The organism is Robertkochia flava, from assembly GCF_020166515.1.
Classification (GTDB): domain Bacteria; phylum Bacteroidota; class Bacteroidia; order Flavobacteriales; family Flavobacteriaceae; genus Robertkochia; species Robertkochia flava.
On record NZ_JAINZT010000007.1, the window covers coordinates 403,700 to 453,023 of the forward strand.

41 protein-coding genes and 1 pseudogene are annotated in these 49,324 nt (G+C 47.2%); 17 read left to right on the top strand and 25 right to left on the bottom strand.

The features are described 5' to 3' along the window. Positions 1-53 precede the first annotated feature (53 nt). The 8 genes from K7R11_RS12955 to K7R11_RS12990 are packed head-to-tail and all read right to left on the bottom strand — an operon-like array spanning position 54 to position 7,672. Positions 54-1,121 (bottom strand): M20 family metallo-hydrolase, encoded by a 1,068-nt coding sequence (locus K7R11_RS12955; RefSeq protein WP_224491161.1) that lies wholly within the window; start codon positions 1,119-1,121, stop codon positions 54-56. Continuing rightward, a complete protein-coding gene (gene argB, locus K7R11_RS12960; protein ID WP_224491162.1) occupies positions 1,118-1,897 on the bottom strand; it encodes an acetylglutamate kinase in 780 nt (259 codons plus the stop codon). Before argB ends, K7R11_RS12955 begins: the two co-directional genes overlap by 4 nt. 19 nt (positions 1,898-1,916) lie before the next feature. After that, complete coding sequence (locus K7R11_RS12965) at positions 1,917-2,852, bottom strand: N-acetylornithine carbamoyltransferase (RefSeq protein WP_224491209.1); 936 nt, start codon at positions 2,850-2,852, stop codon at positions 1,917-1,919. A 27-nt stretch (positions 2,853-2,879) separates the two neighbouring features. Further along, a complete protein-coding gene (locus K7R11_RS12970) occupies positions 2,880-4,034 on the bottom strand; it encodes an aspartate aminotransferase family protein (protein WP_224491163.1) in 1,155 nt (384 codons plus the stop codon). An 11-nt stretch (positions 4,035-4,045) separates the two neighbouring features. After that, the gene (gene proC / locus K7R11_RS12975) at positions 4,046-4,843 is read right to left on the bottom strand and encodes a pyrroline-5-carboxylate reductase (protein ID WP_224491164.1); all 798 of its coding nucleotides are present in this window, start codon (positions 4,841-4,843) and stop codon (positions 4,046-4,048) included. Positions 4,844-4,863: 20 nt separating this feature from the next. After that, positions 4,864-5,847 (bottom strand): N-acetyl-gamma-glutamyl-phosphate reductase, encoded by a 984-nt coding sequence (gene argC, locus K7R11_RS12980; RefSeq protein ID WP_224491165.1) that lies wholly within the window; start codon positions 5,845-5,847, stop codon positions 4,864-4,866. Further along, positions 5,844-7,031, bottom strand: a complete 1,188-nt coding sequence (argG, locus tag K7R11_RS12985) for an argininosuccinate synthase (protein ID WP_224491166.1) — start codon at positions 7,029-7,031, stop codon at positions 5,844-5,846. The genes argC and argG overlap by 4 nt, the downstream gene beginning before the upstream one ends. Positions 7,032-7,033: 2 nt before the next feature. Further along, the gene (locus tag K7R11_RS12990) at positions 7,034-7,672 is read right to left on the bottom strand and encodes a GNAT family N-acetyltransferase (protein ID WP_224491167.1); all 639 of its coding nucleotides are present in this window, start codon (positions 7,670-7,672) and stop codon (positions 7,034-7,036) included. Between the two features lie 344 nt (positions 7,673-8,016). Here K7R11_RS12990 and K7R11_RS12995 point away from each other — a divergent pair, with 344 nt between their 5' ends. From K7R11_RS12995 to K7R11_RS13015, 5 genes are all read left to right on the top strand, one after another. Continuing rightward, complete coding sequence (locus K7R11_RS12995) at positions 8,017-9,318, top strand: anthranilate synthase component I family protein (protein WP_224491168.1); 1,302 nt, start codon at positions 8,017-8,019, stop codon at positions 9,316-9,318. 276 nt (positions 9,319-9,594) lie between these two features. Then, entirely contained in the window at positions 9,595-10,425 is an 831-nt protein-coding gene (locus K7R11_RS13000) for an alpha/beta hydrolase (RefSeq protein ID WP_224491169.1), read from the top strand. After that, complete coding sequence (gene tilS, locus K7R11_RS13005) at positions 10,425-11,744, top strand: tRNA lysidine(34) synthetase TilS (protein WP_224491170.1); 1,320 nt, start codon at positions 10,425-10,427, stop codon at positions 11,742-11,744. The genes K7R11_RS13000 and tilS overlap by 1 nt, the downstream gene beginning before the upstream one ends. Before the next feature lie 65 nt (positions 11,745-11,809). Next, a complete protein-coding gene (locus K7R11_RS13010; protein WP_410528201.1) occupies positions 11,810-13,636 on the top strand; it encodes a CocE/NonD family hydrolase in 1,827 nt (608 codons plus the stop codon). Positions 13,637-13,802: 166 nt separating this feature from the next. Beyond that, positions 13,803-15,455, top strand: a complete 1,653-nt coding sequence (locus K7R11_RS13015) for a sodium/sugar symporter (RefSeq protein ID WP_224491171.1) — start codon at positions 13,803-13,805, stop codon at positions 15,453-15,455. Positions 15,456-15,647: 192 nt separating this feature from the next. Here the strand turns inward: K7R11_RS13015 and K7R11_RS13020 are convergent, their stop codons facing one another. From K7R11_RS13020 to K7R11_RS13035, 4 genes are all read right to left on the bottom strand, one after another. Further along, positions 15,648-15,938 carry a hypothetical protein gene (locus tag K7R11_RS13020; RefSeq protein ID WP_224491172.1) on the bottom strand — a complete coding sequence of 97 codons (291 nt, stop codon included), beginning with the start codon at positions 15,936-15,938 and terminating at the stop codon, positions 15,648-15,650. Between the two features lie 63 nt (positions 15,939-16,001). Then, a complete protein-coding gene (locus K7R11_RS13025) occupies positions 16,002-16,292 on the bottom strand; it encodes a winged helix-turn-helix domain-containing protein (protein WP_224491173.1) in 291 nt (96 codons plus the stop codon). After that, positions 16,289-16,903: a hypothetical protein gene (locus tag K7R11_RS13030; protein ID WP_224491174.1), complete on the bottom strand. Its 615-nt coding sequence runs from the start codon at positions 16,901-16,903 to the stop codon at positions 16,289-16,291. Before K7R11_RS13030 ends, K7R11_RS13025 begins: the two co-directional genes overlap by 4 nt. A gap of 121 nt (positions 16,904-17,024) precedes the next feature. Continuing rightward, entirely contained in the window at positions 17,025-17,384 is a 360-nt protein-coding gene (locus K7R11_RS13035) for a hypothetical protein (RefSeq protein WP_224491175.1), read from the bottom strand. Between the two features lie 429 nt (positions 17,385-17,813). Between K7R11_RS13035 and K7R11_RS13040 the strand changes: the two genes are divergently transcribed. After that, positions 17,814-19,352, top strand: a complete 1,539-nt coding sequence (locus tag K7R11_RS13040) for a YifB family Mg chelatase-like AAA ATPase (RefSeq protein ID WP_224491176.1) — start codon at positions 17,814-17,816, stop codon at positions 19,350-19,352. 353 nt (positions 19,353-19,705) lie between these two features. On the opposite strand, the gene K7R11_RS13045 is transcribed toward K7R11_RS13040, so the two are convergent. From K7R11_RS13045 to K7R11_RS13090, 10 genes and pseudogenes are all read right to left on the bottom strand, one after another. Then, positions 19,706-20,068 carry a septal ring lytic transglycosylase RlpA family protein gene (locus K7R11_RS13045; protein ID WP_224491177.1) on the bottom strand — a complete coding sequence of 121 codons (363 nt, stop codon included), beginning with the start codon at positions 20,066-20,068 and terminating at the stop codon, positions 19,706-19,708. Between the two features lie 76 nt (positions 20,069-20,144). Beyond that, complete coding sequence (locus tag K7R11_RS13050) at positions 20,145-21,569, bottom strand: serine hydrolase domain-containing protein (RefSeq protein ID WP_224491178.1); 1,425 nt, start codon at positions 21,567-21,569, stop codon at positions 20,145-20,147. 58 nt (positions 21,570-21,627) lie between these two features. Further along, complete coding sequence (locus K7R11_RS13055; RefSeq protein ID WP_224491179.1) at positions 21,628-22,482, bottom strand: cyclase family protein; 855 nt, start codon at positions 22,480-22,482, stop codon at positions 21,628-21,630. A gap of 33 nt (positions 22,483-22,515) precedes the next feature. Then, positions 22,516-24,351: an adenylate/guanylate cyclase domain-containing protein gene (locus K7R11_RS13060; protein WP_224491180.1), complete on the bottom strand. Its 1,836-nt coding sequence runs from the start codon at positions 24,349-24,351 to the stop codon at positions 22,516-22,518. An 87-nt stretch (positions 24,352-24,438) separates the two neighbouring features. Further along, entirely contained in the window at positions 24,439-24,927 is a 489-nt protein-coding gene (locus K7R11_RS13065) for a hypothetical protein (RefSeq protein ID WP_224491181.1), read from the bottom strand. A 75-nt stretch (positions 24,928-25,002) separates the two neighbouring features. Then, positions 25,003-25,413: a hypothetical protein gene (locus tag K7R11_RS13070; RefSeq protein ID WP_224491182.1), complete on the bottom strand. Its 411-nt coding sequence runs from the start codon at positions 25,411-25,413 to the stop codon at positions 25,003-25,005. Positions 25,414-25,678: 265 nt separating this feature from the next. Continuing rightward, the gene (locus K7R11_RS13075) at positions 25,679-27,625 is read right to left on the bottom strand and encodes an adenylate/guanylate cyclase domain-containing protein (RefSeq protein WP_224491183.1); all 1,947 of its coding nucleotides are present in this window, start codon (positions 27,623-27,625) and stop codon (positions 25,679-25,681) included. A gap of 187 nt (positions 27,626-27,812) precedes the next feature. Beyond that, positions 27,813-29,687 carry an adenylate/guanylate cyclase domain-containing protein gene (locus K7R11_RS13080; RefSeq protein ID WP_224491184.1) on the bottom strand — a complete coding sequence of 625 codons (1,875 nt, stop codon included), beginning with the start codon at positions 29,685-29,687 and terminating at the stop codon, positions 27,813-27,815. 56 nt (positions 29,688-29,743) lie between these two features. Continuing rightward, on the bottom strand, positions 29,744-30,232 hold the full coding sequence (locus tag K7R11_RS13085; RefSeq protein WP_224491185.1) for a hypothetical protein: 489 nt from the start codon (positions 30,230-30,232) through the stop codon (positions 29,744-29,746). 307 nt (positions 30,233-30,539) lie between these two features. Continuing rightward, positions 30,540-31,727 (bottom strand): annotated as a pseudogene (locus K7R11_RS13090) (MFS transporter). Positions 31,728-31,981: 254 nt separating this feature from the next. On the opposite strand from K7R11_RS13090, the gene K7R11_RS13095 reads away from it, so the two are divergent. The 5 genes from K7R11_RS13095 to K7R11_RS13115 are packed head-to-tail and all read left to right on the top strand — an operon-like array spanning position 31,982 to position 36,555. Then, on the top strand, positions 31,982-33,079 hold the full coding sequence (locus tag K7R11_RS13095) for a DUF2891 domain-containing protein (protein WP_224491186.1): 1,098 nt from the start codon (positions 31,982-31,984) through the stop codon (positions 33,077-33,079). After that, positions 33,076-34,278, top strand: a complete 1,203-nt coding sequence (locus K7R11_RS13100) for an Nramp family divalent metal transporter (protein WP_224491187.1) — start codon at positions 33,076-33,078, stop codon at positions 34,276-34,278. The genes K7R11_RS13095 and K7R11_RS13100 overlap by 4 nt, the downstream gene beginning before the upstream one ends. Continuing rightward, complete coding sequence (pxpA, locus tag K7R11_RS13105) at positions 34,275-34,991, top strand: 5-oxoprolinase subunit PxpA (RefSeq protein ID WP_224491188.1); 717 nt, start codon at positions 34,275-34,277, stop codon at positions 34,989-34,991. Before K7R11_RS13100 ends, pxpA begins: the two co-directional genes overlap by 4 nt. Positions 34,992-34,997: 6 nt before the next feature. Beyond that, positions 34,998-35,732, top strand: a complete 735-nt coding sequence (gene pxpB, locus K7R11_RS13110; RefSeq protein WP_224491189.1) for a 5-oxoprolinase subunit PxpB — start codon at positions 34,998-35,000, stop codon at positions 35,730-35,732. After that, positions 35,716-36,555, top strand: coding sequence for a 5-oxoprolinase subunit C family protein (locus tag K7R11_RS13115; RefSeq protein ID WP_224491190.1), 840 nt, complete (start codon positions 35,716-35,718; stop codon positions 36,553-36,555). Before pxpB ends, K7R11_RS13115 begins: the two co-directional genes overlap by 17 nt. Before the next feature lie 58 nt (positions 36,556-36,613). Here the strand turns inward: K7R11_RS13115 and K7R11_RS13120 are convergent, their stop codons facing one another. From K7R11_RS13120 to K7R11_RS13130, 3 genes are all read right to left on the bottom strand, one after another. Beyond that, on the bottom strand, positions 36,614-37,186 hold the full coding sequence (locus K7R11_RS13120) for a hypothetical protein (protein WP_224491191.1): 573 nt from the start codon (positions 37,184-37,186) through the stop codon (positions 36,614-36,616). Between the two features lie 283 nt (positions 37,187-37,469). Beyond that, positions 37,470-38,198 (bottom strand): nitroreductase family protein, encoded by a 729-nt coding sequence (locus K7R11_RS13125; protein WP_224491192.1) that lies wholly within the window; start codon positions 38,196-38,198, stop codon positions 37,470-37,472. Next, positions 38,199-39,593 (bottom strand): aldehyde dehydrogenase, encoded by a 1,395-nt coding sequence (locus K7R11_RS13130; RefSeq protein WP_224491193.1) that lies wholly within the window; start codon positions 39,591-39,593, stop codon positions 38,199-38,201. 514 nt (positions 39,594-40,107) lie between these two features. On the opposite strand from K7R11_RS13130, the gene ilvD reads away from it, so the two are divergent. The 6 genes from ilvD to K7R11_RS13160 all read left to right on the top strand — a co-directional run bounded on the left by ilvD (position 40,108) and on the right by K7R11_RS13160 (position 48,599). Continuing rightward, a complete protein-coding gene (ilvD, locus tag K7R11_RS13135) occupies positions 40,108-41,784 on the top strand; it encodes a dihydroxy-acid dehydratase (protein WP_224491194.1) in 1,677 nt (558 codons plus the stop codon). Between the two features lie 44 nt (positions 41,785-41,828). Beyond that, positions 41,829-43,562, top strand: a complete 1,734-nt coding sequence (gene ilvB, locus K7R11_RS13140; protein ID WP_224491195.1) for a biosynthetic-type acetolactate synthase large subunit — start codon at positions 41,829-41,831, stop codon at positions 43,560-43,562. A 15-nt stretch (positions 43,563-43,577) separates the two neighbouring features. After that, the gene (gene ilvN / locus K7R11_RS13145) at positions 43,578-44,105 is read left to right on the top strand and encodes an acetolactate synthase small subunit (protein ID WP_224491196.1); all 528 of its coding nucleotides are present in this window, start codon (positions 43,578-43,580) and stop codon (positions 44,103-44,105) included. Positions 44,106-44,134: 29 nt separating this feature from the next. Next, entirely contained in the window at positions 44,135-45,613 is a 1,479-nt protein-coding gene (gene ilvC, locus K7R11_RS13150; protein WP_224491197.1) for a ketol-acid reductoisomerase, read from the top strand. A gap of 11 nt (positions 45,614-45,624) precedes the next feature. Next, complete coding sequence (gene ilvA / locus K7R11_RS13155; RefSeq protein WP_224491198.1) at positions 45,625-46,887, top strand: threonine ammonia-lyase IlvA; 1,263 nt, start codon at positions 45,625-45,627, stop codon at positions 46,885-46,887. A 116-nt stretch (positions 46,888-47,003) separates the two neighbouring features. Beyond that, on the top strand, positions 47,004-48,599 hold the full coding sequence (locus K7R11_RS13160) for an NADP-dependent glyceraldehyde-3-phosphate dehydrogenase (RefSeq protein WP_224491199.1): 1,596 nt from the start codon (positions 47,004-47,006) through the stop codon (positions 48,597-48,599). Positions 48,600-49,324: the final 725 nt, after the last annotated feature.

Genomic DNA, 49,324 nt, shown 5'->3' on the forward strand with positions numbered 1-49,324 from the left:
CAACTAACAATTCACAATTCACAATTCACAATTCACAATTCACAATTTCCAATCTATTCCATCACTACTTTTTCCAGCAGCCGGGCATAGATATCGATGCCTTCCAAGATCTCATCCACATAGATGAATTCGTCTGCCGAATGGGACCGGGTCGAATCTCCGGGGCCCATCTTCAGGGAAGGGCAGCTCAGTACGGCCTGGTCGGACAGGGTGGGTGACCCATAGGTCTTTCGTCCCATATCAAGTCCGGACAACACCAGGGGGTGGTCTGCAGGGATGGAAGAGGAGCCCAGTCTTAGGGAGCGCGGGGTGATCCTGCATGGGGCCTCTGCTTTAAGCAGGTTATAGATATCCTGGTTGCTGTAATGCTCGTTCACCCGTACGTCTACCACAAGGTCTACTTTGGCAGGCACCACATTATGCTGGGTACCGGCATTGACCTGGGTTACGGTCATCTTTACATCGCCCAGCAGGGGAGAGGTTTTTTCAAAGCTGAAATTCTTAAACCACTCCAGCACTTCTATACACTTGTATATGGGGTTGTCGGAATTCGGGTGGGCGGCGTGGCCCGGGGTTCCCTCAATACAGGCATCAAAAACCACGAGTCCTTTTTCGGCAATGGCCAGGTCCATTTTGGTAGGTTCCCCCACGATGGCCACTTCCGGGGTGGGCAGGTGCTTTAACACGGAGTTCAATCCGTTAGGCCCGCTGTTCTCCTCTTCTGCGGAAGCCACCATGACCACATTGTACTTGAGTCCCGGCATTTCATAGAGCCAGGTGAAGACGGCCAGCAGGGCTACCAGGCATCCTCCGGCATCATTGCTTCCCAGTCCGTAAAGTTTCCCGCCTTCTATAGAGGGGGTAAAGGGATCCCTGGTATAACCTACATTGGGTTTTACGGTATCATGGTGAGAATTGAGCAGCAAAAGCGGAGCATCGGGGTTCACATTTTTATTAAAGGCCCAGAGATTGTTGTTTTCCCTTTCAAAAGGTATACCATGCCTTTTGAACCACTGCTCCAGGAGGGCGGCAGTGTGCTCCTCTTCTTTTGAGAAGGACGGGGTGGCAATGAGTTCTTTTAAGAGTGATATGGCTTCTTCCTTGAGTTCTTCCAATGTCATGATAAGCAAATTTTGGTATTGGCAGCTGTGGTGTTTTGGATCATCTGATGGGAGCCTATAAATACTTCGCTCACCCCATTTTCAAGGGCAGAGAAGGCGTTGTGAAGTTTAGGCAGCATCCCGTCGGCAATAACCCCTTTTTGTCTGAGTTCTTCAAAATAACCGGGATTGATCTCCGGGATCACTGAATCTTCGGCATTTACATCCATGAGCACCCCATTCTTTTCAAAGCAATAGAACAGGCGGGTGTTCCAATGTTCTGAAAGGGCTGTTGCCAGGGAGGCAGCTATGGTGTCAGCATTGGTGTTTAGCAGTTGTCCTTTCCCGTCATGGGTTACCGCACAACACACCGGGGTGATCCCGGCCTGAAGAAGCAAATTTAATTGCTGGGTGTTTACCTGGGAAACATCCCCGGCATATCCGTAATCGATCTCTTTTACGGTACGTTTCACCGCTGTGATAATATTCAGGTCAGCTCCACTTATGCCAATGGCATTACACCCCCACGCCTGGAGGCTGGCCGTGATGTTCTTATTGACATATCCGGCATAGACCATGGTAATTACCTTCAGGGTGTCTTCACAGGTAATCCGTCTTCCCTGGTGCATCTTAACCGGTATCCCCAATTTTTGTGCGGTTTCACTGGCTAGCTTTCCTCCGCCGTGTACCAGGATCTTGTCTCCGGGCATGGTGGAAAGTGCTTTTAGGAAGGAAGCCAATACCTGCTCATCCTCAATCACATTTCCGCCTATTTTGATAATATTCAGATCTTTCATGCGCGTCTTTTTAAGAGTTTTAGGCTTCTAAAAGTGTTTTCAAAACTGCCTGGGCTGCCCAGGTCCTGTTATTGGCCTGTTCGATCACAAGGCTTTGCTTACTGTCGAGTACGGCATCTTCAACCACTACATTTCGTCTCACCGGCAGGCAATGCATAAAGGAAGCAGTTCCTATTTTATCCAGGGTTACCATCCATTCCTTATCGGTGTTAAGCACCTGCCCGTAGGTTTCATAGGAGCTCCAGTTTTTTGCGTAGACAAAATCGGCTCCTTCCAGGGCTTTTTTCTGGTCGTATTCCAGGCGTACTCCATTAGTGATCTCCCCGGAAAGGGCATATCCTTCGGGGTGGGTAATGGTCAGGTCCACCTCCATGAGCTTCATCATTTTTACAAACGAATTGGGTACTGCCTGTGGCAATGCTCTCGGATGAGGAGCCCAGGTGAGGACCACCTTTGGTTTCTGAAGCGTTTTGTGTTCTTCTATGGTCATGGCGTCTGCCAGGGCCTGAAGGGGGTGGGCTGTGGCACTTTCCATGTTGATCACCGGTACCGAGGCATGGGTCGCAAAACTGTTTAAGAGCAACTCTGCATAATCGTCAGCCCGGGATTCCAGATCGGCAAATGCCCGGATCGCGATCAGGTCGGCATACTGCGACATCACAGCTGCAGCCTCCTTTACATGTTCGGCCTTATCGGCATTCATAACAGTGCCATCCTCAAATTCCAGTTTCCAGCCATCCTGGTTCAGGTTCACCACCATGACATCCATGCCCAGGTTTCGGGCGGCCTTTTGAGTGCTGAGTCGTGTTCTGAGGCTGCTGTTAAAGAACAGCATGATCAGGGTTTTGTTGGCCCCGGTATGGCGAAAGGCATAGGGATTTGTTTTAAGCGTTTTTGCACTTTCAAGAAGGGACCTGAGATCTTTGATGTCTTCCAGGTCTGTAAATGCGGTCATATGTGGTTTTGTGGTCATCATGTATGCTTAATTTACCAGGCTTTCTTCTCCGGTCTCCTGTAAAACTTCTTCCAGGGCCTTGGCCAATAGGTCAATATGTTGTTTTTCTATGTTAAGTGGGGGAAGCAGACGTATCATGTGTTTATTAGCAGCCCCTCCGGTAAAGATCTGTTTTTCGAAAAGCAGTTTTTTCCTGAGGATGGCAGCTGGTACCTTCACCTCGATCCCGGTCATTAGTCCCATACCCTTTACTGCATTAACCCCGGGTATTTCATGGAGTACTTTTCTGAGGTAAGGAGAAATGGTATTAACATGTTCCATAAGTTTTTCCTGTTCAAGAACCTCGAGAACGGCCAGTCCTGCAGCACAGGCCAGGTGGTTACCTCCAAAGGTAGTTCCCAATTGGCCGTGTTTTGGTTGAATATCTTCATGCAGCAAAACCCCGGCAATAGGGAAACCGTTCCCCATTCCTTTCGCCATGGTAATGATATCCGGGGTAACCCCGGCATGCTGAAAGGCAAAGAACTTACCGCTTCTTCCGTACCCGCACTGTATTTCATCGGCGATGAACATGACCCCGTAGGTTTTGCACAATCGCTGAATGCCCTGAAGAAATACTTCTGATGCAGTCTGTAATCCTCCAACCCCCTGAATAGGCTCAATGATCACTGCACAAACATCGCCCTTGGCAAGTTCCTGTTCCAGGGCCTGCAGGTCTTCTGATGGCAGATGGGTGACAAAATGACCGGAATTAAGCGGCGCTTGTATGGAGGCATTATCTGTTGCCGCCACGGCGGCGGAGGTTCTTCCATGGAAGGCTTTTTCAAAGGCGATCACCCTTTTCTTTCCGGTCTCGAAAGAGGCCATTTTCAGCGCATTTTCATTGGCCTCTGCCCCTGAGTTGCACAGGAATAACTGGTAAGGATCGCAGCCTGAAATGGCTCCGAGCTTTTGTGCCAGGTCCTGCTGCAGCGGATTTTGGATCGCGTTCGAATAAAATCCTATCTTCCCGAGTTGATCGGTGATCCTCCCGGTGTAGTGAGGATGGGAGTGTCCTATGGAGATTACTGCGTGACCTCCGTAAAAATCAAGATATTCCTTATCGTTTTGGTCATATATGTAGGCTCCTGTTCCTTTAACGGGAGTAATATCGTAGAGCGGATAGACATCAAATAATTTCATGATTTGCTTATTTATTTAGGTTTAGCGATCTCATTGATCTTATCAAAGGAGGCTTTCATTCCTTTTATCAGGGAGGCGCTCATGCCTCGAAACTCCATTTCGTTCAGGCCTTCAATGGTGCAACCCATAGGGGTGGTTACCTTATCGATCTCTGCCTCCGGGTGGTTCCCTGAATCGATGAGCAGGCTCGCTGCACCAAAACAGGTCTGCACGGCCATTTCATGTGCCTCTCCGGCATCAAATCCTAATTGTATGGCTCCCTGGGTGGTGGCTCTGATGAGACGCATCCAAAAGGCAATCCCACTGGCGCAAATTACGGTAGCGGCCTGCATTTTATCTTCAGATATCGTCAGGGTATGGCCGAGGCAATTAAAAATAGCAATGGCTTTTTCTTGAAGCGCCTGGGCATGTTCGTTGCCACAGAGGGTGGTCATCGATTTGCCCACTGCTATAGCTGTATTTGGCATGGCCCGCATGATGGGTTGTTCCTTGCCGAGATAATCTTCAATACGACCTATAGGATATCCTGTAACTGTTGAGATCACCAGTTGTTTTTTGTTTACAACTGTTGACAGCTCTTTCAGGACTTCATTTAGTTGTCCGGGCTGCACAGCTATAAGAATGACCTGGGCATTTTCTGCAGCCGATTTGTTCGAGGTAGCGCATGCCACCCCTTTCATGGCTTCAAATTCCTTCAGGTGACCTGGCTTTTTTTTGGTGAGTACCAATTCATCCGCAAGGTTTTCCCTGATGATGCCCCGGGCGATGGATGCTCCGAGATTTCCTGCTCCTATGATCGCTATTTTCATATTCCCTGTAATGTTTACGGTTAAAAGTAACTGCCTTTGAGCTGCAATCCTGAGGTTTCCTCAAAGCCAAATATCAGGTTCATATTTTGAACAGCCTGTCCGGAGGCTCCTTTAACCAGGTTGTCAATGATACTGGTCACCAATAGCAGGTTGTCGTGTTTGTGCAAATGGATCAGGCACTTATTGGTATTTACAACCTGCTTCAGATGCAGCTCCTCATCGGATACAATAGTGTAGGGGGTATGCTTGTAGGCATCTTCGAATATGGATCTGGCCTGGTCTGCGCTTCCCTCGAATTTTAGATAGTTTGTGGTCAGGATACCCCTGGTAAAATCGCCCCTGTAGGGCATAAAGGTTACCTGGCTCATTTTACTGTCTTTAGCTCCTGTCAAAGCGATATTCTGTTGGATCTCTCCCAGGTGTTGATGATTGAAGGGCTTATACCAGCTTAGGTTGTTGTTTCTCCAGCTGAAGTGGGAAGTGGCACTGGGTTGTACTCCGGCCCCGGTACTTCCTGTGATCCCGGTGGTATGCACCTCCTCCGGCAATACCCCTGCTTTGGCCAATGGTAAGAGGGCGAGCTGAATCGCGGTTGCAAAACAACCGGGATTCGCGATGGCGACGGCCTGCTGTATTTCTTCCTTATAAAACTCAGGTAGCCCATAGACGAATTTTCTGCCCCCGAATTCCGAATCCGGGGTAAGTCTGAAATCGTTACTAAGGTCAATGATCACCGTGTTTTCGCCAAGCGCGTTTTGCTGAAGGAACTTTGTGGAATTCCCATGCCCCAGGCATAAAAATACCACGTCTGCATCGGCCGTTACCGTTGAACTGAATTTAAGGTTGGTGGTACCTGTAAGATCCTGGTGAATCTCACTGACCTTTTTTCCGGCATTGGTTGTACTGTAGATGAAATCGATTTCCACCTGTGGGTGAAATGCCAGAATACGCAGCAATTCTCCTGCCGTATACCCTGAACCTCCTATTATTCCGGCTTTAATCATAATGATACAGGATTGATGTTCTGATGAATTTTCTGTGCCTGGGCGTTGATCTTAATAAACCCTTTGGCTTCCGTAGCACTCCAGCCGGAATTCATTTCCCCGTAGCTTCCGAAATCCGGATGCATCAGGTCGTTTTCAGATTGGATTCCGTCCAGGGTAAAGCGATAGGGGTAAAGGGTAAGAAAGACCTCTCCGGTAACAGCTTTCTGAGTATCTTCCAGGAAACACTCCACATTTCTCATAAACGGATCCAGGTATTGTCCTTCGTGCAGAAGCATCCCATACTGGCTGGCCAGGTACTCTTTATGGTGCTGTTGCCACTTGCTCAACACATGCTTTTCCAACAGGTGGTGTGCCTTAAGCAGCAATATGGGGGCCGCGGCCTCGAATCCAACCCGGCCTTTGATACCAATGATGGTGTCTCCTACATGGATGTCTCTTCCAATGGCATAGGCGGAAGCAATTTTTTCCAGCTCATGGATCAGGGCAACAGGATTCATTTCTACCCCGTTTAACGTAACCGGCTCTCCTTTATGGAATGCAATGCGCAATGACTGGGGTTGCTCGGATTTCAGCTGACTGGGATAGGCTCCTTCCGGAAGGGGTTTATCTGAGGTCAGGGTTTCTGCTCCGCCCACACTGGTTCCCCATAATCCCTTGTTGATCGAATACTGGGCTTTTTCCCATTGCATTTTGATGCCGTGCTCCTCCAGGTATGCCACCTCCTGTTGCCGCGACAATTGCAGGTCCCTAATCGGGGTGATGATCTCAATTCCCGGGGCCATCACCTGGAATACCGTATCGAACCTCACCTGGTCGTTTCCGGCTCCGGTGCTTCCATGGGCAATACACGATGCATCGATCTCCTTTGCGTATTTGATCAGAGCCATGGCCTGTACGATTCGTTCTGCACTTACAGAAAGCGGATAGGTGTTGTTTTTCAGGATGTTTCCAAATAAAAGGTATTTGATCACCTTATGATAATAGGTTTCCTGGGCATCCAGGGAGGTGTAGGACGCTGCCCCCAGTGCCAATGCCTTTTCTTCCAGCAGGTGAATATCCTTCTCACTGAATCCCCCGGTATTTACGCTTACTGCGTGAACTTCGAAGTTATTCTCGCTGAGGTATTTTATACAATAGGAAGTATCGAGTCCGCCACTATAGGCCAGTACTAATTTTTTCATTTTTAAAGGGCTTGATTTTTAAACTTTTCTTTTTTCAGGAACAGGGATTGCTTAATTCGCTTGAGTCTTTCCACAACTTTTACGTTCAGACTTCGGTTCCTTTTATGCTTTTTGTTCTTGTCTGCCGGGTCGTAAAGCATCCCGGTACAGAGACACATTTTACGCTCGGTACGGGTGAGAATGTCGTAATTCCTGCAGGTTTGACAACCTTTCCAGAAATCCGGATCATCGGTAAGTTCAGAAAACGTTACCGGTTCATACCCCAGGTCGTAATTGATTTTCATTACGGCCAGTCCGGTAGTGATACCGAATATCTTTGCATGAGGGAATTTTGTACGGCTGTGTTCAAAGATCTTTGTTTTGATCTTTGTGGCAAGGCCTTCGCCCCTGTAATCGGGATGTACAATTAAGCCGGAATTGGCAACGAATTTACCATGGCCCCAGGTTTCTATATAGCAAAATCCTGCAAAACGGGCACCATCCAGGGCGATCACCGCGTTTCCATTGAGGATCTTGGTAGTAATATATTCAGGAGTCCTTTTGGCGATACCCGTCCCGCGGAGTTTGGCGGATTCTTCAATGGTATCACAAATGGTCTGTGCATAGCACAAGTGCGATTGATCTGCAATAACAATTTGCATATGACAATAAATAACAGGTTAACACTGCTTGATTAAAATAAAAAGGGATCAGATTTTGGAAGCAGGGCCGGACTCACCTGGGCCCCAGAAAGAATATTACGCCCTACGGGCGTGGGCGACGAACCTGGCGGTTGCGAACAGGAATAAATACCACAGCAGGAGCCGGAGAGAAGATGGCCCTTATTGCATTGATGATATTTTTAATTTCCTGTGTCATTCTAAAAATGCTGTTGCACATGGTTTCGTAATGGCAACGAAGGGCAATATTATAAATTATATTTCTAATACGCACCCTTTTTTGTTATTAAATTTGTGATCCGGTTAAAAAGATCCCTCCAAAAGCGATGAAAAGAACAGAGACGTTTTATGATATACCACTGGATGTGTCCTTAAAAAAGGCGCTCTTACTTTGGGGTGAACAGCATGAAGAGGTGGTTTTTCTCGACAGTAATGAGTATGTGCAGCGGCATGGAAATTTTGATGCTGTCCTTGCTGTCGATGCGCTCACAGCAGTGCGAACCGATGCTCATAATGCTTTTGAAGATCTTTCGGAATACCGGAGGATTACCAACGACTGGATTTTCGGATACCTGGCTTATGACCTGAAGAACGATACCGAAGCCCTGGAATCTGAGAACTTCGACGGACTCGGTTTTCCGGACCTCTATTTTTTTCAGCCCAAAAAGATCATCTTTTATAAATCGGGGAAGCTTGTTTTTTCCTATTTGCCGATGGCCGATGATGAGATCGAAGAGGACTACCACAAGATCCTTGCCTTACGTTCGGCATCTGTGCCGGGGAAGGCGCATGATATCTCCATCAAACTCCGGGTTCATAAGGAAGCATATAAACAAAAGGTGGAGGAGATGCTTGCCCATATTCATCGCGGAGATATCTATGAAGCTAATTTTTGCCAGGAATTCTATGCGGAAGATACAGAAATCGTCCCCCTTCGCTGCTATCTTGACCTGAATGCCATTTCTGCACCGCCTTTTGCCACCTACCTGAAACTCGAGGAACTTTACCTGGTTTCTGCTTCCCCTGAGCGCTACCTGAAGAAAAGCGGACAAACAGTGATTTCTCAGCCCATAAAAGGCACCGCCAGACGGTCATCGGACCCTGAAGAGGATAACCGTCTGGCCGTTCAATTAAAAGAAGATGAAAAGGAACGGGCGGAAAATGTAATGATTGTGGACCTGGTACGGAATGATCTCTCGAGAATGGCCCTCAAGGGTTCGGTACAGGTAGAAGAGCTGTGTGAGGTGTATACGTTTAAGCAGGTTCACCAGCTTATTTCCACCGTGGAAGCAATGGTTGCAGAAGATACCGATCCGGTAGCGGTCATTAAGAATACCTTCCCTATGGGCTCCATGACCGGGGCACCGAAAATATCGGCTATGAAAATCATCGAATCCCTGGAATCTACCAAACGCGGACTCTATAGTGGAGCCGTGGGCTATTTTACCCCGCAAGGAGATTTCGACCTGAACGTGATCATCAGGAGTATTCTCTATAACAGCAAACGGAAATATGTGTCTTTTTCGGTGGGTAGTGCAATTACGGCTGCCTCCTCTCCCGAAAGGGAATATGAAGAATGCCTGGTGAAGGCCCGTGCCATGAGGCAGGTGTTGGGTGGGGAGTCGTGAGTCGGGAGTAGTTAGTGGTTAGTCGTGAGTCGGGAGCTTGCCTGCCTGTGCGAAGCACGGTAGGTCGGGAGTAGTTAGTTGTGAGTCGGGAGTCGTGAGTCGTGAGTCGGGAGTGGTTTAAGGGAGAGTGGGGAGATCTGATTTCGTAAAGTCGTTAAGTTGCTGTACCTACGTACCTATGTACCTCCGTCCCTCCGTCCCTCCGTACCTTCGTCCCTCCGTACCCTTATTTCCAAATAACTTTTTAACTTTAGGAACGCAATCAACCATTAGCCAATGAAACACGAGGGTTTTGAATTTACCTGTCACGGTCATAAACTTTTCGGGCAGTCCTGGAGTGCCGACCAGCCAAGGGGATTGGTGGTGCTCGTTCACGGAATGGGGGAACACGGGGGGAGGTATTCTTCATCCCTGGTTCCCGACCTGGTCTCAGCGGGTTTCGTGGTTTTTGCCACCGATCATTTCGGGCATGGCCACAGTGAAGGAAAGCGCGGCTATTGCCCCGGTTATGAAGCCGTTTTGGATAGTGTTGAAATGACATTGGAGCTGGCCGGGAAATCGCACCCCTGCCTGCCGGTATTTCTTTACGGACATAGCATGGGGGGGAATGTGGTCCTTGGCTATACCATGAAAAGAAAGCCCGCAGTTAAAGGGGTAGTTAGTACAAGTCCTTTTCTGAGAATGGCCTTTGAGCCCCCCGCCTGGAAAATGGCCATGGGGAAAATCCTGAGAAACCTGATTCCATCGCTTACCATGCCCAGCGGACTAAACCCGGAGCATATTTCCCGGGATCCCAGGGAGGTGAAAAAATACAAGGAAGATCCTTTGGTGCACGAAAAGGTGAGCCCGAACTTTGTTTTCCCTTTTTTAAAAGCAGGAGAGTGGATCCTTGCCCATCCCGAAGAGATGGGGGTACCCCTGCTTTTGTGCCATGGTACCGGAGATCAAATTACCAGTCACTGGGCCACAAAGGCACTGGCGAAACAGATGGGAAAGGCCGATTTGGAGCTTTTCGAAGGGGGGTATCACGAACTTCACAATGATTATGGGAAGGAAGAAATGAAATCCCGGGTAGTCCAATGGCTTGAACAAAATCTACAGGAATAGTGGAACAGGAGTTTAAAAAACACATCGAAGAGAAGTTTCCTTTTATTAAGGGAGAATCCTTATTGATCGCGGTAAGCGGAGGTCTGGACAGTGTAGTGCTTGCGTATTTAAGTATGCACTGTTGCGGATTTAAAACCGCAATTGCACACTGCAATTTCCAGTTGAGGGGAGCAGAGAGTGAACGGGATGCTCGTTTTGTGGAAGCCCTGGCCAAACAATGGGATGTTCCGTGTTTTGTCAGGCGGTTTGATACGGAAGCCTGGGCAGGGTCGCATGGAGTATCTACCCAGATGGCGGCTCGGGAGCTTCGTTATGAATGGTTTTATAAACTTATGGAAGAGCAGGGCTACCGCTATTTATTAACCGGTCATCATGCCGATGATAACCTGGAAACATTTATCATTAACCTCAGCCGGGGGACCGGGCTGGAAGGCTTAACCGGTATTCCTGCAGTAAACGGGAATGTGGTGAGGCCATTACTGCCCTTCTCCAGGGAGCAGATCGAGACCTTTGCAAAAGAGAAGGGCTTGCAATGGATTGAAGACAGCAGCAATGAAGAAACCAAATACCTGCGCAACAAGATCCGGCATGAAGTTATTCCAGGCTTAAAGGATCTCAATACAGCCCTGGTAAGTAATTTTAATAAAACCATTGAATATCTGCAGGGGACTTCTTCCATGCTTGAAGATCATATCAACGTGGTCAGGTCTGCGATCTTTGTAAAAGAAAATGGCCTGATAAAGGTGCCTGTGGCCTCTTTGAAAGCGCTCAGGCCCGTAAATGCCTATCTTTATGCATTTTTTAACCGCTACGGTTTCACAGAGTGGAATGACCTGGAACACCTCCTGGTCGGGCAAACGGGGAAGATGGTACTTTCTCCCACGCACCGGCTGTTCCGAGATCGCGACTTTTTAATACTACAGGAATTGCGGGAAGCAGATGCGCATGAGAATACCACCTATGTGATCCGTAAAAAAAATACGAGATTTACAGGGCCTTTGACCCTGAGTTTTGAGAATGTCGATGCCATCACCCATACGGCCAAAAATGTGATCTATGTAGATGAGGGAAAGCTGAGTTTTCCGCTTAAAATCAGAAAGTGGGAAGATGGAGACCGCTTTGAGCCTTTTGGTCTGAAGGGCAGTAAAAAATTAAGCAAGTTCTTTAAGGATGAGAAATTCTCCCTGGCCGAAAAGGAACGGCAATGGCTGCTTTGCGACGCCCAGGACCGTATTGTCTGGGTGATCGGGAAAAGGGCAGACAACAGGTTCCGGGTAGATGATCATACCGAGGAGATCCTCAGAATACGAACACATTAATTAAATTCCTAATTCATACCATTTAACAACTAACGAACGTGAGAAATTTTTCAATTCTTTTCATGATGCTTCTGGTAGCCTTCCAGGTAAGTTGCCAGGAGAACGAGTACCGGATTCGCGAACATTATTCCAAAAAAGAGGTTATGATCCCTATGCGGGATGGCATTAAATTGCATACCACGATTTATACCCCCAGAGATACCTCCAGGGAATATCCCATACTTATGCAGCGCACTCCATACAGCTGCAGGCCTTATGGGGAAGATGTATACCGAACCACCATCGGTCCAAGTGAGACGCTGATGAGGGATGGCTATATCATCGTTTACCAGGATGTCAGGGGACGCTGGAACAGCGAAGGGGTTTATGATAATATGCGGGCCTATATCCCGAATAAGAAAGAGGGAGAGATCGATGAGGCCTCAGACACCTATGACACCATAGATTGGTTGGTTAATAATCTTGAGAATACCAACGGAAGGGTTGGCGTATGGGGAATTTCCTACCCCGGATTTTATGCCACCTATGCCTTACTCAGTGAACACCCCAATTTGGTGGCAGCTTCCCCCCAGGCCTGTATCGGCGATTTCTTCTTTGATGATTTTCACCATAACGGAGCCTATTTGCTAAGCTACTGGAGGGCGACCTCCGTATTCGGCTATATGAAGGATACCCCCACTACAGAGGCCTGGTACGAATTTCCGGATCTCGGAACCCAGGATCAGTACCAGTTTTTCCTGGATGCAGGGCCACTGTCCAATCTCGACCAATGGTACAAGGAGGACAATGTGTTCTGGCAACAGCTCAAGGAGCATCCCAATTACGATGAATTCTGGAGGGCAAGAGGCATCATACAGCACCTGGAAGATATTGATCCGGCCGTAATGGTTACAGGAGGATGGTTTGATGCTGAAGATCTTTACGGACCTCTGGAAACCTATAAGAACATTGAACGCCGCAGCGATAATTACAACACCCTGGTAATGGGACCGTGGAGTCATGGCGACTGGGCCAGGAACAGCGGGAGGCAGGCTGTTGGTAATGTATATTTTGGCGACAGTATTTCATCATTTTATCAAAAGGAGATCGAAGGCAGGTTCTTTAATCATTTTCTCAAAGGAGAAGCTAACGGTGCCACCGGGCTGCCGGAAGCCTATGTTTTTAACACCGGTACCAATTCCTGGAATACCTTCGATCAATGGCCTCCTGAGCGCGCCGAAAAAAAGGCATTCTTTCTTAACCATACCGGTGCGCTTTCTGAGGTAATGGCTATGCAGTATGACCATAAGGAATTTATAAGTGATCCTGAAAAACCGGTGCCTTACAGCGAAGACATCAAGATGGTCTTTACCCCCAGGAAATTCATGACCGACGATCAGCGGTTTGCTGCGCGGCGTCCGGATGTCCTGGTCTATGAAACCGGGGTCCTGGAAGAAGATGTTACCCTGGCCGGTGATATCCTTGCCAAACTAGTGGTATCCACTACGGGGGAGGCAGCAGACTGGGCAGTGAAACTTATTGATGTTTGGCCTGCCGATGCAGAGGATTTTCCGGAAACCCAGGACCATCTCAAAATGAGTAACTACCATATGATGGTGCGTTCTGAGGTGATGCGGGGGCGGTTCCGGAACAGCTTTGAAAACCCGGAACCTTTTGTACCCGGAGAAGAAGCCAGGGTAAACATTAAGTTACAGGATGTATACCATACCTTTAAAAAGGGACATAGGATCCAGATCCAGGTACAGAGTACCATGTTTCCGTATATCGATCTGAACCCACAAACCTGGGTGGATAATATTTTTGAGGCAAAACCTGAAGACTTTAAGAAGCAGACCCACAGGGTGTATAATAGTTCTTCAGTGGAGTTTTCTATTTTACAAAACCCAAAGTAAGGCACACTGGTGGGGGAGGACCTTAATGCCATTTCCTTCATTTTAAGCCCTTTGAAACTTCAAAGAAATTCAATGTTAATTATAAATGATAAGTTTAAGGATATTCTTTTAAGAGATTCCTTACTTTTAATGAGCTACTAACTATTATTAACGTTAAACTAATACTATGAATTCTACTTTCAGCAGCCTGGACTATATTGTCTTCATAGCTTATGCTGTCATGATTCTTTTTGTGGGATTATGGGTGTCCCGAGGGAAAAAGGGACATCAGCGTAATGCAGAAGATTATTTCCTGGCCAGTAAATCACTCCCTTGGTGGGCAATCGGGGCGTCGCTGATCGCGGCAAATATTTCGGCAGAACAATTTATCGGAATGTCGGGATCCGGGTTTGCCGTTGGACTGGCTATCGCTTCTTATGAATGGATGGCAGCTCTTACCTTACTTATTGTCGGGAAATACTTCCTGCCAATTTTTATTAATAAAGGATTATATACGATTCCGGAATTTGTGGAGCAACGTTATTCCACAAACCTGAAAACCATTCTGGCAGTATTCTGGATCGGTTTATACATTTTTGTAAATCTAACCTCCGTCTTATATCTGGGAGCTCTTGCCATGCAAACTATTATGGGAATTCCCATGATCTATGGGGTCATTGGTCTTGCACTTTTTGCGGCAGCCTATTCCCTCTACGGGGGGCTCTCTGCTGTGGCCTGGACCGATGTGATTCAGGTAATCTTCCTGGTTCTTGGAGGTTTGGTTACAACCTACCTTGCTTTAAATACGGTGTCAGAAGGTGATGGCGTTTTTGAAGGATTCAAGATCATCTACGACCGGGTGCCGGATAATTTCGGGATGATTCTGGATAAATCGAATCCTGAATTTGCCAATCTCCCCGGTATCTGGGTGCTTGTAGGTGGTATGTGGGTAGCCAATTTGTATTACTGGGGCTTCAACCAGTACATTATCCAGCGTACCCTGGCGGCTAAATCGCTTAAGGAATCCCAAAGAGGAATCCTGCTGGCGGCTTTCCTGAAATTATTGATCCCACTGATTGTGGTTATCCCCGGTATTGCCGCTTATGTAATGGTTAACGATCCAGAAATAATGGCTACCCTGGGAGAATCGTCCATGGTCAATATTCCTTCCCTTTCTCAACCGGATAAAGCCTATCCGTGGTTGTTGCAGTTCCTGCCTACAGGACTTAAGGGAGTGGCTTTTGCAGCCCTTGCGGCAGCAATTGTATCGTCGCTGGCTTCCATGTTGAATTCCACTTCAACCATCTTTACTATGGACATCTATAAGCCATATATAAATAAAAATGCCGGAGATATGACAACGGTAAAGGTGGGACGTATCTCAGCTGCGGTTGCATTGGTTATCGCATGTCTTGTAGCCCCTGCGCTTTCCGGACTTGGACAGGCTTTTCAATATATTCAGGAGTATACAGGTATTGTGAGTCCCGGTATCCTGGCGGTATTCCTGTTAGGGCTTTTCTGGAAAAAAGCAACCAACAGAGGGGCAATAATTGGTGCATTGGCGTCGATACCGATTGCCATGTATTTTAAGGTCGCTCCCAATGGCTGGTCAGATAGTCCCTTATTCCTGGAGCTGCCATTCCTGAATCAAATGGGAATGACCGCCATCCTCACCATGATAATCATTGCCCTGGTGAGTATCAGGGAAAATAACGGTAAAGACGATGCTAAAGGTATCCCGCTTTCAAAAGAATTGTTTAAAACAGGTCCCGTTTTTAATATCGGTGCATTTGTAGTCATGATAATTCTTGTTGCGCTGTACGCATTATTCTGGAAATAATGCTTTGTTCAATAAAAATCAAAAGCCCTGCATTGCAGGGCTTTTTTCTTGGGCAAAAAAGGTAACCTTTAAGGTTAGGTTGTTTCAGAATGGAAACGTATTAAGTAGGTAGGTTTAAATAAATACTTGTTCATTCGACCCCGATGCCGGCGTTCCCTTAAGGATGTTGCCGGTGGGCATTTGGTCAATATTTTAGCTTCCGGCGAAAGGGGTGCCAAATATCCCTACCGCAAGCTCGGCCCAGGTTAACAGAAAAAGCAGCATTAGTCCTGCGATCAAAAAGAACCGCAGAACCGGGTTTCCCGCTTTTCTCAGAATAAATTCAACGCCCAGCCCGGTGGCCAGAAGTAAAGTGCCCATAACAATAAAATCGAGGAGTGACCAGTTCACTTCCTCTGTAAATTGCATGGCGATCAGGGGAATCAAAAGAAGGAGGGTGATAATTCCCAGAATGATAAATAATCTTTTGTTTTGAGTGATCATAATTGAAGTTTTATGGGTTGTGTGTTTCTTTGATACTATTAGGTTGGATTCGATATCAGCGTATTACTCCAGAAGTTTTTCAATGGCATGAATATGACGTCTGAAAGCGCTTTCACCCCCTTTTGTACTGTAATAACGGGTGTGTGGTTTTCGGTTCAGAAACTCCTTTTTGATGTTGATATAGTTGCATTTTTCCAGGAATTTTAAATGACTTGCCAGGTTGCCGTCGGTTACGCCAAGAAGGGCCTTCAGGGTGTTAAAATCTACATGGTCATTCACCACCAGGGCCGACATGATCCCCAGCCGGATCCGGTTTTCAAATGCTTTATCCAGATTTTTTAAAACCTCCTTCACGCTTTAGTATTCCATTGTACCATGAATCCGTATATGATGTGAAGTATCCCAAAGCCCAGGGCCCAGATTACCACGCTGTAAGCTGGTATCAGGACGGCCAGTAAACCCAGTACTATTTCAGCGAAACCCAGCGACCTGATCTCTGTTTGGGTGAATCTTCCGGCACTGATAAGCCCCAGACCGTAAAAAATCAGCGTCAGGCCCGGGAGTATACTGATATTCCCTTTAAATAGAAGGATCAGACACAGGAGACCACCGCTTACAAGAGGAACCAGTAAAGCAGTTAATAAACGCCTGGCCTGAACTCCCCAGAGACGGTCTCGTTCCTCCCTGTTGTTTCTATTCGTAAAGAATATGGCAGCAGCGGTAGCTATGATCAGGGTTCCTGTTGCAATGAGCAATAATAACAGCATGTGATGAAGAGGGAGGTCCTCAGGTAAAACTTCCTTGAGATCGTGATACCGAAAAATGTAATAGTGAGCCGCTGTGACCCCGACAAGGGCTGTTATACCGGTGGCAATACCGGAATATCCGCTGAGGGAAACAGGCCGGGAAGATCGGTTCATGATGGTTTTGATCTCCTTAAGATCATCCAGATAGCGCTCTTTCATAAAAAGTACTTTGAAAAGCAAAGTACAAAATATTTTGATATTATCGTTAAATATTTATTCCGGCATGTGTTCATAGAGACGTACCGGCCAATGAGAATTAGGGTAGAGGTTTTAGTTGCTGCTATTCCCTGTTTTTAGCTGGATGCTCTATAGTATCCATACTTCTTTGGATCAGGTTAAGAGTATCTTCCTGGTTTAACAGCAATCCGGTATGTTCCAGTAGGGTGATACGCTCCACATATTTCACGCCCTTTTCGGTGATATACATCCCTCCAAAACGCGCCAGTTTGTATTTCATGATCAGTTCCAGGGCAATGTGATAGTCTTCACTGCTGTAATGCTGGCCCAGGATGCCTTGTAAGTGTACCCGCATTTTAAACGGATTGCAGTACGACCTGCAGGAAATTTCCCCTTTGGTTTCCAGTAATAATTTTTTCATGATCAGTTGAATGTACAAATGCTGGCGATCGTCTGTTGTCATGCCGGTACTGATTTAAGTGTTGAAAAAGGGGATACTTAAAATTAAGGGATATGTCAGGGGTTAAATCACTGAACGTAAATCAGTTATAAACATGTTTTCAAGAGATATATTTTCTTACAGCCTATTACAGATTTTAAAGGAAATAACCGATAACATGTATTTATATAGGGATGAGAGACCTGTTATTTTATGTTATTTTGTTTTCAGTGAGATGAAGAGTAGGTAGTTTGAATTTATATAAATACCTGCAAAACAGTTATTAACTGTTTGTGAACAATATGTTCATGCCCTTCAATGCCCGGATTAATAAAAAAGTGGGCGTACAAGGAGATGGATAAGTATTCATAAACAATACGGATTTTAAAACTTCCTTCCTCTAAGTAATTCTAATATAGAAAATATTCTATATATTTAATGAAATTTAGAGGGATGTTATCAAAGATCTGTGGGTGTGCCATTTTTGGGATAGAGGCAACCGTTATCACCATTGAAGTTCATATAGGTCCCGGAGTGGGATACCACCTGGTAGGATTACCGGATAATGCCATCCGGGAAAGTAACTATCGTATTGCAGCTGCGCTGTTGAATAACGGGTACAGAATTCCGGGTAAAAAGGTAACCATAAACATGGCCCCTGCTGATATGCGTAAGGAAGGTTCTGCCTATGACCTTCCTATTGCGCTGGGCATATTGATATCAGCAGGCAGGTTTACCCCGTTAAAAGACCTCTCAGGGTTGATCTTAATGGGGGAGCTCTCCCTGGATGGTGGTCTTTTGCCCGTAAAAGGTGCGCTTCCTATGGCAGTTAAGGCAAAGGAGGAAGGCTATGCTGCCCTGATCCTGCCCGAAGAAAATGCTGAGGAAGCTGCTGTCGTAGAGGGTCTGGATGTCTATGGGATGAAACACTTCAGGGAGGTAATGGATTTCCTGTCTGGTACCTCAACGCCCCGGCCCTTAAAATTAGAAAAGGAGATGCTCTTTCGCGATCAGCTGGAATTTCCCGAGCTGGATTTTAGTGATGTCCGCGGACAGGAAAGTATTAAACGGTGTATGGAGATCGCAGCCGCAGGCGGACACAACCTTATTCTCATCGGTCCGCCCGGATCGGGTAAAACCATGCTGGCCAAGCGCTTGCCTTCGATACTTCCGCCCATGAGTCTTCGCGAATCCCTGGAAACCACCAAGATCCATTCTGTGGCTGGCAAGGCCAACAGCAAAGGACTGATTGTACAAAGGCCCTTCAGAAGTCCCCATCATACAATTTCAGACGTCGCCCTGGTTGGGGGTGGCAGTTATCCCCAACCGGGGGAGATCTCTCTTTCCCACAACGGGGTATTGTTTCTGGATGAGCTGCCTGAATTCAAAAGGGCGGTCCTGGAGGTCATGCGACAGCCCCTGGAAGACCGGGAGGTTACCATTTCAAGGGCAAAGTTTACCATCACCTATCCCAGCAGTTTTATGCTGGTGGCCAGTATGAACCCGAGTCCGGGCGGATATTTCAATGATGGCAGCAGTCCGGTGGTTAATTCTCCTGCAGAGATGCAGCGGTATATGAACAAGATCAGTGGCCCTTTACTGGACCGTATTGATATTCATATCGAGGTAAACCCCGTGCCATTCGAGGAACTTGCCAAACGGGAAAAAGGGGAGGGATCGGCCAGTATTCGGGAACGGGTGTGCCAGGCCAGAAGGCTCCAGGAAAAGCGATTTATGAAGCTCGAGAAGGTGCATTACAACGCACAGATGTCTACCCGGCATATCCGAAGCTTTTGCGCACTTGACCGTGCCTCTTCGGCCCTGTTAAAAAATGCGATGGACCGACTAAAATTATCCGCCCGCGCTTATGATCGTATTCTTAAGGTCGCCAGAACCATTGCCGACCTGGAAGGAGAGCCCCATGTGGCCGCTCATCATATCGCAGAAGCCATACAGTACCGGAGCCTGGACAGAGAGGGGTGGTTGGGATGATGATGAAATTTGAAAGTTTTATTTGGTTTTAAAGAATGGGAGAAGGGAGTTTGAGTTGGAGTTGGAGTTGGAGTTGGAGATGGAGTTGGAGATGGAGTTTGAGTTTGAGTAGGAAGTAGGGAGTTGGAGTTGGAGTAGGGAGTAGGAAATAGGGAGTTTGAGTTTGAGTTTGAGTTTGAGGGAGCTTCGGATAAAAATACATCTGATACCTAATCTTCTGTATCTCTATCCATTTAGCAGGGATTCCGGCGATCGGATCCCAAATCAAGTGTCTCTGGCGTCTGAGCTCGTTTAATTGGTTGGAAGTGGACGTAACCTCTCGAAGCGCCCGGGTAATGGCAACTTCAATCCTGTCATTCAATAACCTCGATCTTTACCCTGGTTACTCCTTCCTGTACAAACCCCAGGATCTCTGCAGCTGCCCTGGAAACATCAATGATCCTTTCTTTGGCAAAAGGGCCCCTGTCATTTATCCTGACAAGAACTGATTTGTCATTCTCCGGGTTGGTTACCCTCACTAAGGAATTAAACGGCAGGGTAGGATGGGCTGCGGTAAGGGAATCTTTTTGATACAGTTCCCCGCTTGCGGTAGGCTTTCCCTCGAATTTATCATGGTAATAGGAGGCCATGCCCTCCAGGGGTATTCCAGGTTCCTTTTCCTGGGCGTTCATACTAACAACTGTAAAAAATACCAGGATAGACAAGATCTTTTTCATAAAACAAGGAGATTTATTCTTTGTATTCCGGCTCCATGATTTCGCGGGAATGTCGGGCAGGGGATCAGTATATTCATTATTGTTTTGCCTGTATTTCGATCATTCGAAGGGCTTTTTCCCTGAGGAGCTTATTATCGGGATTCAATTTCAGGGCTGCTTCATACATTTTCTGTGCTTCGCCATACCTTTGAAGTTTCTCGAGATTTTGCCCTTTGATATCCACGACCTCCCAGTCGTCTGGTAACTCCAGCAGTAGGATGTCACTCAACTGGTTACTGATCTCATAATGTCCTTCTCCGAAATGATACCGCTCCAGCCAATAGATATCGATGATGTTGTTATAGCGGTCTTCGGCTTTTAGCGCTTCGTAATTCTGTACGAGGTTTCCGGCATCGTTCTCTTCTATGTTCATGGCCAGGTCATAGGCAATGGAACGACGGGGAGCCTTGAGCTGGAATGGAGGATAGATCAGTTTCAGGGCGATGTCATCCAACAGGCTAACGGAATTTGAAAGGGCAACCACCCCGGTTTGTGTCTTTTTATTATAGCCCACAAATGAAGTGTACCCTCCGGTACCTCCATTGTGCAAAAGGATCTCCGTACCCGGTTCAGGTGTAAACACGAACCATCCGTCTTTGTAGAACAACATATCTCTGCCAAGGTTATGGATACCGGTTTCCACAGTATTTTCAATATCCCTCTGCCCGAATAGAGGATTGGTTTTTACCTGGAACTCCAGGTATTTCAGCAAGTCGTTGGTAGAGCTGATCAGGCCTCCGGCATACCTGCTGGGTCCTTCGAAATGCCAGAAACTATTCGTGGTGCCGATATTGGTGGGTACCGCCATGACAGAGTCGATAGCCGCTGCATGACCGGGCCAGGTATTCTGCATACCCGCCTCCAGGGCCAGGCCGGACACCAGTACGCCAAAGTCTTTTTCCGTCTGCTTTTCGATGACTTTTCCCAGCACGCCATACCCGAAATTTGAATAGGCCCAGCCTTTTGCGGTATCGGGATCGACCTGGCGTAATTCTTCGTAAAGTTTTTCATCGGTATAGCCCTTAAAGGGGTCAGACCATTGATGCGGTGAAAACTGGGCAGATAAGCGGGGTAATCCGCTGCGGTGATTTCGCAGTTCTGCAAGGCTAATATGCTTTAAGGCGCTGTTTTCTTTTGCGACCTTCTGAAAGAACATATCCAGGGAGGCTTTTGTTTGATCGGCCAGGTATCTTTCGGTCAGGGCTGAGGTAAAGGTTTTGGTAACCGAACCGATCTCGTAGAGCGTTGTGCTGTCGGGAGTGTTGATCCCCGAGGCTGTATAGCTTCCGTAATTATAGAATTTTTTGTCGCCTTCCCGGGTAATAATACCTATAGCTACCGAGGGATTAATGTGTTGATCGACCCTTCGAAGAATTTCCTGTTCGATCTGTGGTTGCATTTCCTGGGCCTGGAGGATAATTGGAAAACAGAAGAGTGTAATACTCCAGATGAACTTAGTCATGGAGAAGAGGTGATTTATGGGTTACTCCTCAAAAATACACATTCCTGCGGGAAAGCATCTAATTTTCCAGAAGTGCAATAATACGAAGTGGTCCGCCCGATCCTCCCTTGATCTTCATAGGCAGGGCGATCACCTGGAAGGGGGTATCTGGTAGCTGGTCCAACCGGGCCAGGTTTTCAAATCCCGGAATGTTTTCTCCTAGCAGGATCACATGGGTTTTGAAATCTTTTGATTGTCCGTAGTCAAGGCTCGGTGTGTCCAGACCAACCGCCTTGACCTTCCTGTTGTGTACAAGCCAGTTGGCCGCTTCGGGGGCTATACCCGGAAAATGAAGCAGGGCAATGGCATCCTGGCCACGCTCTTCTGTGCCGAGGTAGGTCTTTGGATCCGGATAATGACGGGAATGCCCGGTATAAAAGAGAATAATAACGTTATCCGGAATGGGAGTGCCGTGTTTTTCTTCCCAGGCATTGAGATCCGCGATGCTTACCTGGTAATCCGGGTCTTTCATTGCCTTTTCGGAAACATCGATCTTTATGGCAGTACCCAAAAGGTTTTCCAGCGGGATGCGGTCAACGGTCTGTTTGCCTTCCGAGAAATGAACAGGGGCATCAATATGGGTGCCACCGTGCTCTGCAGTACAAATATTGTTAGCTGTATAGTAATACCCGTTTTCAGTTTGTCCGGCAAAGACCGTATCCATTTCAAATTCCCTGGCCGTTACCCAATACACGGTTTCCCTTGAAAACTCATGGGTGAGGTCTATGATCCTCTGGTCAGAAAGGTCGTATCCTGGATGGGGTTCTTCATTTTTCACGGCAGAGGTACAACCCGTTAACAGCACAAGAGCAATCAAGAGGCAGGTGTGCAGTTGATATGGTAATAACGATCGCCTGGAAAAGCTATTGATCATGTTAATAGAATATTCACAGTTCATATAAACAGGTCAGGTGGTTACATTGAATTCCCGGTAGACTTCCTTTTTCTTCTCTTCAGTCAGGCCATTGACGAAATACATTTTCATCATGCCCTTATTTTTAACATCGACCATTCCCCTGAAGGTGCATTCAAATTTGTCTTTAATGATCTTATAGGTATTTTCGGAGACGTTGATACGTCCCGGTTCTGAATTCGATTCCATGCGCGAGGCGATATTCACTGTATCCCCCCAGATGTCGTAAACGAACTTTTTGGTTCCAACCACCCCGGCAATAACAGGGCCTGTATTGATCCCGATCCGTATCTCGAACCTGGTGGGGTCGTCCGGGTCTTCCTGTTTGACCTTTTCCACAAATTCTGCCATCTCAAAGGCGGCCATGACCATCCTTGCCGCATGGTCTTCACTGGGGAAGGGGAGTCCACCGGCACACATATAGGCATCTCCCATGGTTTTGATCTTTTCCAGGTTAAATTTTTCCATGATCTCATCGAACCTGGAGAAATAGAAATCCACCCGCCGGACCAGCTCCTCGGGATCCATGTCTTCAGAATAGCGGGTAAATCCACGGAAATCCGCGAACATTACCGAGACTGATTCAAATTTTTTAGCTTTTACCCTTCCGTTCTCTTTGAGTTCATCGGCGGTTTCATCGGGAAGAATGTTTCGCAACAGGGCATCAGAGCGGTTTTTTTCCTTTTCAATGATCCGGCTTGTCTTCCGTATATATTTGAAGCGGTTGAATAATCCGAAGATCAGAAGCGACAGCAATACCACCACCGTTACGGATACGATACTCACGGTGCGCTGCCTGTTTGCCCTTAGCGATTGTATCTCTGCTTCCTTGGCCATGAGGTCCACCTCCTTTTGCTTATTGGCTACCTCGAACTCATTTCTGAGGTTAGCCATGCGCTGAATGGTAGGCAGGTTGATGGCGCTGTCAAGGTAGGCCTTGTGTTTTTTATAGTGCTCCAGGGCAGCAGCATAGTCATTCCTGTTCAGGTAGATCTCATATAAATTGAGATAGGTATTGGCAAGTTCAGAGTTTGCCCTTATGTTTTTCCCTATGGAAATAGCACGCTCTGCATATTTTTTAGCTTCCCCGTAATTGTTTTGTTCCTGTGCGAGGTCAGTCAGGTAATTGTAATACTCCACCGCTGCTTCCGGGCGGGATTCGATGGAATTGTCGGCACCGCTTTCTATCAGTCGCTTTGCCTTTTCGTATTCGCCCTTTTTAAAATAATAGACTCCGAGGTTTCCATCGAGGAAGTACTTATGGCTGTCGTTGTTAATAGAGTCAAAACTTACCTTGCTTAACTCCAGGTATTTATATGCGGAATCCAGTTGGTTGTTACGCAGGTAAAAATCACTGAAATTAAAATATAAGGCTCCCAGGTGGTAATATTCTGTATTTTCCATGTTTAACAGAATGTCCAGACCTTTCCGGAACGAGCGTAATGCTTCCGAATTATTATTTACTTTACTGTAGGTAAAGCCCAGGTGGTTATTTAAATACGCCCAGTAGGCACTGTCAATACTTTTTGCAATGGTGATGGCGGCAAGGGTTTCCTGTATATCCTGGTCGTAATCGCTCATATCCATATAGGCATAGGCCTTGTACAGGTGCCCTTTCATCATGGCGTCCTGGTTGTTTAATCGTTTGGCCAGGTCCACCAAGGTATCCCCGTAAGCGATCCGCTCCGGAGCAGCAATGGCTGAATTGTATGAAAGTTCAAACAGCAGCTCCAGTTTTTCCTCGGGTTCCAGGCTTTTCTCCTTGTAGGTTTTTATAAGCGAATCGATGGAGATAGCTTCCTGTGCTGATAGCGGAGAGATAATACACAATGCACCCAGCCAGATCCATATGGAAAAGGAAAAACTGCGGGATATTCAGGTTCTGGTGTATTTCATATGGTAAAAGGATGGTTACGCCTAACGAACCCGTATATCCGGATCAATATTAAACATGCGGTTTAGCGGCTCTCCATTTCTTATCACCGTAAACTTCAGCAAATATTTACAGGATGCCTCTCCTGTGCTCTGGGTAACCTGAACCGTTACGGTTTTGGCTCCTTCGCCGGTTCCCGGTAATTCCCGTCGGTTGTCCGGAAAAGGATTGGGTCCTCTTACGTAAAGGATCTGCTCGATGTTAACGATATCGCTTCCGTTCATGGCAACGCCCTTCCATTGTACAATATCTTCCAGGTTCACCGTAATACTATAGGCTTCATTGCTGACTCCTTCCTCCTGGCCGAAATTACAAACGCTTCCCAACTCCGGGTCCGGAATGTTTGTACTTATCTGTTCGGTGTCCACATAAAGGGTAACCACATGAGTTTCCTGTGCATGGACAAATGCGCTCATAAAGAAAAATAAGGGCATAAATAACTGGAGAGAACGACTAAAAAAATTAATTTTCATACTAGTTTGGTTTTAGTGAATATAGATGAAAAAGAGCGATGGGCAGGTGGTTCGTGTGAAGGAGGGACGCCATATTTATCGTATCCGTATATCCGGGTCTATGGTATAGGTTCCCATCTTATTACTTACACTGAATATGATGTTATATCTGCAATTCCCGGGTTTTCCGGTATTATTTCGAATCCTGCAGGATACTGTGCCGGGATTTGGTCCGCGGGAAAGCACGTTAACGTTTTGCCCGAAGGCCGGTATGCCATCCTTCCAGGAAATGACTTCAATAATAACTTCATCCTTGCCATTCTTTGATACCCCTTCCCAGATCACTTCATCGTTCTTGTCTACTTCAATATAAAAATCCTCGAGGGATGCATTCTGCGCTTCCTGTTGCGGGCCGAAATCACAGGTTTCATGTAAGTTGGTTTGATCTACATTACTGGTGTCTACCCGTAAGGTAACTATACGGGTATTGTGGTTGGTTGCCATCATGATGAATACGTTTTATCATTCGTAATTAAAACAACATGGCATTTCAGGTAATTCAACAGAAAGATCTGTGGGGGAGATTTTCTTTAAATTCGGGAAAAATCATGTTAAGATACACAAAATCAGTAAGGTGCGAAAGTTTGCTTCGTATTAAAATTCTTTATCCGATATAAGTAACTACTTATAGGATATCGGTATCTTATCTCGAATCTTCTGCTTCAGAACAGGGGGTATTCCTTCTGGAGTGACCAGTCTTGAATTTGATTTGCTATGGAATTTTGTTGGTAGTACTTTTTTCCCCCTTAAAGACCTTATGGTGCTCCTGGGTTAGAGGATTTACGTAGTACATCTTCATCATCCCTTTATTCTTGACTTCCACCATACCTCTGAAGGTACAATCGAATCGGTCCTTAATCCTCTGGTAGGTATTTTCAGAGACGTTTATACGCCCGGGTTCCGAATTGGATTCCATCCTGGAGGCGATATTGACGGTATCTCCCCAGATGTCATAAACAAATTTCTTGGTACCTACCACCCCGGCCACGACAGGGCCGGTATTGATCCCAATGCGTACCTCAAACCGGGTAGGGTCATCCGGATCCTCCTTTTTAACCTGATCTACGAATGCGGCCATTTCATAGGCAGCCATCACCATTCTTATGGCATGGTCATCCTCGGGGAAGGGAAGGCCGCCGGCACACATATAGGCATCACCCATAGTCTTGATCTTTTCCAGGTTGTATTTTTCCATGATGGCATCGAAGGCCGAAAAATAGAAGTCTACCCTTTTTACCAGTTCTTCAGGATCCATATCTTCCGAATACCTGGTAAACCCCTCGAAATCTGCAAACATGACGGAAACCGAACTGAATTTCTTTGCTTTGACTCTTCCGTGTTCCTTGAGTTCATTCGCAGTTTCATCAGGAAGAATATTGCGCAATAAGGCATCAGACCGGTTTTTTTCGTCTTCAATGACCCTGCTGGTTTTTCGGATGTATTTAAACCGATTGAATAACCCGAAGATCAGGAGAGAAAGCAAGACCACGAAAGTCACCGATACCAGACTTATGGTGCGTTGCCGGCTCGCCCGGAGTTGCTGTATCTCGGCTTCCTTAACCAGGAGATCCACTTCCTTTTGTTTATTGGCCACCTCGAATTCATTTCTCAGGTTGGCCATCTTCTGAATGGTGGGCAGGTTCACGGCACTGTCCTGGTATTGCTTGTACCTGATAAAGTATTCCAGGGCCTGTTTTGGTTTATTCTGCGCCTCATAGATTTCATATAAATTGAAATACGTAGCGATCAGTTCATTAATGGTCCCTGTGTTTTCTCCAATTTCCAGGGCCTTCCCGGCATAAGTATTGGCTTTATCATAGGCTTCCTGAAGCAGGGCAAGATCCGTAAGGTGATTGTAGTATTCCATGGCGCCCTCAGGGTATTGGGATTCGAGTTCCCGGGCTGCATGGAGAATCAGGGGTTCTGCCTTGTCAACCTGCCCGGATTTCAAAAAATACACTCCTGTATTTCCATCGATATAAGGATCGTAATCGTCTACATTGATGGCTGCGAAAGCGCCTTTACTTTTCTGAAGGTACACATAGGCCGAATCCAGTTGATCGTTCTGCAAATAAGTGTCTCCCAGATTGTAATACATACTTGCTAAGTACAACCGGTGCGTTGAGTCCACTTCCATTTGCAGGGCAATCGCCTGTTTTAAATACTTTTCGGCCAAAGGAAAATTTCCGGACTGGGTGTATACATACCCCAGGGAATTGTAGGCGTTGGCTATGCCCTTGTACCGTATCCGGTCTGCAACTTTTATGGCTTCCAGGTTCTCTCGGATACTCTCAGATAATGATCCCATATCCTCAAACGCATGTGCCCTGTTCAGGTGTGCACTGATCAGGGATATGGAGTCCTTTTGTTTTTTCGCAAGGACCAGCATGGTGTCTCCATAGGCAATACGCGTAGGATAGGCAATGGTGTTATTAAAGGTTATTTCGTTGAGGAATTTTAATTTTTCCTCGTCATTTAAACGTTCCGAATGATAAAAACGAATAAGGGAGTCTATGGAAAGACTGTCATTGGAATAAAGTTCAAGTGCAGCAGCAGGGGTTTGCTGTCCAAAAACAACGAAAGGGAAAAACATCAGACATTGCAGGATCAACCAGTACGGTATCCCTTGGAAGTGCAGTTTAGCAGGATTCCCTGTCATCATCAGGATTTTAGATATGAATTTTCAAAGCCAGGGCGGGCAGGTTGCTATTGGAAAATGGCAGTGTATTTTAGGGCAGGATAAACAATAAATGAAGTTACATAAATTCGTGGGTTTTATTTGACCCGGATAGCAGAAAATGCTATCGCCGGTCTTAAGAAATTGTAAGGGGAGGGATTTGGGTTATTCAGGTCTGCTGAACTGTAATGTTGTTTACCTCGAACAGACTTTTTTGCTGGTCCTGGGTTAAAGGATCCACAAAATACATTTTCATCATTCCTTTATGTTTCACATCGACCATTCCTCTGAAGGTACAGTCAAGGGTGTTTTTAATGACCTTATAGGTGTCTTCAGACACATTGATCTGCCCGGCCTCTGAATTAGACTCCATTCTGGAGGCAATATTGACGGTATCTCCCCAGATGTCATAAACAAATTTTTTGGTACCCACCACCCCCGCCACCACCGGTCCGGTATTGATCCCGATACGGATATCAAATCGGGTAGGATCGTTCGGAGCTTCCTTTTTAAAGGCTTGCACCAGGTCGATCATTTCAAAGGCGGCCAATACTACCCGCAAGGCGTGGTCTTGATGGGGATAGGGCAGGCCACCCGCACACATATAGGCATCGCCAATGGTCTTGATCTTTTCCAGGTCGTATTTTTCCATGATAGCATCGAACCTGGAGAAATAGAAATCTACCCGTTCCACCAGTTCCTGGGGTTGCATTCGGGAAGAGTATTTGGTAAATCCGCAGAAATCCGCGAACAGTACGGTTACCGAATCGAACTGTTTGGCGTTTACCTTTCCGTTAGCCTTCAGTTCATTGGCTGTTTCATCCGGAAGAATGTTCTTTAACAAAGCGTCAGATCGCTCTTTTTCCTGCTCAATGATCCTGCTGGTTTTCCGGACGTATTTTACACGGTTGAACAATCCGAATAAAAGCAGGGAAAGCAATACCACCACCACTACAAATATAATACTTATCGTTTGTTGCCTGTTGGCCCTCAATTCTTGTATTTCCGCTTCCTTGGCCATGAGGTCTGCTTCCTTTTGCACGTTTGACACCTCATAAGCCTTACTCAGGTTATACATTTTTTGAATTGTCGGTAGGTTGATCAAACTGTCCTTTAATTCCTGGTATGCCAGGAAATGTTCGAGTGCGGTTTTATAGTTTTTGCGCTCCCTTTCAATTTCAAATAGGTTGAGGTATAAGTTTTCCAGTTCCGAAGTAGAATTAGAACTTTCGGTGATTTCTAATGCCTTGTTGGAATATGCTAGTGCCTGATCGAGGTCACCTTCTTCCTGTGCAATATCGGCCAGGTAATTGTAATATTCCACAGCCGCATCGGGATGACTGGAGATGAGTCCTTCTACTCCCTTTTCAATAAGTGGTTTGGCCGTGTCGTATTGATTTTTCTTAAAATAATAAACACCCGTATTTCCATCAAGGTATGGTGTGATATAGGTGATCAATTGAGGAGTTGTTTTCTGAGTGGCCTCCCTGGCCTTTTCAAGATATACGAGGGCAGAATCTAAAAGATCATTTTTCAGCAGAAAATTTGAATAATTGTAATAGCTTTCTATCAGGTTAGGATATGAAATAGAATCTGCCTTTTTATGTAATTCGATGGATTTCAAATAATACTTTATGGCTTCATTAGTATTATTTACATTCCCATAAACATTGGCAAGATGATTATACAATTGTGCAGGATTTTTTCCAATGCTATCGGCAATTTCCAGGGCTGCTAAGGTTTCACTGATATCGGAAAGATAATTTCCCAGATCATTGTAGGCCCAGGCCTTACTCAGGTGTCCCTGAAGCCGGTGTTCAAGGTTGTTATTTGCAGTGGAAAATTCAATAAGAGAATCCCCCCAGGCCAGCTTTTCAATTACATTTGGGGTTTCTTTGGAGAGGGTTCGCAGAATCCCGAACTTTTCTTCAGCAGAAAGCTCCCCATACAGGTATTCGTTCTTAAGGGATTCCAGATCAAAAGTCACCTGCCCATATGAAGGGAGCAAAAACAGGACGATGAATACATGAATGAAAAGCCTCATTTTAAGAGATCAGTTTGTTATAGGGATGAGTTAATGAGTTGTTTCCAGATGAATTTTTATTGCATAATTCTTAATTCAGGGTCGATCAAGATATTGTCCAGGATTTTTTCGCCATCCTTTTCAATGCTGAAATAAAGATTATAAACACAGTTGTCTTCCCCTGTCACGAGCACCGGTTTTACCTTAACTATTTTTTTCTTTCTCGCTTTCCACTTTTTCACATAAGGAATCTCTTCCATTTTATCGGGAAAGGGATTATCACCTGATTTATATTGAATCTTTTCAATACTTATCTTGTAATTGTTATTAAGATCCTTTCCTTTCCATTTGATGATTCTTCCCTTCTTTACTTCTTCCGTGTACGTCTCAAGGGTTTCGCCCTTTTTTTGATTTTTAAAACTTGCGTAAAGGTCCAGACTATCTTTGTTTTCAGCTGTTAAAAGGCTGTCTGCATTTACCTGCAGGGTGATCACCTTTGCACAGGAGGTCAGCATGAGACCAAAGAGAATAAGGGCTGCTACGATTAGTCTATTCGGAGTTTTCATAATGGTTGGTTTACTTATTAGTTTTTCAGGTTGGAAGGAAGTGTGGGTTGGAGGGAATGAATACCATAGCGGAAAACATATCACGTATATAATCATGCTGCTGATTAAAGGTGCTGAACGCGCCATGGTGGAATACTTTATTTAAAGTTTCGGTTGTTTTCTTTAACAGTATCTACCGGGGGAAAATAGGATATACTCCTTCTAATGTACATAAAATTAGTGTTTTATGAAAGGGTGTATTGTGGGATAACCTGAATTTTAAGGTGAATTTAAGAGATGATGGAGCTCTTGAACGAGGTCTTACGTCTTACTTTTTTAAAAGAAAGCAGAGTCCTACAGCCGGTCCAATTCCCAGGGGGAGCAACAGCACGGTTGTGGGTATGACGGATTCAAGCCAGGTTAACAGTTGTATGCTGAAGATGGTAATACTAAAGCCAATACAATTCACTATGGTCAGGGCCGAACCCTTGAATTCGGGAATGGCATTCCGGGCAACTAGCGTAGAGAAGAGGGGAGAGTCGGCAATAACGGTCATTCCCCAAAAGCACAGAAATCCCAGAATAAATTCCCGGGGAGCATTCCCAAATACCAGGGGAGAAACCAGGCAGCATAAAAAGGAACCCGACAGGGCCAGGGTGGCTATCTTTTTGCTTCCTTTCCTGTGAGCGATATACCCACCGAGAACACAGGCCGGAGCGCCTAAGCCGATGATGACAAAAGACCAGAATGAGTTTAGCGTCTCTGCATTCTTAAGTACAAATGCAAGGATCACCGGAACAAATGCCCAGAAGGCATACAATTCCCACATATGTCCGAAATACCCGAAGGCTGCAGTCCGGAATTTGCGATCGCGGAACACCTGTATGACCCCGGAAGGCTTAAATTCCCGATTGGGCTTCCGGTAGGGGCCGTCGGGCACAAAAAGTAAAATAAGAAATCCCCCTGCGGTGGCCAGCAGTGAGGTGGCTGCGTTCACCCATTTCCATGGCAGCTCCCCAAGGCCGGAGGTGTAATTCAGAAAATGGGGAAGGGCGGTGCCTAAAACCAGGGCGCCTACCAGCTACCCCAGGCTTTTTCCCAGTCCTTTCTCAAAATAATCGGCTGCCAGTTTCATGCCTACCGGATAGATACCCGCCAGGCAGATACCTGTAAGGGTTCTCAGTAAAACCAGTGTGGTAAGGGAATTTCCCTCCAGGATAACTCCAAGGTTGGCAACTGCCCCAAGCACGGCACAGAAAAAAAACACCCTGGAAGGAGAAAACCGGTCGGCAATGGTAAGAAAGGCAAATACCAGGGTACCCAAAATAAAACCTAGCTGCACGGCAGAGGTAAGATGCCCCAGGGCCGAGTTACTCAGGCTAAAGGCCGTTTCCACATCAGCTAATACCGCATTAGTGGCAAACCAAAGGGAAGTGCCCAGAAACTGGGCAATTACAATGGCAGGAAGAATATGCTTTCTGGTAACGGGTATTTCTGATGTAACGCTTACAGACATTTGGACTGGAAAATACGAAGAAAGTTCTTCCTGTATCGGGTTATATTTTTCAATTTTCGAAGAAAAAAGTATTAATAGAATAATTTTCTTAGTTTCGAAACTAATTTGGTAACCACCTACCGTGCTGTGCACCGGCAGGATTTCTTCCCGAGAGGGATGGCAAGCTAACAACCTACCGTGCTGCGCACTGGCAGGCAAGCTAATGACTAACGACTAACCACAAACGACTAACCACTAACCACTAACCACCACATATGAAACCCTGGATCGGCATCACCACCTTGATACTCTTATTATCCTCCTGTAAACAGGAAGCCCCGGAACCTTCGGCAGAAGAGGCGCTTCCACCACTTACTCTTAGCCTGGAAGAGGCCAACCGCTTATCTAAACTTCCTTTTGATTGCCTGCAAACCGAATATCCCAATCGCCTGGGGCAAACGCTTAATGATTCCACCCATTTGCAAAATCCCAAAACACTTCACCCTGCCTTTTACGGGTGTTTTGACTGGCATTCCTCCGTCCACGGACATTGGAGCCTGGTGAGTCTGTTAAAGCAGTTTCCCGACCTGGAGGGTGCAGAAGCCATCCGCCAGCGTTTAAAAGAGAACATTTCTCCTGAAAACATCGCGGATGAAGTCGCCTATTTTGAAATGAAGGGCAATTCAAATTACGAGCGGACCTATGGCTGGGCCTGGCTGCTAAAACTGGCTGAGGAACTGCATACCTGGGAAGATCCGCTGGCCAGGGAGCTGGAAGCGACCCTGCAACCCTTGACGGAGGTGATAACAGAGGGGTATTCCCGTTTTCTGCCCAAGCTTATTTATCCCATAAGGGTAGGCGAGCACCCCAATACGGCGTTCGGACTCAGTTTTGCGTGGGATTATGCGAACACAACAGGGCAGGATTCCCTGAAAACCCTGATCGCCACCAAGGCAAAGGAATACTTTGCAGCAGACCGCAATTGTCCGCTTTCCTGGGAACCGGGTGGATCTGATTTCCTTTCGCCCTGCCTAGAGGAGGCCGACCTGATGCGACGGGTGCTTCCCAAAGACGAATACCGTCAATGGTTAAAGGCATTTCTTCCGCAACTGGATAAAAAGGATTTTAATATGGAGCCCGGGAAGGTGGGTGATCGGGCCGATGGGAAACTGGTACACCTGGACGGGGTAAATTTCAGCCGGGCGTGGTGCCTGTTTGGAATCGCCGAAACCCTTCCGGAATACGATCATTTAAAAAGTATCGGCAGGGCCCATATTGCGTATTCCCTGCCTGCGATCACAGACGATAATTACGAAGGAACCCACTGGCTGGGCACCTTTGCCATCTATGCCCTAAACAGCACACATCCATGAAAAATATCTTCAGGAACATTGGTCCAGGAACCCTGGTGGCTGCGGCCTTTATCGGGCCGGGAACGGTAACGGTATGTACCCTGGCCGGGGCAGAGTTCGGGTACAGCCTGCTTTGGGCTATGCTGGTTTCCATTCTGGCCACCATCATCCTTCAGGAAATGTCAAGCCGCGTTGGGATCATAACTCAAAAGGGGTTGCCCCAGGTGATCCGGGAGAATATCTCCAGGCCGTTTTTTCGTGTTACTGCCCTGTTGCTGATCATCTCTGCTATTGTGATCGGCAATTCCGCTTATGAAGGAGGAAACATAAGCGGGGCCGTCCTGGGTATGGAAGCCATTTTCGGGAGAGACACCCAAAATACTTATCCTCTGATCATCGGGGTTCTTGCCGCCGCCATTTTGCTCATCGGAAATTATAAAACCCTGGAACGTATCCTGGTGTTCCTGGTGCTGGTAATGAGTGTTTCCTTTATGATTACTGCGGTGCTCACCGGTCCCAAGCTTGGAGAACTCGTTAACGGACTTTTCATTCCTGTGGTGAACGATTCGAACCTCTTAATGGTAGCGGCCCTTGTGGGTACTACGGTTGTGCCCTATAATCTTTTCCTGCACGCTTCCCTGGTCAAGGAACGCTGGAATGCCGAAGGCGACCTGAAGGCATCGCGTATCGATACGGTGGTTTCTATTGCCTTGGGAGGCATTGTATCCATGTGTATTATTATCTCTTCGGCCAATATCGATACCGAAAAGGTAACTTCGGTGATCGAACTGGCCCAGGGGCTGGAGCCCTTATTCGGCAATGCAGCCGGTTTTGTACTTGGCATGGGGTTGTTTTCCGCAGGCATCACCTCTGCGGTAACCGCTCCTCTTGCGGCAGCCTATGTGGCCGGGAGTTGTTTCGGATGGAGTGGCGGATTAAAGGATAACCGGTTTCGTGCCGTTTGGTTGCTGGTCTTATGTATTGGGGTGTTGGTACAGACCCTTAACATTCAACCGGTGGAGCTCATAAAATTTGCACAGGTGGCCAACGGGATCCTTTTACCGGTTATCGCCATTTTCCTGTTCTGGATCGTCAACAAAAAGAATGTTCTTGCCAAATACAGCAATACGGTCATCCAAAATATCCTTACCTTTATTATCGTCTTGTTCGCCATTTTTCTGGGGATAAAAAGCGTTGTAAAGGTTTTTGAATTATTTTGAATACAGACCCTGTTGATATCAACTGCGATTTAGGTGAAGGCCTGAATAATGAGGAGGTTATTATGCCGCTCATCGATTCCTGTAATATTGCGTGTGGAGGGCATGCCGGGGATCTTCCTACCATGTTGCGGGTGATCGCTTTGGCCAGACAGCACAAAGTGGCTATTGGAGCCCATCCTTCCTATCCCGACAGGGAACATTTCGGAAGGCGCTCCCTGGACATCGATACAACAGACCTAACGGCGGCTCTGCAGCAACAGATGGAGGCCTTTGAAAATGTGCTTACCAAGGCTAACGGGGCCTTACACCATATCAAGGCTCATGGGGCCTTGTACAATGACCTGGCCGTGAACCCGAAGCTTGCCCTTTCTTATCTTGAAGCCTTACGATCCTATAAGAACAAGGCTGTCTTTTACGTGCCCTTTGATTCCGAGATCGGCCGGCTGGCAAAGAGCCTGGGGTACAGGGTGGCTGTTGAGGCCTTTGGAGACCGGAATTATACCGACGAGCTTCGCCTGGTAAACCGAAAGGAATCCAATGCCCTGATCACCGACAAAGAGCAAGTGCTGGAGCATATAGCGCGTATCCGGCAGGGCAGGGTTAGAACGGTCGGAGGGAAGGAGCTCCCGTTAAAGGCAGACACCATTTGTGTGCATTCGGATACCGATAACGCTGTGGAAATTCTGAAATACCTGAAAAAACACTTAAACTGATGAACCATGTCGTTATATGAACTCTCTTACCGTCCTTTTGGCAATAAGGCCCTGCTTATCGAGTGGCCGGAGCAAATAGAGGAGGACATTCTTAACGACATTATAGGATTCAGAACGGCTATAGCCAACCTCTACCCGGATTTGGAGATGGTGCCTGCATACAATTCCCTTACCCTGATCGCTTCGACTCCAATGGACCATGATCTTCTTATTTCCGATCTGGTTTCCCTCTATGCCCGTAAGGAAAAGATGGTTGTAGCAAAAAGAAAACTCTGGAATATTCCGGTGTGCTATGATGCACCTTTTTGTCCCGACCTTCCGGAACTGGCAGTATCCAAGGGGATGTCTGAGGAAGCTATTGTAGAGCAGCATACATCGGCCACTTACACCGTATATGCCATCGGATTTTTGCCTGGGTTCATGTACCTGGGCGGAATGCCGGAAACCCTGCATTTTCCGAGAAGGGAGCACCCCAGGTTAAAGGTGCCAAGAGGGGCTGTAGGTATTGGAGGGAAGCAAACCGGTATTTACCCCCAGGCCTCTCCCGGGGGGTGGAATTTGATCGGGAATTCCCCTATACGGGTATTTAATCCGGAGAACGATCCGCCCTGTGGGATATCGGTAGGCGATCAGATCAGGTTTTATGCTATAGATAAGGATATGCATGAATTATTCACCATACAGGTGGAATCGGGAGTGTTTCAAATTAAAACCCTTGAGTTAGATGATCAAAGTGCTTAACCCGGGATTATTTACCACCATTCAGGATACCGGAAGGTTTCGCCTGAGGGACAAGGGTGTGCCCGTAAGCGGCGCAATGGACCATAGGGCTGCCACCACAGCCAACCTGCTCGTGCACAACCTTCCGGAGGCTGCAGTGCTCGAAATTACCATGACCGGTCCTGTACTGGATTTTGAAGAGCATTGCAGTTTTGCGATCTGCGGGGCACTGATGTCGCCTAAACTGGATGAAGAAACCCTGGAAAACAACCGGGTCTATAAGGCTAATCCTGGACAAAAACTGAAATTCGGACGTCTCCAGAAAGGGTACAGGGCCTACCTTGCCGTAGCAGGAGGTTTTGATACCGATATCGTTTTGGGAAGCAGGTCCTGGTATTTTCCGGTAACTTCAAGGCGTCAGCTCAAAAAAGGAGATGTACTTCAGGTAGGCGACCTTGCCAACAGCAAGCAGGAAAAGGCAGAGGCCTATCCCGATGTTTTTCTGCACAGCGATTATATAGAGGCCTATCCCGGTCCGGAATATGGCCTTCTGAGTGACAGGCAAAACGATCAGTTGCACAAGGGCATTTTCAAGGTGTCCAATGAGAATAATCGTATGGCCTATCAGCTGCATGAGAAGATCTTTCGCCATGAACATTCCATGCTCACTTCGGCAACCCTGCCGGGTACGGTACAATTAACTCCTGATGGAAGAATCATTATTCTAATGAAGGATGCGCAAACCACAGGGGGGTATCCCAGGATATTGCAATTGTCAGACCGGGGGATAGCCATGCTCAGCCAGAAGAAGGCGGGAGACCAGTTGATATTCGCTATAAAATAGAAAAGGCTGCCTCCCTGTACGCTACAGAAAGGCAACCTTCAACAATTATGGAACCTAATTAAGCTCGTTCAAGGCTGTTTCTCCTGTTTACCTCTTCGGAAATCAGTTGTAGCGCCTCGTTTTTTGAAATTCGGTCTAGCAGACTTAGTGTTTTGGGTTTGAATTGTTCGTCTTTGATCAATAATCGCCATAAGGCCTGAATGAACTCTGTATAATTCAATCCGTCATTGTAATGTACGAGATTTTGGTCGTAAGCGTCATCCACCAATTGCTTGATGGTGGCTTTGATCTCAAGGATACCTTCCTCTAATGGTTTCATCGCTTCTTTAACAGTTTTAGTAATGGTAGGCAACAACTCGGATGCTACCTGTATCTGCAGTTTTGGTCGGGGTATCCTTCGGTCAATAGCTATCTGTGAAGAGAGCAGTTTAGCACGATACCTGGCAATATCCATGAATTGAACCAGTTTATTTCTTCGGAACATATCCTCCATATCCTGCAGAAAAGAATAGAGCTGATCCGGAGCTTCGGCATTTTCGTTTTCGATGAGGATCTGTATCTTCTCGAAATCGGTCATGGTCTGAGAAGACAGCCTGTCGTACATGTTAAGATAAGAAGATGTTTTGTTCATATGCCTCGCGTTTAAGTTATCCTTGATTCAGTCCTTCAAATCAAATCAAAGTGACACGAAATAGAAAAATTATACGTCTACAGGCGCAAAAAAACGTTTACTTGTTTCGAGGTATATTTTAATGGAAAACGCACATTATCAGTAATTTAAAATGAAGTTAAATTACTGTTATATTAATATCCAAAAGAAAGCAATAATAACACTTCCGTCTATGAGCCTCAGGAAGATATCCTTCCCTTATTCCCCATAAAAACAGGTGTAGCAGGGAAGGCCGTGCTTTTTGTTATACTTGTTTATAGGTTTCCTCGAAAGGTACCCGGAACCTGGGGCCGTAGATCCCGTTTTCAGAGCGCATCCCGCAACCTATAACCATATTGATCTCAGCACCCCGGGGCAGGTTCAGCAATCTTTTTACCCTCAGGGTATCGCTCCCCTCCATGGGGCAGGTATCGTACCCAATGGCAGCCATGCTTAACATAAAGGTCTGGGCAGCCAGTCCGGCACTCTTATGGGCAACAATGCGCAGATCGCTTTTACGTACCTGGCGGTATACCGGACGAAAAAGGCCAACAATATTAAAGAATATGTATTTGAGGTATCCCAGAATACCGAAGAATTCTGTATAAATGGTGGGGATGAGTTTCTTGTAATAGTTCAAAGCAAATTTTTCCCTTCGTGAGTATTCCGAAGCCTCTTTGTCTCCATAGACAGATTTCAGGAAACTGATGTTCTGTTTGGCTCTCTTTCGAAAGAGGTCTTTACGGCTTACCACCACGACCATCTGATCGGCAGTTTTTGCAGCATTCTGCCCAAGGCAGGCCTCTGTCATCTTACCCAGCATCTCTTCCGAGGTAATATGATAAAATTCCCATAATTGCAGGTTACTGCTGGTGGGGGCCAGGGTGGCATTCTCAATACATTGTTTCACCTTTTCGGTATCCAGATTTATATCGTCGCGGAACACCCGTACCGATCTTCGGTACTGGATGGCTTCACTTACGGTTCTTTCCATTTAAAAGAGCTTTCTTATATGTTTAGCAAGATTAATTTTGTTGGCATAGGGTGCATATCGTATTGGTACATCGATCCAGGTGCTCCGGCTAACCACCGGTTTCATATGCGTAAAGATGTCGAAGCTTTTCTTCCCGTGGTAGGCTCCGATTCCGCTGTGACCCACCCCTCCGAAAGGAAGTTTTTTGTTGGCGATATGAACGATGGTATCGTTGATGCAACCGCCTCCGAAAGCAAAGGTTTTCATCATTTTCCGGGCCTTTCTTTTTCTTGAGCTGAACACGTAGAAGGCCAGCGGTTTTTCATATCGCGAAACGATCTCCCGGATCTCCTCTTCATTTTGCCAGGTGAGTACCGGTAGTATCGGGCCGAAGATCTCATCTTTCATCACCTCGCTGTCAAGAGCAGGTTGGTCAACCAGGGTGGGTGCTATATAGCAGGTTTCCCTGTCTGTTTCTCCTCCCAGGAGCACTTGTTCTCCCTGGAGAAGTTCCACCAAACGGTCAAATTGTTTTTGGTTTACGATCCTTGGGTAATCCGGCGAGTCCTTGGGGTTTTCCCCGTAGGCTTTCACCACTTCTTCCCCGATGGCTTTTACCAGCCTGTCTTTTACCTGGTGATGTACCAACAGGTAATCCGGGGCGATACAGGTTTGTCCGCCATTCAAAAATTTACCCCAAACCAGCCTTCGGGCAGTGAGGGAAATATTGGCAGAATCGTCAATGATACACGGATTCTTCCCTCCAAGCTCCAGGGTAACAGGGGTGAGGTGTTCTGCCGCAGCCTTATAAACGATCTTTCCAACGGGAACGCTTCCGGTGAAAAAGATATAATCCCATCGCTGGGAAAGCAGGTCCCGGGCGGTTTCCACCCCACCTTCAACCACCTGTACATGCCCGGGTTCAAATACGGTTTCTACGATCTCCCGGATCACGGCAGAGGTGTTCGGGGTAAGTTCAGAGGGTTTTATACATACGGTATTCCCTGCGGCCACTGCGCCTATAAGAGGGGCCATGGCCAGGTTAAAGGGATAATTCCAGGGGGCAATCACCAGGACATTGCCATAGGGCTCCTTGTAAATATGGTCTGATGATGGAAAATTCGCCAGGCTGGGCATAACACCCGTTTTACCGGCCCAACGCTTGAGCTTTTTTATGGTAGTGTTAAGTTCGGCCAGGGTAAACTGGGTTTCACTGAGCAGGGCTTCAAACTCAGATTTTCTGAAATCCCTGTAAACGGCTGCACAGATTTCTTCTTCCCTCTTCAGGATCTCCTGGCGTAGTCTTTTTAAACTTGCCTTTCGGAAATTCAGGTCCTGGGTATGGCCTTCCTTAAAGAAGTTGCGTTGTGATCTGACCACCTTTTGGCCAATGCGTTCTTTTTCAATAGTTTCCATCAAAATCGTTAATTTTTTCGAGATGTTTCACAAATTAGAAAATATTAATTAATATTGTTCTGATGAAAAAACAAATTGTCAATATTATTTCTGCTAACATTATTGTGATCCGCTCACATTAGTGCAGGAAGGATATGGATGATATTCGTTTTAGGCCTTCCATCGGGAAGGCCTTTTTTATTTACGAAACCTTGGAAATGAAATCTGTACATACCAGCGTCAGCATTATTATTGTCATTATCGACCCGCCACCGGATCGGTACAGCATGGTGTTGTCATAACAGAAGCCTGTATCCTCCGAAAAGATACAGGCTTTTTTTATTCAGTACTGTGGAGAATTGGAAATTTTGAAGCTTGAGCATGAAAGATTAAAGATCTTCAAAGTCTTGTAAAACAAGGGATTATCGTATTGGATTGTGGTTTGGGTCTAAAAGCAAAAGCCGATTGGACCGCAGGTATCCTTTTGAGTAAAATAATTTTGAGTAGCATTAATCAATTAAAATACCAAAATATAGTGGAGTTAAATAAATTCAGTAAGTGTGTAACACAAGATCCAACCCAACCTGCAGCCCAGGCGATGCTTCATGCCCTTGGACTCACTGATGACGATCTTAAGAAGCCTTTCGTTGGGATTGCGTCTACCGGTTATGAAGGGAATCCTTGCAACATGCACCTGAACGAACTGGCTACCCACGTAAAGAAGGGGGTAGAAGGAGAAGACCTGGTAGGATTGATCTTCAATACCATCGGGGTAAGCGACGGGATCTCCATGGGAACCCCCGGGATGCGTTATTCCCTGCCTTCCCGCGATGTGATCGCCGATTCTATGGAAACCGTGGTGCAGGCCATGTCCTATGACGGATTAGTTACCGTGGTAGGATGCGATAAGAACATGCCGGGAGCCCTGATGGCGATGTTGCGCCTTAACCGTCCTTCGGTACTGGTTTACGGGGGCACGATCTCTGCCGGGTGTCACGAGGGGAAGAAACTCGATGTGGTTTCTGCCTTTGAAGCCTGGGGGCAGAAAGTTGCCGGAAGTATCAGCCAGGAAGAATTCAAGGCTGTAGTGCACAAAGCCTGTCCGGGAGCGGGGGCCTGTGGGGGAATGTATACCGCAAATACCATGGCCTCGGCCATTGAAGCTTTAGGAATGTCACTGCCTTATAATTCCTCAACCCCTGCAGTTGGCAAGGGCAAACAGGAAGAGAGTGAACGGGCCGGAGCCGCTTTAAGGCATTTGCTGGAACAGGATATCAAACCCAGAGATATTGTAACTAAAAAAGCATTGGAAAATGCCATACGCCTGGTAACTGTTCTTGGCGGATCTACCAATGCGGTGCTGCACTTCCTGGCGATAGCGCGTGCTGCCGGGGTAGATTTTACCCTGAAGGATTTCCAGCGCATCAGCGATACCACCCCTTTCCTTGCCGATCTCAAACCCAGCGGGAAGTATGTCATGGAAGATCTCCACCAAGTAGGTGGGGTACCTGCAGTACTTAAGTACATGCTTAAAAAGGGTATGCTTCATGGCGATAGTCTTACCGTAACCGGGAAAACCCTGGCCGAAAACCTGCTGGATGTGGATGATCTGGAAGAAGGACAAGAGATCATCAAGCCTGTGGAAGCTCCGGTAAAGGAAACGGGACACCTCAGGATTCTTACCGGGAACCTCGCCACCGAAGGGGCCGTTGCCAAGATCACCGGAAAGGAAGGACTTTCCTTTAGCGGACCAGCCCGTGTATTTGACGGGGAATTTGCAGCCAACGACGGCATTCGCGATGGGGTGGTTCAAAAAGGAGAAGTGGTAGTAATACGCTATGAAGGGCCTAAAGGCGGTCCGGGGATGCCGGAAATGCTCAAGCCCACCTCGGCCATCATGGGAGCAGGACTTGGTAAGGAAGTGGCCCTGATCACCGATGGACGATTTTCAGGAGGATCCCACGGATTCGTGGTAGGCCATGTTTCTCCAGAAGCCCAGACCGGGGGTGCTATCGCCCTGGTAAAGGACGGAGACATCATCACCATAGATGCCGAAAAGAACACCATTACCCTGGAAGTTGCGGAAGAAGAATTACAAAAGCGAAAAGAGAAGTGGAAAGCACCTGCCCTTAAAGTGAACAGCGGGGTGCTTTATAAATACGCCAGAACGGTTTCCTCGGCCTCCAAGGGTTGCGTAACCGATGAGTTCTGACACCATACCATTCAACATTAATACAAGAAACTGACCTTGAAATTATGGAACTCAAAACCATTAAAAAAGAAGTTAGCAAGTCGGTGACCAAAATGAGGGTTACCGGAGCAGAAGCGGTAATCCACTGCTTACTTGCTGAAGGGGTGGATACACTTTACGGATACCCGGGGGGAGCCATCATGCCCGTTTATGATGAATTGTACAAGTTCAGCGACCGGCTGCATCATGTGCTTACCCGCCACGAACAGGGGGCTATCCACGCCGCCCAGGGCTATGCCCGCGTATCGGGAAGGGTAGGAGTGGCTATGGCTACTTCCGGTCCCGGAGCCACCAACCTGGTTACCGGACTGGCAGATGCCCAGATCGACTCCACCCCCCTGGTGTGTATCACCGGGCAGGTAGCCCGTCACCTGCTGGGATCTGATGCCTTCCAGGAAACCGATATCGTAGGGATCTCCATGCCGGTTACCAAATGGAACTTTCAGATCACCAAGGCGGCAGAGATCCCCGAGGTGATCGCCAAGGCGTTCTATATTGCAAGGTCAGGCCGTCCGGGTCCGGTGCTTATCGATATTACCAAAAATGCCCAGTTCGAGGAATTTGATTTCGAATACAGTAAATGTACTGCGGTACGCAGCTATAAGCCTGCACCTGCAGTCGATGCCCGCCAGCTGGAAAAAGCGGCTGAAGCGATCAACCAGGCCAAGCGCCCGTTTATCGTCTGGGGGCAGGGGATCCTCCTCGGGAAGGCCGAGGAAGAGCTCAAGGCCCTGGTGGAAAAGACCGGGATACCTGCGGCATGGACCATCATGGGAGCTTCTGCGCTTCCCACTGACCATCCGTTAAACGTAGGTATGGTGGGAATGCATGGCAATTATGCACCCAACGTACTTACCAACGAATGCGACGTGCTTATCGCCCTCGGTATGCGTTTTGACGACCGGGTGACCGGCGATCTGAATACCTATGCCAAACAGGCCAAAGTATTGCATTTTGAGATCGACCCGGCAGAGGTGAATAAGAACGTTAAGGCCGATGTTCCGGTATTAGGGGATGTCAAGGAAAGCCTGACCAGGTTATTGCCGCTGTTAGGAGCAAAAAAGCACGAAGCCTGGCATGAGAAGTTCAAGGAAGGGTATGCCACAGAATTCGAGGAGGTGATCCGACATGATCTCTTTCCGGAGAAGGACGGACTTACCATGGGTGAAGTGATCAACGCCATTAACAAGTCTTCAGGAAATAAAGCCGTAATGGTTTCCGATGTGGGTCAGCACCAGATGATCACCTGCAGGTACGCCAGGTTCGAACAGAGCCACAGCAATATTACCTCAGGCGGACTGGGAACCATGGGGTTTGCCTTGCCTGCCGCCATAGGTGCCAAGATGGGTGCGCCAGAGCGGGAGGTCGTGGCCATCGCCGGAGACGGTGGGTACCAGATGACCATCCAGGAACTGGGTACCATTTTCCAGCTGGGTTTACCGGTTAAGATCGTAGTGCTAAACAACGAGTTCCTGGGGATGGTGCGCCAATGGCAACAGCTGTTCTTTGAAAAGCGCTATGCTTCCACCAATATGGTGAATCCGGATTTTGTGACCATTGCCAAGGGATACCATATTCCAGCCGAGCGGGTTACCAAAAGAGAAGATCTGAACGCTGCGGTAGAGCGCATGATCAAAAGTGAAACAGCCTATTTTCTCGAGGTGATGGTCGAGAAGGAAGACAATGTATTCCCGATGATCCCATCCGGAGCCTCGGTATCGGATATACGTCTTAAATAATCAACCTGAACAGAGATGGAAGAAACAAGAACATATACGATTTCGGTTTATACTGAAAACAATGTAGGGCTGCTCAACAGGATCTCGGGGATCTTCGTAAAGCGCCATATCAATATCGAAAGTATTAATGTATCCGGTTCGGAGATCGACCATGTGATGCGTTTCATTATCGTGGTACGTACCACCGAGAAATGGGTACATAATATTGTCGGACAGATCGAAAAGCAGGTAGATGTGATCAAGGCCTATTACCACAACGATGAGGAGACCATTTTCCTGGAAACGGCCCTGTTTAAGATCGGTTCGCACCTGTTGTTTGACGAACGCCAGATACAGAACATTATTAAGGAGAGTCACTCCCAGATCGTTACCGTATCCCGGGAATTCTTTGTGATCGCCAAATCGGGTCGCCGGGAAGAGATCGAAACCCTCTATGAAGAGTTACGTCCGTATGGGATCATGCAATTTGTAAGAACGGGAAGGGTGTCGGTTTCCAAGGCTCAGATGGAGATCTCTACCCTCCTTAAAGAATTTGTACACTAGAATTAACATAACCAGAAAACACATCAGTAATGTCAAATTATTTTAATACCCTAAGCAGGGAAGAACAATTGAAACAACTTGGAGTCTGTGATTTTATGGACAGCTCTGAATTCGCAAACGGTGCCGATGCCCTTAAAGGCAAGAAAGTGGTGATCGTGGGTTGTGGTGCCCAGGGACTCAACCAGGGACTGAACATGAGAGATTCCGGACTGGATATTTCCTATGCCCTTCGCGAAGGAGCCATCAAAGAGAAACGCGCCTCCTGGCGCAATGCCACCGAAAACGGATTTACCGTTGGCACTTACGAAGAACTTATTCCGGATGCCGACCTGGTTTGTAACCTGACTCCGGACAAACAGCATACTTCCGTTGTAAAACAGGTGATGCCGCTCATGAAACAAGGAGCTGCCCTGTCGTATTCGCACGGATTTAATATTGTGGAAGAGGGGATGAAGATCAGGGAAGACCTCACCGTGATCATGGTGGCGCCAAAATGTCCGGGCTCTGAAGTACGTGAAGAGTACAAGCGCGGATTCGGGGTGCCAACCCTTATTGCGGTACACCCCGAGAACGATCCTAAGGGAGAAGGGCTGGAGCTGGCTAAAGCCTATGCTGCTGCCACCGGTGGAGACCGGGCAGGAGTGCTGCGCTCTTCTTTTGTGGCCGAAGTAAAGTCAGACCTTATGGGCGAGCAGACCATCCTGTGTGGTTTACTGCAAACCGGCTCTATCCTGAGTTTCGAGAAGATGACCGGAAAAGGCATCGATCCGGCCTACGCGGCCAAGCTTATCCAGTACGGATGGGAGACCATTACCGAAGCGCTGAAGCACGGTGGTATCACCCTGATGATGGATCGCCTGGAGCCTGCTTCCAGGGTAAAGGCCTATGAGCTTTCTGAAGAGCTTAAAACCATCATGAGGCCTCTTTTCCAAAAGCATATGGACGATATCATGAGCGGGAAATTCTCTTCGGGAATGATGGAAGACTGGGCGAATGACGATAAGGATCTGCTAACCTGGCGCAAGGCGACCGGGGAAACGGCTTTTGAGAAGACCGAGGCCGGGGCAATGAAGATCAGCGAGCAGGAGTATTTCGATCATGGAGTGCTTATGGTAGCCTTCGTTAAAAGCGGGGTGGAACTGGCTTTCGAGACCATGACCGCAGCCGGTATCAAGGCCGAATCGGCCTATTACGAATCCCTCCATGAAACTCCGCTTATAGCCAATACCATTGCCAGAAAGAAACTTTTTGAGATGAACCGGGTGATCTCGGATACGGCAGAATACGGATGTTACCTGTTCGACCATGCCTGCAAGCCCCTGTTACAGGACTTTATGGCCAAGGTGGATACCGACGTGATCGGAAAGGCATACCAGGCTCCCGCAGCACCATCAGCAGATCAGGTGGCACAGATCGACCAAACCATTCGCGCCCACCAGATCGAAAAGGTAGGAGAGAAGCTTCGTGGCTCGATGAAGGCCATGAAGAAGCTGGTTTTTGAATTTTAAAGTACACAAGCATGGCAGCAGTTTCATTTGCAATGCCGGAAATCGCTGATGTGAGAAAAGCCGCGGCTACCCTTGAGGGGGTGGCCGCGGTTACCCCTCTCATGTTGAGCAGGAGGTATTCAAGAATGTACGATTCCCGGGTTTTCCTGAAAAGGGAAGACCTCCAGGAAGTGCGTTCTTATAAGATAAGAGGGGCATATAATAAAATGAGATCGCTTACCGCTGAAGAGCGGGAACGCGGGGTGGTCTGCGCTTCTGCCGGAAATCACTCCCAGGGGGTAGCCTTTTCCTGCAGGGAACTGCGGGTAAGAGGTACCATCTTTATGCCTGCACCTACTCCCGTTCAAAAGATCGACCAGGTGCGCATGTTCGGAGAAGACCAGGTAGAGATCATCCTTGTCGGGGATACCTTTGACGATGCCTTTAAGGCTTCCATGGAATATTGCCGGGAGAACAGCAAGGTATTTGTGCATCCCTTTGACGACGATAAGGTGATCGAAGGACAGGCCACCGTAGGCCTGGAGATCCTCGAGCAAACCAAGGACCACCTGGATTATGTATTTGTTCCCGTAGGAGGTGGCGGACTGGCATCGGGTATTCTCAGTGTTTTTCACCTATTGTCGCCCAATACCCGCATCATCGGGGTGGAGCCCGAAGGGGCACCTTCCATGAAAACCTCCCTTCAGCATGGTATTAATACCGAATTGCAGGAGATCGATAAGTTTATTGACGGAGCAGCTGTTCAAAAGGTGGGCGACCGGAATTTCGATATCTGTAAGAACTTTTTATACCAGATGGTAACCGTACCCGAGGGAAGGGTATGCCAGGAGATCCTGGACCTTTACAACAAGGATGCTATCGTGGTGGAGCCTGCAGGGGCACTGACCTTATCGGCTCTTTCTCTTTTTGCGGATGAGATCCGGGGGAAGAACGTGGTTTGTGTGGTAAGCGGCAGCAATAACGATATCACCCGTACGGCAGAGATCAAGGAAAGAGCTTTGCTCTATGCCAGGTTAAAGCATTATTTTATCATACGCTTCCCCCAGCGGGCAGGCGCTTTAAAAGAATTTGTAGCCGAGATCCTCGGTCCTTCAGACGATATCACCTATTTCCAGTATGCTAAAAAGCACGCCAGGGAGAATGGTCCTGCCGTGGTAGGGATCGAACTGAAAAGTGAACAAGATCTCGACCCTCTGATTGCCAGGATGAAGGAGCATAATTTCTACGGAGATTACCTCAATAATAAACCAGACCTTTTTCAGTACCTCGTCTGAGGCTCTAACGTTTGCGTAGAAAAGTCGGCCAAAATCTTTGATTTAAAGGGAGCTATTCGCGAAATTTAGACTTTGCACGGGAGAGAGTTCCCGAGACGACCAATTAAAATTTTATTATGAAGACAGAAACCAAAAACGCTATACCGGAAGCTTTTAAAATTACCGAACCTTTACAACAGGATACCTGGCTGGTAAACGGGGAACTCAAAAAATGGGAAGGAAAAACCACAGAGGTATTTTCTACCATTTCCTCTGAAGGCGACGATACGCCTACCTTGCTGGGATCTATCCCCTATATGGGAGAACCGGAAGCCAACCTCGCCTTGGAGGCTGCCGGACGGGCTTTTGACAAGGGTAAAGGTCTGTGGCCCACCATGAAGGTGGCCGATCGGGTGGCCTGTATGGAGAAGTTCGTAAAGCAAATGGAGAAAAAGCGGGAAGAGGTGGTGAAGTACCTGATGTGGGAGATCGGGAAAACCCTTCCGGATTCGAGAAAGGAATTCGACCGTACCGTTGAATACATCTACGATACTATTGAAGATTATAAGCAACTGGACCGGGATTCGGCCAACTTTAAAAAGCGGGATGGCATCTACGCCCATATCCGCCGTGGCCCCCTGGGAATCGTATTGTGCCTGGGGCCGTATAATTACCCCCTTAACGAAACCTTTGCCCTGCTTATTCCAGCCCTGATCATGGGGAATACCGCCATCTTTAAACCTGCAAAACACGGAGTACTCCTTATCAGTCCGTTGCTGGAAGCTTTTAAGACCAGTTTTCCGAGAGGGGTGGTCAACATCGTTTACGGCAGGGGCAGGGAAGTGGCCGCTCCCATCATGCGTTCCGGACGCATCGATGTGCTCGCCCTTATCGGGAACAGTAAATCGGCTGTGGCCCTTCAGGATCAGCACCCGTATAAGAACCGTCTTCGACTGGTACTGGGCCTTGAGGCCAAGAACCCGGCCATCGTTCTGCCGGACGCCGATCTTGACCTGACCATAGACGAGTGTATTTCCGGTACCCTTTCCTTTAACGGACAGCGGTGTACGGCTCTGAAACTGGTGTATGTGCATGAGGAGATCGCCGAGGAGTTTAACCGCAGGTTTGCGGAGAGGGTCGATCAGCTCAGGTTCGGAAACCCCTGGGAAGAAGGGGTACAGCTTACCCCACTTCCGGAACCCGGAAAGCCTGATTACATCAAGGAGCTTATTGACGATGCCAAAAAGCACGGAGCAAAGATCCTGAACAAGAAGGGTGGAAAGAAATCTGCCAACTATATCTATCCCGCCGTACTTTATCCGGTTAACAAGGATATGCGGGTGTATGCAGAAGAGCAGTTTGGCCCGGTGATCCCGGTGATCCCCTTTAAGGAGATCGATGAGCCTATCAATGATATTGCCGACTCCAACTACGGGCAGCAGGTAAGTCTGTTCGGAAAGGATATCCGTACCCTGGCGCCCCTTATCGACACCCTGGTGAACCTGGTGTGCAGGGTAAACCTGAACAGTTCGTGTCAGCGTGGCCCTGATGTGTATCCTTTTACCGGTCGTAAAGACTCGGCCGTGAGTACCTTGAGCGTGCACGATGCGCTGAGGTCGTTCTCGATCCGGACTTTCGTGGCCTCCAAGGATACGGAATACAACAACAGGATCCTAAACGACCTGCTGGGCAGCAAGGCCTCGAACTTTGTGAGCACGGATTATATTTTGTAGTGAGGGGTGATGCGAGATGTGTGATGAGTGAAGTGTGAAGTGTGAGGGCGTGATGTGTGATGTGTGATGTGTGATGCGTGATGAGTGATGTGTGATGCGTGATGCGTGATGAGGGATGAGTGAAGTGTGAGGGCGTGATGTGTGATGTGTTAGGCGAGCTGCGTGGTGAGTGATGTGTGAAGCGAGATGAGTGAAGGAGCAAATTTACCTGCTAGCAGGCAGGGGTGAAAAGTGCCGAAGCTGGTAGCGACTGCAACCATCTATAATTTATCATCAATAATCTATAATTCCCGACTTCGTACTTTCGTGCCCTCCATTAAGGAGATCGCCACGTCGCTCCGCTCCTCGCGAAGACGACCTGGTTTATAATTTCATGCCCGACAGCCCTTCAAGTCTGAAATTGATAATGGAGGAGGAGCAAAGGAGCGAAGGAGTGAAGGAGTGAAGGAGGGTAGTCCTGAAACTAGTAGAATTCCATCCAACTATAATTTATCATCGATAATCTATAATCCTTTGTCTCGTGCCTGTATTAAGGAGATTGCCACATCAGGGCAAAGCCCTGACTCGCAATGACGTGTTCATTCCCCATTCACAATTAATTGAACATCCCTAAATAGTGTTGACCGGTTTTTGACTTAAATTTTCATTATTAAAAATAGTGATTACTTCCCGTTCTTCTTTCTTTGTATGTTGACATTGCTGTTTAAATAAAGAAGGAGGAGTTC

What these genes read in the sequence shown, in the direction of transcription:
- ilvA (WP_224491198.1), top strand. Translation starts at nt 45,625, where the DNA reads ATGGCAGCAGTTTCATTTGCAATGCCGGAAATCGCTGATGTGAGAAAA.
- K7R11_RS13040 (WP_224491176.1), top strand. Translation starts at nt 17,814, where the DNA reads ATGTTATCAAAGATCTGTGGGTGTGCCATTTTTGGGATAGAGGCAACC.
- K7R11_RS13085 (WP_224491185.1), bottom strand. Translation starts at nt 30,232, where the DNA reads ATGAAAACTCCGAATAGACTAATCGTAGCAGCCCTTATTCTCTTTGGT.
- K7R11_RS13020 (WP_224491172.1), bottom strand. Translation starts at nt 15,938, where the DNA reads ATGATCACTCAAAACAAAAGATTATTTATCATTCTGGGAATTATCACC.
- K7R11_RS13045 (WP_224491177.1), bottom strand. Translation starts at nt 20,068, where the DNA reads ATGAAAAAGATCTTGTCTATCCTGGTATTTTTTACAGTTGTTAGTATG.
- K7R11_RS13065 (WP_224491181.1), bottom strand. Translation starts at nt 24,927, where the DNA reads ATGAAAATTAATTTTTTTAGTCGTTCTCTCCAGTTATTTATGCCCTTA.
- ilvB (WP_224491195.1), top strand. Translation starts at nt 41,829, where the DNA reads ATGGAACTCAAAACCATTAAAAAAGAAGTTAGCAAGTCGGTGACCAAA.
- K7R11_RS12990 (WP_224491167.1), bottom strand. Translation starts at nt 7,672, where the DNA reads ATGCAAATTGTTATTGCAGATCAATCGCACTTGTGCTATGCACAGACC.
- ilvN (WP_224491196.1), top strand. Translation starts at nt 43,578, where the DNA reads ATGGAAGAAACAAGAACATATACGATTTCGGTTTATACTGAAAACAAT.
- argG (WP_224491166.1), bottom strand. Translation starts at nt 7,031, where the DNA reads ATGAAAAAATTAGTACTGGCCTATAGTGGCGGACTCGATACTTCCTAT.
- K7R11_RS12970 (WP_224491163.1), bottom strand. Translation starts at nt 4,034, where the DNA reads ATGAAATTATTTGATGTCTATCCGCTCTACGATATTACTCCCGTTAAA.
- K7R11_RS13015 (WP_224491171.1), top strand. Translation starts at nt 13,803, where the DNA reads ATGAATTCTACTTTCAGCAGCCTGGACTATATTGTCTTCATAGCTTAT.
- K7R11_RS13125 (WP_224491192.1), bottom strand. Translation starts at nt 38,198, where the DNA reads ATGGAAAGAACCGTAAGTGAAGCCATCCAGTACCGAAGATCGGTACGG.
- K7R11_RS13160 (WP_224491199.1), top strand. Translation starts at nt 47,004, where the DNA reads ATGAAGACAGAAACCAAAAACGCTATACCGGAAGCTTTTAAAATTACC.
- pxpB (WP_224491189.1), top strand. Translation starts at nt 34,998, where the DNA reads ATGTCGTTATATGAACTCTCTTACCGTCCTTTTGGCAATAAGGCCCTG.
- K7R11_RS13115 (WP_224491190.1), top strand. Translation starts at nt 35,716, where the DNA reads ATGATCAAAGTGCTTAACCCGGGATTATTTACCACCATTCAGGATACC.
- K7R11_RS13050 (WP_224491178.1), bottom strand. Translation starts at nt 21,569, where the DNA reads ATGACTAAGTTCATCTGGAGTATTACACTCTTCTGTTTTCCAATTATC.
- K7R11_RS13010 (WP_410528201.1), top strand. Translation starts at nt 11,810, where the DNA reads ATGCTTCTGGTAGCCTTCCAGGTAAGTTGCCAGGAGAACGAGTACCGG.
- K7R11_RS13070 (WP_224491182.1), bottom strand. Translation starts at nt 25,413, where the DNA reads ATGATGGCAACCAACCACAATACCCGTATAGTTACCTTACGGGTAGAC.
- K7R11_RS13035 (WP_224491175.1), bottom strand. Translation starts at nt 17,384, where the DNA reads ATGACAACAGACGATCGCCAGCATTTGTACATTCAACTGATCATGAAA.
- proC (WP_224491164.1), bottom strand. Translation starts at nt 4,843, where the DNA reads ATGAAAATAGCGATCATAGGAGCAGGAAATCTCGGAGCATCCATCGCC.
- K7R11_RS12955 (WP_224491161.1), bottom strand. Translation starts at nt 1,121, where the DNA reads ATGACATTGGAAGAACTCAAGGAAGAAGCCATATCACTCTTAAAAGAA.
- K7R11_RS13130 (WP_224491193.1), bottom strand. Translation starts at nt 39,593, where the DNA reads ATGGAAACTATTGAAAAAGAACGCATTGGCCAAAAGGTGGTCAGATCA.
- argC (WP_224491165.1), bottom strand. Translation starts at nt 5,847, where the DNA reads ATGATTAAAGCCGGAATAATAGGAGGTTCAGGGTATACGGCAGGAGAA.
- ilvC (WP_224491197.1), top strand. Translation starts at nt 44,135, where the DNA reads ATGTCAAATTATTTTAATACCCTAAGCAGGGAAGAACAATTGAAACAA.
- argB (WP_224491162.1), bottom strand. Translation starts at nt 1,897, where the DNA reads ATGAAAGATCTGAATATTATCAAAATAGGCGGAAATGTGATTGAGGAT.
- K7R11_RS13075 (WP_224491183.1), bottom strand. Translation starts at nt 27,625, where the DNA reads ATGACAGGGAATCCTGCTAAACTGCACTTCCAAGGGATACCGTACTGG.
- K7R11_RS13030 (WP_224491174.1), bottom strand. Translation starts at nt 16,903, where the DNA reads ATGAAAGAGCGCTATCTGGATGATCTTAAGGAGATCAAAACCATCATG.
- K7R11_RS12965 (WP_224491209.1), bottom strand. Translation starts at nt 2,852, where the DNA reads ATGACCGCATTTACAGACCTGGAAGACATCAAAGATCTCAGGTCCCTT.
- K7R11_RS13120 (WP_224491191.1), bottom strand. Translation starts at nt 37,186, where the DNA reads ATGAACAAAACATCTTCTTATCTTAACATGTACGACAGGCTGTCTTCT.
- K7R11_RS13100 (WP_224491187.1), top strand. Translation starts at nt 33,076, where the DNA reads ATGAAAAATATCTTCAGGAACATTGGTCCAGGAACCCTGGTGGCTGCG.
- K7R11_RS13080 (WP_224491184.1), bottom strand. Translation starts at nt 29,687, where the DNA reads ATGAGGCTTTTCATTCATGTATTCATCGTCCTGTTTTTGCTCCCTTCA.
- K7R11_RS13000 (WP_224491169.1), top strand. Translation starts at nt 9,595, where the DNA reads ATGAAACACGAGGGTTTTGAATTTACCTGTCACGGTCATAAACTTTTC.
- K7R11_RS12995 (WP_224491168.1), top strand. Translation starts at nt 8,017, where the DNA reads ATGAAAAGAACAGAGACGTTTTATGATATACCACTGGATGTGTCCTTA.
- K7R11_RS13055 (WP_224491179.1), bottom strand. Translation starts at nt 22,482, where the DNA reads ATGATCAATAGCTTTTCCAGGCGATCGTTATTACCATATCAACTGCAC.
- K7R11_RS13095 (WP_224491186.1), top strand. Translation starts at nt 31,982, where the DNA reads ATGAAACCCTGGATCGGCATCACCACCTTGATACTCTTATTATCCTCC.